The organism is Mesorhizobium sp. WSM4833 (assembly GCF_055811095.1).
This window is the reverse complement of the sequence record NZ_JBVVQG010000001.1, coordinates 404,196-461,149: the sequence shown is the minus strand read 5'-3', so window position 1 is coordinate 461,149 and position 56,954 is coordinate 404,196. Positions and strand designations below refer to the sequence as shown.

General features: G+C 64.1%; 50 protein-coding genes (2 of these 50 cut by a window edge). 31 read left to right on the top strand and 19 right to left on the bottom strand.

The window, feature by feature from the left end:
• The 9 genes from ftsA to AC0L2D_RS02250 form a co-directional block, all read left to right on the top strand.
• Window positions 1-841, top strand: the 3' portion of a protein-coding gene (gene ftsA, locus AC0L2D_RS02290) for a cell division protein FtsA (protein ID WP_013530962.1). It extends 467 nt beyond the left edge of the window; only the last 841 of its 1,308 coding nucleotides appear in the window; the start codon falls outside the window, past its left edge; it ends in the stop codon at window positions 839-841.
• Window positions 842-909: 68 nt separating this feature from the next.
• Complete coding sequence (gene ftsZ, locus AC0L2D_RS02285; protein WP_027160634.1) at window positions 910-2,589, top strand: cell division protein FtsZ; 1,680 nt, start codon at window positions 910-912, stop codon at window positions 2,587-2,589.
• Between the two features lie 281 nt (window positions 2,590-2,870).
• Window positions 2,871-3,821, top strand: a complete 951-nt coding sequence (gene lpxC, locus AC0L2D_RS02280; RefSeq protein ID WP_473540257.1) for a UDP-3-O-acyl-N-acetylglucosamine deacetylase — start codon at window positions 2,871-2,873, stop codon at window positions 3,819-3,821.
• Window positions 3,822-4,084: 263 nt separating this feature from the next.
• Window positions 4,085-4,954 carry an outer membrane protein assembly factor BamD gene (locus tag AC0L2D_RS02275; RefSeq protein WP_013530965.1) on the top strand — a complete coding sequence of 290 codons (870 nt, stop codon included), beginning with the start codon at window positions 4,085-4,087 and terminating at the stop codon, window positions 4,952-4,954.
• Window positions 4,955-5,073: 119 nt separating this feature from the next.
• Window positions 5,074-6,747, top strand: coding sequence for a DNA repair protein RecN (gene recN / locus AC0L2D_RS02270; protein ID WP_473540255.1), 1,674 nt, complete (start codon window positions 5,074-5,076; stop codon window positions 6,745-6,747).
• Between the two features lie 112 nt (window positions 6,748-6,859).
• Window positions 6,860-9,064: an NAD-dependent DNA ligase LigA gene (ligA, locus tag AC0L2D_RS02265; protein WP_013530967.1), complete on the top strand. Its 2,205-nt coding sequence runs from the start codon at window positions 6,860-6,862 to the stop codon at window positions 9,062-9,064.
• Window positions 9,064-9,756, top strand: coding sequence for a DUF2461 domain-containing protein (locus tag AC0L2D_RS02260; RefSeq protein WP_473540253.1), 693 nt, complete (start codon window positions 9,064-9,066; stop codon window positions 9,754-9,756). The genes ligA and AC0L2D_RS02260 overlap by 1 nt, the downstream gene beginning before the upstream one ends.
• A gap of 157 nt (window positions 9,757-9,913) precedes the next feature.
• Entirely contained in the window at window positions 9,914-10,642 is a 729-nt protein-coding gene (locus AC0L2D_RS02255; RefSeq protein ID WP_063168301.1) for an AzlC family ABC transporter permease, read from the top strand.
• Window positions 10,639-10,935, top strand: a complete 297-nt coding sequence (locus tag AC0L2D_RS02250) for an AzlD family protein (RefSeq protein ID WP_473540252.1) — start codon at window positions 10,639-10,641, stop codon at window positions 10,933-10,935. The genes AC0L2D_RS02255 and AC0L2D_RS02250 overlap by 4 nt, the downstream gene beginning before the upstream one ends.
• A gap of 183 nt (window positions 10,936-11,118) precedes the next feature.
• Here the strand turns inward: AC0L2D_RS02250 and AC0L2D_RS02245 are convergent, their stop codons facing one another.
• The 3 genes from AC0L2D_RS02245 to AC0L2D_RS02235 form a co-directional block, all read right to left on the bottom strand.
• Window positions 11,119-12,963: an aminopeptidase P family protein gene (locus AC0L2D_RS02245; protein ID WP_473540251.1), complete on the bottom strand. Its 1,845-nt coding sequence runs from the start codon at window positions 12,961-12,963 to the stop codon at window positions 11,119-11,121.
• Window positions 12,964-13,100: 137 nt separating this feature from the next.
• Complete coding sequence (locus tag AC0L2D_RS02240; protein ID WP_473540250.1) at window positions 13,101-13,973, bottom strand: 50S ribosomal protein L11 methyltransferase; 873 nt, start codon at window positions 13,971-13,973, stop codon at window positions 13,101-13,103.
• A 10-nt stretch (window positions 13,974-13,983) separates the two neighbouring features.
• Window positions 13,984-14,562, bottom strand: coding sequence for an SCO family protein (locus AC0L2D_RS02235; RefSeq protein ID WP_013530973.1), 579 nt, complete (start codon window positions 14,560-14,562; stop codon window positions 13,984-13,986).
• 188 nt (window positions 14,563-14,750) lie between these two features.
• Between AC0L2D_RS02235 and AC0L2D_RS02230 the strand changes: the two genes are divergently transcribed.
• The 3 genes from AC0L2D_RS02230 (at window position 14,751) to AC0L2D_RS02220 (ending at window position 16,533) form a co-directional block, all read left to right on the top strand.
• A complete protein-coding gene (locus AC0L2D_RS02230; protein ID WP_024501452.1) occupies window positions 14,751-15,269 on the top strand; it encodes a CreA family protein in 519 nt (172 codons plus the stop codon).
• Window positions 15,270-15,407: 138 nt separating this feature from the next.
• A complete protein-coding gene (locus AC0L2D_RS02225) occupies window positions 15,408-16,049 on the top strand; it encodes a DapH/DapD/GlmU-related protein (RefSeq protein WP_473540249.1) in 642 nt (213 codons plus the stop codon).
• A 190-nt stretch (window positions 16,050-16,239) separates the two neighbouring features.
• Window positions 16,240-16,533, top strand: coding sequence for a hypothetical protein (locus AC0L2D_RS02220; RefSeq protein WP_013530976.1), 294 nt, complete (start codon window positions 16,240-16,242; stop codon window positions 16,531-16,533).
• Between the two features lie 105 nt (window positions 16,534-16,638).
• Here the strand turns inward: AC0L2D_RS02220 and AC0L2D_RS02215 are convergent, their stop codons facing one another.
• On the bottom strand, window positions 16,639-17,886 hold the full coding sequence (locus AC0L2D_RS02215; protein WP_064993813.1) for a hypothetical protein: 1,248 nt from the start codon (window positions 17,884-17,886) through the stop codon (window positions 16,639-16,641).
• A 263-nt stretch (window positions 17,887-18,149) separates the two neighbouring features.
• Between AC0L2D_RS02215 and AC0L2D_RS02210 the strand changes: the two genes are divergently transcribed.
• Entirely contained in the window at window positions 18,150-18,575 is a 426-nt protein-coding gene (locus AC0L2D_RS02210) for a low affinity iron permease family protein (RefSeq protein WP_013530978.1), read from the top strand.
• Window positions 18,576-18,578: 3 nt separating this feature from the next.
• Here AC0L2D_RS02210 and AC0L2D_RS02205 read toward each other — a convergent pair whose 3' ends face one another.
• Window positions 18,579-19,445: an SDR family NAD(P)-dependent oxidoreductase gene (locus AC0L2D_RS02205; RefSeq protein WP_473540248.1), complete on the bottom strand. Its 867-nt coding sequence runs from the start codon at window positions 19,443-19,445 to the stop codon at window positions 18,579-18,581.
• A gap of 163 nt (window positions 19,446-19,608) precedes the next feature.
• Between AC0L2D_RS02205 and AC0L2D_RS02200 the strand changes: the two genes are divergently transcribed.
• Window positions 19,609-19,890, top strand: a complete 282-nt coding sequence (locus AC0L2D_RS02200) for a hypothetical protein (RefSeq protein ID WP_027160626.1) — start codon at window positions 19,609-19,611, stop codon at window positions 19,888-19,890.
• Between the two features lie 53 nt (window positions 19,891-19,943).
• On the opposite strand, the gene AC0L2D_RS02195 is transcribed toward AC0L2D_RS02200, so the two are convergent.
• Window positions 19,944-20,519, bottom strand: a complete 576-nt coding sequence (locus AC0L2D_RS02195) for a TMEM175 family protein (protein WP_013530981.1) — start codon at window positions 20,517-20,519, stop codon at window positions 19,944-19,946.
• Between the two features lie 69 nt (window positions 20,520-20,588).
• Between AC0L2D_RS02195 and AC0L2D_RS02190 the strand changes: the two genes are divergently transcribed.
• Entirely contained in the window at window positions 20,589-21,161 is a 573-nt protein-coding gene (locus AC0L2D_RS02190; protein ID WP_473540247.1) for an SH3 domain-containing protein, read from the top strand.
• Between the two features lie 177 nt (window positions 21,162-21,338).
• Window positions 21,339-22,550 (top strand): MFS transporter, encoded by a 1,212-nt coding sequence (locus AC0L2D_RS02185; RefSeq protein ID WP_473540246.1) that lies wholly within the window; start codon window positions 21,339-21,341, stop codon window positions 22,548-22,550.
• 34 nt (window positions 22,551-22,584) lie between these two features.
• Here AC0L2D_RS02185 and AC0L2D_RS02180 read toward each other — a convergent pair whose 3' ends face one another.
• Both AC0L2D_RS02180 and AC0L2D_RS02175 read right to left on the bottom strand, forming a co-directional pair.
• Window positions 22,585-24,057: an MATE family efflux transporter gene (locus tag AC0L2D_RS02180; protein ID WP_063168296.1), complete on the bottom strand. Its 1,473-nt coding sequence runs from the start codon at window positions 24,055-24,057 to the stop codon at window positions 22,585-22,587.
• A 166-nt stretch (window positions 24,058-24,223) separates the two neighbouring features.
• Window positions 24,224-25,702, bottom strand: coding sequence for an esterase-like activity of phytase family protein (locus tag AC0L2D_RS02175; RefSeq protein WP_473540245.1), 1,479 nt, complete (start codon window positions 25,700-25,702; stop codon window positions 24,224-24,226).
• 243 nt (window positions 25,703-25,945) lie between these two features.
• Between AC0L2D_RS02175 and AC0L2D_RS02170 the strand changes: the two genes are divergently transcribed.
• The 3 genes from AC0L2D_RS02170 (at window position 25,946) to AC0L2D_RS02160 (ending at window position 30,357) form a co-directional block, all read left to right on the top strand.
• Window positions 25,946-28,357 carry a GcvT family protein gene (locus tag AC0L2D_RS02170; protein WP_473540244.1) on the top strand — a complete coding sequence of 804 codons (2,412 nt, stop codon included), beginning with the start codon at window positions 25,946-25,948 and terminating at the stop codon, window positions 28,355-28,357.
• Between the two features lie 12 nt (window positions 28,358-28,369).
• Window positions 28,370-29,923, top strand: a complete 1,554-nt coding sequence (locus AC0L2D_RS02165) for a trimethylamine methyltransferase family protein (protein ID WP_027160622.1) — start codon at window positions 28,370-28,372, stop codon at window positions 29,921-29,923.
• Between the two features lie 119 nt (window positions 29,924-30,042).
• Window positions 30,043-30,357 carry a ferritin family protein gene (locus AC0L2D_RS02160; RefSeq protein ID WP_473540243.1) on the top strand — a complete coding sequence of 105 codons (315 nt, stop codon included), beginning with the start codon at window positions 30,043-30,045 and terminating at the stop codon, window positions 30,355-30,357.
• Between the two features lie 185 nt (window positions 30,358-30,542).
• Here AC0L2D_RS02160 and AC0L2D_RS02155 read toward each other — a convergent pair whose 3' ends face one another.
• Window positions 30,543-31,568 (bottom strand): LacI family DNA-binding transcriptional regulator, encoded by a 1,026-nt coding sequence (locus AC0L2D_RS02155; protein WP_024501441.1) that lies wholly within the window; start codon window positions 31,566-31,568, stop codon window positions 30,543-30,545.
• A gap of 196 nt (window positions 31,569-31,764) precedes the next feature.
• On the opposite strand from AC0L2D_RS02155, the gene AC0L2D_RS02150 reads away from it, so the two are divergent.
• From AC0L2D_RS02150 to AC0L2D_RS02130, 5 genes are all read left to right on the top strand, one after another.
• Window positions 31,765-32,796, top strand: coding sequence for a Gfo/Idh/MocA family protein (locus tag AC0L2D_RS02150; RefSeq protein WP_027160620.1), 1,032 nt, complete (start codon window positions 31,765-31,767; stop codon window positions 32,794-32,796).
• Window positions 32,793-33,701: a sugar phosphate isomerase/epimerase family protein gene (locus AC0L2D_RS02145; RefSeq protein ID WP_473540242.1), complete on the top strand. Its 909-nt coding sequence runs from the start codon at window positions 32,793-32,795 to the stop codon at window positions 33,699-33,701. The genes AC0L2D_RS02150 and AC0L2D_RS02145 overlap by 4 nt, the downstream gene beginning before the upstream one ends.
• Window positions 33,702-33,804: 103 nt before the next feature.
• The gene (locus AC0L2D_RS02140) at window positions 33,805-34,818 is read left to right on the top strand and encodes a substrate-binding domain-containing protein (RefSeq protein ID WP_473540241.1); all 1,014 of its coding nucleotides are present in this window, start codon (window positions 33,805-33,807) and stop codon (window positions 34,816-34,818) included.
• Window positions 34,819-34,907: 89 nt separating this feature from the next.
• Entirely contained in the window at window positions 34,908-35,705 is a 798-nt protein-coding gene (locus AC0L2D_RS02135; protein WP_023813110.1) for an ATP-binding cassette domain-containing protein, read from the top strand.
• Entirely contained in the window at window positions 35,702-36,751 is a 1,050-nt protein-coding gene (locus AC0L2D_RS02130; RefSeq protein WP_473540240.1) for an ABC transporter permease, read from the top strand. Before AC0L2D_RS02135 ends, AC0L2D_RS02130 begins: the two co-directional genes overlap by 4 nt.
• 139 nt (window positions 36,752-36,890) lie before the next feature.
• Here AC0L2D_RS02130 and AC0L2D_RS02125 read toward each other — a convergent pair whose 3' ends face one another.
• Entirely contained in the window at window positions 36,891-39,491 is a 2,601-nt protein-coding gene (locus AC0L2D_RS02125) for an ATP-dependent helicase (protein ID WP_473540239.1), read from the bottom strand.
• Between the two features lie 91 nt (window positions 39,492-39,582).
• Complete coding sequence (locus AC0L2D_RS02120) at window positions 39,583-40,413, bottom strand: DUF2059 domain-containing protein (protein ID WP_127366017.1); 831 nt, start codon at window positions 40,411-40,413, stop codon at window positions 39,583-39,585.
• Between the two features lie 194 nt (window positions 40,414-40,607).
• Between AC0L2D_RS02120 and AC0L2D_RS02115 the strand changes: the two genes are divergently transcribed.
• Window positions 40,608-42,923, top strand: a complete 2,316-nt coding sequence (locus tag AC0L2D_RS02115; RefSeq protein ID WP_473540238.1) for a glucose/quinate/shikimate family membrane-bound PQQ-dependent dehydrogenase — start codon at window positions 40,608-40,610, stop codon at window positions 42,921-42,923.
• Window positions 42,924-43,061: 138 nt separating this feature from the next.
• On the opposite strand, the gene AC0L2D_RS02110 is transcribed toward AC0L2D_RS02115, so the two are convergent.
• Window positions 43,062-43,496 (bottom strand): hypothetical protein, encoded by a 435-nt coding sequence (locus AC0L2D_RS02110; protein WP_013530999.1) that lies wholly within the window; start codon window positions 43,494-43,496, stop codon window positions 43,062-43,064.
• A 427-nt stretch (window positions 43,497-43,923) separates the two neighbouring features.
• Here AC0L2D_RS02110 and AC0L2D_RS02105 point away from each other — a divergent pair, with 427 nt between their 5' ends.
• Window positions 43,924-44,811, top strand: coding sequence for a dienelactone hydrolase family protein (locus tag AC0L2D_RS02105; RefSeq protein WP_473540237.1), 888 nt, complete (start codon window positions 43,924-43,926; stop codon window positions 44,809-44,811).
• 9 nt (window positions 44,812-44,820) lie between these two features.
• Here the strand turns inward: AC0L2D_RS02105 and AC0L2D_RS02100 are convergent, their stop codons facing one another.
• The 3 genes from AC0L2D_RS02100 to AC0L2D_RS02090 form a co-directional block, all read right to left on the bottom strand.
• The gene (locus AC0L2D_RS02100; protein WP_013531002.1) at window positions 44,821-45,267 is read right to left on the bottom strand and encodes a response regulator; all 447 of its coding nucleotides are present in this window, start codon (window positions 45,265-45,267) and stop codon (window positions 44,821-44,823) included.
• Window positions 45,264-46,412, bottom strand: coding sequence for a histidine kinase dimerization/phosphoacceptor domain -containing protein (locus AC0L2D_RS02095; RefSeq protein WP_027160613.1), 1,149 nt, complete (start codon window positions 46,410-46,412; stop codon window positions 45,264-45,266). The genes AC0L2D_RS02100 and AC0L2D_RS02095 overlap by 4 nt, the downstream gene beginning before the upstream one ends.
• Window positions 46,413-46,518: 106 nt before the next feature.
• A complete protein-coding gene (locus AC0L2D_RS02090; protein ID WP_013531004.1) occupies window positions 46,519-47,427 on the bottom strand; it encodes an EamA family transporter in 909 nt (302 codons plus the stop codon).
• 89 nt (window positions 47,428-47,516) lie between these two features.
• Here AC0L2D_RS02090 and AC0L2D_RS02085 point away from each other — a divergent pair, with 89 nt between their 5' ends.
• A complete protein-coding gene (locus AC0L2D_RS02085) occupies window positions 47,517-47,996 on the top strand; it encodes an Lrp/AsnC family transcriptional regulator (protein ID WP_473540236.1) in 480 nt (159 codons plus the stop codon).
• A 28-nt stretch (window positions 47,997-48,024) separates the two neighbouring features.
• Here AC0L2D_RS02085 and AC0L2D_RS02080 read toward each other — a convergent pair whose 3' ends face one another.
• Together AC0L2D_RS02080 and AC0L2D_RS02075 are read right to left on the bottom strand one after the other, a co-directional pair.
• Window positions 48,025-48,222: a hypothetical protein gene (locus AC0L2D_RS02080; protein WP_013531006.1), complete on the bottom strand. Its 198-nt coding sequence runs from the start codon at window positions 48,220-48,222 to the stop codon at window positions 48,025-48,027.
• A 235-nt stretch (window positions 48,223-48,457) separates the two neighbouring features.
• Window positions 48,458-48,937, bottom strand: coding sequence for a thioesterase family protein (locus AC0L2D_RS02075; protein ID WP_013531007.1), 480 nt, complete (start codon window positions 48,935-48,937; stop codon window positions 48,458-48,460).
• A 163-nt stretch (window positions 48,938-49,100) separates the two neighbouring features.
• Between AC0L2D_RS02075 and AC0L2D_RS02070 the strand changes: the two genes are divergently transcribed.
• Window positions 49,101-50,513 carry an FAD-binding oxidoreductase gene (locus tag AC0L2D_RS02070; RefSeq protein WP_013531008.1) on the top strand — a complete coding sequence of 471 codons (1,413 nt, stop codon included), beginning with the start codon at window positions 49,101-49,103 and terminating at the stop codon, window positions 50,511-50,513.
• 117 nt (window positions 50,514-50,630) lie between these two features.
• Window positions 50,631-51,152 carry a hypothetical protein gene (locus tag AC0L2D_RS02065; RefSeq protein WP_013531009.1) on the top strand — a complete coding sequence of 174 codons (522 nt, stop codon included), beginning with the start codon at window positions 50,631-50,633 and terminating at the stop codon, window positions 51,150-51,152.
• A 41-nt stretch (window positions 51,153-51,193) separates the two neighbouring features.
• On the opposite strand, the gene AC0L2D_RS02060 is transcribed toward AC0L2D_RS02065, so the two are convergent.
• Entirely contained in the window at window positions 51,194-52,177 is a 984-nt protein-coding gene (locus AC0L2D_RS02060) for a Dyp-type peroxidase (protein ID WP_224621281.1), read from the bottom strand.
• A gap of 129 nt (window positions 52,178-52,306) precedes the next feature.
• Here AC0L2D_RS02060 and AC0L2D_RS02055 point away from each other — a divergent pair, with 129 nt between their 5' ends.
• Window positions 52,307-56,266, top strand: a complete 3,960-nt coding sequence (locus AC0L2D_RS02055; protein WP_473540235.1) for an AsmA family protein — start codon at window positions 52,307-52,309, stop codon at window positions 56,264-56,266.
• Window positions 56,267-56,273: 7 nt separating this feature from the next.
• Here AC0L2D_RS02055 and AC0L2D_RS02050 read toward each other — a convergent pair whose 3' ends face one another.
• Window positions 56,274-56,711, bottom strand: coding sequence for a MarR family winged helix-turn-helix transcriptional regulator (locus AC0L2D_RS02050; protein WP_013531012.1), 438 nt, complete (start codon window positions 56,709-56,711; stop codon window positions 56,274-56,276).
• Between the two features lie 154 nt (window positions 56,712-56,865).
• Here AC0L2D_RS02050 and AC0L2D_RS02045 point away from each other — a divergent pair, with 154 nt between their 5' ends.
• A protein-coding gene (locus tag AC0L2D_RS02045) for a chloride channel protein (protein WP_013531013.1) crosses the window boundary here: on the top strand, window positions 56,866-56,954 show its 5' portion. The gene runs 1,714 nt beyond the window's last position; only the first 89 of its 1,803 coding nucleotides appear in the window; the start codon lies at window positions 56,866-56,868; the stop codon falls past the right edge of the window.

Below are 56,954 nucleotides of genomic sequence, written 5' to 3'. Positions count from 1 at the left end.
TGCCGAACGCGGCGTGCGCGATCCGCGCGGCATGGTCGGCGACGCACTCGGCGTCGACATGCATGTGCTGACCGGCGACGCCGCGCCGATGCGCAATCTGGAGCTGTCCATCAACCGTTCGCATCTGTCGGTCGAGCGCATGGTGGCGACGCCCTATGCCAGCGGGCTGGCGGCGCTGGTCGACGACGAGCTGGAAATGGGTGCGGCCTGCATCGACATGGGCGGCGGCACGACGACGATCTCGGTGTTTTCGGAAGGCAAGTTCGTCCATGGCGACGCCATCGCCATCGGCGGCAACCATGTCACGCTGGACATGGCCAAGGGGCTGTCGACCTCGCTTGATGCCGCCGAACGGCTGAAGGTGATGCATGGTTCGGCGCTGCCCGGCAGCGCCGACGATCGCGACCTGGTCTCGATCCAGCCGATCGGTGACGATGGCGACGTGCCCTTGCAGATCCCGCGCTCGGTGATGACGCGCATCGTGCGCGCCCGCATCGACGAGACGCTCGAACTGCTGCGCGACCGGCTGAACAAGTCCGGCTATGGCAATGCAGTGGGCAAGCGTGTGGTTCTTACCGGCGGCGCCAGCCAGCTTGCCGGCCTGCCGGAGGCGGCGCGCCGCATTCTGGGACGAAATGTGCGCATCGGCCGCCCGCTCGGCGTGGCCGGCCTGCCGGAAGCGGCGAAGGGGCCGGCCTTCTCGGCCGCGGTGGGGCTTCTGATCTACCCGCAGATGGCGAGCTTCGAGAGCCATCCGGCGAAAGGAATTTCCGGTCTCAAAATGACCGGAACGGGCGGAAAACTGCATCGCATGAGTCAGTGGTTGAGAGACAGTTTCTAAAATTGACGGGGACAGCCCCATAGGCGGCCGCGGCGGCGAAGCGGCGTGAAAGGCAAAGGACGGAGACAATGACCATCAATCTGCAAAAGCCGGACATCACCGAGCTTAAGCCGCGCATCACCGTGTTCGGTGTCGGCGGCGGCGGCGGCAATGCCGTCAACAACATGATCACCGCCGGTTTACGCGGCGTCGAGTTCGTGGTGGCCAACACCGACGCGCAGGCGCTGACCATGTCGAAGGCAGGCCGCCTGATCCAGCTCGGCGCTCACGTCACCGAGGGGCTCGGTGCGGGATCGCAGCCGGAAGTCGGCCGTGCGGCGGCGGAAGAGTGCATCGATGAAATCCTCGATCACCTGACCAACACCCATATGTGCTTCGTGACAGCCGGCATGGGCGGCGGCACCGGCACCGGTGCTGCTCCCGTCGTTGCCCGCGCAGCGCGCGAAAAGGGCATCCTCACCGTCGGCGTCGTCACCAAGCCGTTCCACTTCGAAGGCCAGCGCCGCATGAAGACCGCGGACTTCGGCATCGAGGAATTGCAGAAATGCGTCGATACGCTGATCGTCATCCCCAACCAGAACCTGTTCCGGCTGGCCAATGACAAGACCACCTTCGCCGATGCCTTCGCCATGGCCGACCAGGTGCTCTATTCCGGTGTCGCCTGCATCACCGACCTGATGGTCAAGGAAGGCCTGATCAATCTCGACTTCGCCGACGTCCGTTCCGTCATGCGCGAGATGGGCAAGGCGATGATGGGCACCGGCGAAGCTTCGGGCGAGGGCCGCGCGATGGCCGCCGCCGAAGCGGCGATCGCCAACCCGCTGCTCGACGAGACCTCGATGAAGGGCGCCAAGGGCCTGCTGATCTCGATCACCGGCGGCCGCGACCTGACGCTGTTCGAAGTCGACGAAGCGGCGACCCGTATCCGCGAGGAAGTCGACCAGGACGCCAACATCATCCTGGGCGCCACTTTCGACGAGGAACTCGAAGGCGTCATCCGCGTCTCGGTGGTTGCCACCGGCATCGACAAATCGGCGGCTGAAATCGCCGCTGCGCCGATCTCGATCCGCACGGCGCCTCCGAAGCCGGTCAGCCGCCCGGTGGCTCAGATCGCGGAGGCTCGCCCGGCGCCTGTTCAGCAGGCGGCCTACGAGCCACGCGCTGTCGACCCTGTCGCCGAAGCCATCCAACTGGCCGAAGCCAATGCCGCGGCGATGGCGCAGGCGCGCCCGGCTCCTGTCGCTCACGCAGAAGATTTCCGCCCGCAGAGCAAAATCTTCCAGGCGCCGCCAGCACAGCCGATGCCGCAGCCGGTGGTCCAGCAGATGCAGCCGGCCCCGCAGCCGCGCGAGATGCTGCGCGAAGCCCCGCAGCCTGTTGCCATGGCGCCTCAGCGTATGCCGCGCGTCGAGGACTTCCCGCCGGTCGTCAAGGCCGAGGTGGATGCCAAGAGCCGCCCGGTTGACCACGAGAACAACAGCGGACCGATGGGCCTGCTGAAGCGCCTGACCAACGGACTTACCCGCCGCGAGGAAGAACCCGCAAGGCTGCAGCCGGCGCAGCCGCGCGAGCCCAAGCTGCGCCAGGCCGCGCCCGAAGTGCGCCGCCTCGCCAGCCAGGATGCGCAGCTCTATGCGCCGCGCCGTGGCCAACTCGACGATCAGGGCCGCCTGACGCCGCAGGTGAGGACGACTCAGGAAGACGATCAGCTGGAGATTCCGGCGTTCCTGCGCCGCCAGGCCAACTGATTGGTAAACGGACTGTAACATTTGTTAACAGGCAAGCGAGGAATCGCTTGCCTGTTAACGTTTTAAATGATGTGATTTCAACAACTTACAAAGTCGCACCCATTCCAGTTCGCGGTTACACAGAGTAAGAAACCGTGATTTGGAGTCTCCCTGACGGGACATTATCTTCGCTGCCTACCATCATCGGTTTGCCGGGATTTCGGGGGAAGTCGCCCTGCCAGCCGATTCACACAAGAGCCGCGCCCTCGGGCTGGAGAAGCGGACCTAGGCATTACGGGCTTATGGGGATTGTCTTGCACGACTATCAGACGACATTGAAGACGCGCGCGTCGCTTACCGGCACCGGCGTCCACAGCGGCAAGGAAGTGTCCATCAGCTTCATGCCGGCGGATGCCGACACCGGCATCGTTTTCCAGCTTTTCAACGGTGCCGAGCAGGGCCGCGAGTTTCGTGCCCTGGTCTCGGAAGTCGGCGCCACCGACCTGTGCACCATGCTTGGTGATCCCGCCGGCGAGCATATCGCCACGGTCGAGCACATCATGGCGGCGCTGTTTGGGCTCGGCATCGACAATGTCGCGGTCGAGATCGACGGTTCCGAGGTTCCGATCTTCGACGGCAGCGCCATGGCGTTCGTCGAAGCCATCGACCATGCGGGCGTCGAGACGCTTTCGGTCAAGCGCCGCTATATCAGGGTCATCAAGCCGGTCCGCATCGAGAACGGCGCCTCGTGGGCGGAGTTTCGGCCCTATGACGGAACCCGTTTCGAGATCGAGATCGACTTCGAAAGCCCGGCGATCGGCCGTCAGCTGTTTGCCTCCGACCTCAATGCCGATATTTTCCGTCGCGACCTCGCGCGCGCCCGCACCTTCGGCTTCATGAAGGATGTCGAGCGGCTGTGGGCTGCAGGCTATGCGCTCGGCTCCTCGCTGGAGAATTCGCTGGTGATCGGCGACGACAACCGCGTCATCAATATGGGCGGCCTGCGCTATCCCAACGAATTCGTGCGCCATAAAACGCTGGACGCCATGGGCGACCTGGCGCTGGCCGGCGCCCGCTTCATCGGCTGCTTCCGCTCCTATCGCGGCGGCCACAGGATGAATGCCGCGGCCCTGCGCCGCCTGCTGTCGGATCGCACGGCGTTCGAGATCGTCGAGACGACGCGCCGGGAGCGTGGCCGCAGCGCCGAGATGAACGCCGTCAACGCGCCGCTCTACGCGCCCTGGATGATCTGATTTTCCCAGGTTTTTCGGGTTCCATGGGGGATTGCCCGTGTTGCAGGAATGCACCACCCGCCAGTGAAATTGCATTGATGTCCAAGCTGCGTCCGGCCGCCACAAAAATGTGCGATTGGCCGGAGATAGCGTTGCCGGGCAAGGCGGTTATGGTTTATGGCTGCTGCCGTCGATTAGTGCATGTCGTTCAAAAGTGGGGACCAGTTTTGAAACAATGGCATGCAACTGGCATTGAAATAGCGCCGAAAGGGCGAGATCCAATCATGTTCTTCAAGCGAGTTGGTCAATTGAAAGCACCGCAGAGGGCCGTTTTCCTGGCGCTTTCAGTAGTTGTTCCATCGCTCTTCCTGTCGGCCTGCATGTCGTCGGAGAAAGATATCGACCTGTCGACCTATGTCGACCAGACCGAGCCGGCCGATGTTCTCTACAACCAGGGCCTTGCCAATCTCAATGCCGGGCGCCTGCAGGAGGCGAGCCGCAAGTTCGACGCCGTCGACCGCCAGCATCCCTATTCGGAATGGGCCCGCAAATCGATGGTGATGGGCGCTTTCGCCGACTATCGCCAGGGCAATTACGATGAGGCTATCGGCTCGGCCAAGCGCTATCTCACGCTTTACCCGTCGACCGATGACGCCGCCTATGCGCAGTACATCATCGGCTTGAGCTACTACCGCCAGATCAAGGACGTGACGCAGGACCAGAAGGAAGCGCGTCAGACCGTTCAGACGATGCAGGATCTGGTGACGCGCTGGCCGACATCGGAATATGTCGACGACGCCAAGGAAAAGATCCGCTTCGCCAATGATCAGTTGGCAGGCAAGGAGATGCAGATCGGCCGCTACTATCTCGAGCGGCGTGAATACATCGCCGCCGTCAAGCGCTTCCGCACCGTGGTCGAGAACTATTCCAACACGCGCCATGTCGAGGAGGCGCTCGCGCGTCTGACCGAAAGCTATTACGCGATGGGTCTGACTTCGGAGGCGCAGACCGCCGCCGCCGTGCTCGGCACCAACTACCCTGACAGCTCGTGGTACAAGGATTCCTACAAGCTCTTGCAGAGCAATGGGCTTGCACCGCGCGAAAATGCAGGGTCGTGGATATCCAAGGCCGGAAAGATGATCACCGGCGCCTGACGTATGAGCATCGACTGAAGCGTTCACAGCGCTTTTCGGATTGATCCGGTGCTCAAACAAAAAGATAGTGCGGCGCTGCGACTGCAAATGGTCGCGTGCCGCTCTAGATTCGGGTTCTGATGCTTTCCAGACTGTCGATCCGCGATATCGTCCTGATCGAGAAGCTGGATATCGACTTCCAGCCGGGTCTTTCGGTGCTGACCGGCGAAACCGGTGCCGGCAAATCCATCCTGCTCGATGCCCTGTCGCTGGCGCTCGGTGCGCGTGGCGACGCGTCGCTGGTGCGCCATGGCGCGGCGCAAGGCCAGGTCATCGCCGTCTTCGACGTGCCGCGCAATCATCCGGCGCGTGCGCTGCTTGCCGACAATGCGATCGAGGATGACGGCGACATCATCCTGCGCCGCCTGCAAACGGCGGATGGCCGCACCCGTGTCTTCGTCAACGATCAGCCTTCGAGCGTCACGCTGATGCGCGATGTCGGGCGCGCGCTGGTCGAGATCCACGGCCAGCACGATGAACGCGCGCTGGTCGATCCCGGCGCGCATCGCGAGGTGCTCGATGCTTTCGGTGGCCATCTCGGCGCCGTCCGCTCGACCGGCGAGGCATGGCGGCACTGGCGCGCCTGCGAGCAGGAGCTGTCGCGCCACCGCGCCAAGGTGGCGGCGGCCGCGCGCGAGGCCGACTATTTGCGCGCCGCGGTGGCGGAGTTGACGAAGCTCGATCCGCAGCCGGGTGAGGAGACGGATCTCGCCGAGCTGCGCGCATCGATGATGCGGGCCGAGAAGATCGCTTCCGAAATCCATGATGCGCAGGATGTGCTGTCCGGCCCGTCCTCGCCCTTGCCGCAACTGGCCAGCCTGCTGCGGCGGCTGCAGCGCAAGGTGACCGAGGCGCCCGGCCTGCTCGACGACGTCGTCAAGTCGCTCGACGAGGCGATGCTGTCGCTCGACGCGGCGCAATCGGGCGTCGAGGCAGCACTGCGCGCCACCGAATATGATCCGCAGCGGTTGGAGAAGGCGGAGGAGCGGCTGTTTTCGCTGCGCGCGGCCTCGCGCAAGCACAGCGTCGCCGTCGACGATCTGGCGCAGCTTCGCGACACGATGTCGGCCGATCTTGCCGATCTCGATGCCGGCGAGGAGCGCCTGCACGGGCTGGAAAAACAGGCCGCCGCGGCACGCGAGACCTACGACATTGCCGCCGCGCAGCTGTCCTCGCTTCGTCATGCGGCGGCGGTCGGCTTGACCAAGGCGGTCATGGCGGAATTGCCGGCGCTCAAGCTCGAACGCGCCGCCTTTATCGTGGAAATGAAGAGCCAGGCCGAGAGCCGCATGGAAGAGGGCATCGACCAGATCGAATTCTGGGTGCGCACCAATCCAGGCACGCGGCCCGGGCCGATGATGAAAGTAGCGTCCGGCGGCGAACTTTCGCGCTTCCTTCTGGCGTTGAAGGTCGCGCTGGCCGACCGCGGCTCGGCGCCGACGCTGGTTTTCGATGAAATCGATACTGGGGTGGGCGGCGCTGTCGCCGACGCGATCGGCCAGCGGCTGGCGCGGCTGTCGAAGCGCGTCCAGGTGCTCTCGGTGACGCATGCGCCACAGGTCGCGGCACGCGCGGCGACGCATTTCCTGATCTCCAAATCCGGCACCACCGACCGTGTCGCCACCGGCATTGCCGAGATGGACCGGCCGGCGCGGCAGGAAGAGATCGCGCGCATGCTGGCCGGCGCCACCATCACCGACGAGGCGCGCGCCGCCGCCGAGCGATTGCTGCGTGAAAACACCACGGCGGCATAAGAACAACAGGTGTCAGGGATCGAGTCAGGATATGGCTCCATCCTGCTGTTCAGGAATGATTTTCCCAAAATCCTGATCTATTGTGGCGGGCCACCGTCCGGGGAAGGAAAGCATGGCTGAAAAACCTGTCGATTCGCTCAGTGAGAGCGAGGCCGAAGCCGAGCTGAAGCGGCTGGCGGAAGAGATCGCCGAGCACGACCGGCGCTACCATACCGAAGATGCGCCTGTTATCACCGATGCCGAGTATGATGCGCTGGCGCGGCGCAACCTTGCCATCGAGGAGCGCTTTCCGGCGCTGGTGCGCGAGGATTCGCCATCGCTCAGGGTCGGAGCAGCGCCCGCGGAAGGCTTTACCAAGGTGCGCCATGCCGTGCCGATGCTCAGCCTTGCCAAGGCCTATACAGATGATGACGTCACGGATTTCATCGAACGCGGGCGGCGGTTCTTCGATCGCGACAAGGAGCTCGACATTGCGTTCACGGCCGAACCGAAGATCGACGGGCTATCGGCTTCGCTGCGTTACGAAAACGGTGTGTTCGTGCAGGGCGCAACGCGTGGCAACGGCGCCGTCGGCGAAGACATCACCGCCAATTTGAAGACCATCGCCGATATTCCGGCGAAGCTGAAAGGCTCGGGCTGGCCCGAGACCATCGAGATCCGCGGCGAGGTCTACATGACCTATGCGGAATTCGAGGCGCTGAAGCAGCGCTCGGCCGCCGTCGGCGGCCAGGACTACGTCAATCCGCGCAACACGGCGGCCGGGTCGCTGCGCCAGAAGGATCCGTCCGTCACCGCCAGCCGAAACCTCAAATTCTTCGCCTATGCCTGGGGTTACACGACAGCGGATCCGGCTCCGACCCAGTATGATTCGGTGCAGAAATTCGCCGAGTGGGGGTTCAAGATCAGTCCGCTGATGGTGCGGGCGAAATCGGCCGAGGAGTTGATCGCGCATTATCATCGGATCGAGGAGCAGCGCTCCGCGCTCGGCTACGATATCGACGGCGTCGTCTACAAGGTCGACCAGCTGGAGTTGCAACGCCGCTGGGGCTTCGTCACCGGCGAACCGCGCTGGGCGATCGCGCATAAATTTCCGGCCGAACAGGCGATGACGACCGTTCAGAAGATCGACATCCAGGTCGGCCGTACCGGTACGCTGGCGCCGGTCGCGCGGCTGGCGCCGGTCACGGTCGGCGGCGTCGTGGTCGAGAACGTCACGCTGCACAATGAGGATTACATCAAGGGCCTGGACTCGACCGGCCAGCCGATCCGCGACGGCATCGACGTGCGCATCGGCGATACGGTCGTGATCCAGCGGGCAGGCGATGTCATTCCGCAGATCGTCAGCGTCGTCATCGACAAGCGGCCGGCCGATGCCGTGCCGTACGAATTCCCGCACACCTGTCCGATCTGCGGCTCGCCGGCGACGCGCGAGATCAACGAGAAGACCGGCAAGGAGGATTCCCGCCGCCGCTGCACCGGCGAGCTGATCTGCCCGGCGCAGGCGGTGGAAGGATTGCGCCACTTCGTGTCGCGCGGTGCCCTGGACATCGAAGGCCTTGGTGCCGAGAACATAGACACCTTCTTCAATGCGGGATTGATCAGGACCGCCGCCGATATTTTCACGCTCAGGGATCGCCGTCCGGCTGTCACCAGGGCGCTGGCGGAACGGCGCGAGGAACAGGCGAGGCAGCGCGAGGCCGCATCGGGCAAGACGCGCAAGAACGTGCGCAGCGTCGAGGACCGCAATTATGAGGGCCTCGACAAGCTGTTCGCGGCCATCGATTCGCGCCGCGAGCCGGAGCTCGATCGCTTCATCTTCGCGCTCGGCATCCGCCATATCGGCGAAACAACGGCGGCTGTGCTTGCCCGCACCTTCTCGACCATCGAGGAACTGATCCGCGTGGGCAAGGAAACAGCGGCAGCGGAAGATCCGCACAGTGTCTTCCCCTCGGTCAACGGTATCGGCGATACCGTGATCGACGCGTTGCGCGACTTCTTCGGCAATGAGCGCAATGACGACGTGCTTGATGCGTTGCTCCGCCAAGTCAAGCCGAAGCCGTATATCGTCAACGTCTCGGCCGACAGCGAGGTCGCCGGCAAGACGGTCGTCTTCACCGGCTCGCTGGAAAAGATGACACGCTCCGAGGCCAAGGCGATGGCGGAGCGCCTCGGCGCCAAGGTCGCGGGCTCGGTTTCGGCGAAGACGGATCTGGTGGTCGCCGGGCCGGGTGCCGGCTCCAAGCTCAAGCTCGCCAGCGAACTCGGCATCGAGGTCATCGACGAAGATGCCTGGCTGGCGCGGATCGGCAAGGCCTGATGGACGGCGCATTCAAAGGGTTCGGCCCAAAAGCCATTCCGTTCCTCAAGGCGCTGGATTTCCACCAGAGCCGAGAGTGGTTTTTGGAGAACCGTGACTTGTTCGAACAGGAATTGCGCGATCCGCTCAGTGATCTCGTCGACACGCTGACCGAGCGCTTCGCAAAGGCGGGTCTCGGCCTGCGCGGCGACCGCAAGAAGTCGCTGTTCCGAATCAACCGCGACGTGCGCTTCGCCAAGGACAAGCGGCCTTACAACAGGCATTTGTCTGCCATCCTGTCGCCCGACGGCACCAAGATGGAGCAGGGCGTGTTCTACGTCCATGTCGGGCTTGAGCGCTGCTTCGCCGACATTGCCTGGTGGCAGCCGGAGCCGGCGCTGCTGCTGGCGATGCGCAAAGCCATCGCGACGAAGCCGGACAGGTTTCGCGCCCTGGTGGCGGCGTTGAAGAAGAACCGGCTTGAACTCGAGACCGAAGGCCGTATGAAGCGTACGCCACGCGGCTTCGAGGAAATCAGCGATCCCGACCTTGTCGCCGCCATCCGCAACCGGCATTTTGTCGTCCAGCATGTTATCGATCCCGCGGGAATCCATACGGCTGATCTGGTCGACGAGCTCGTCGATTTCACCTTGCGCGCCAAGCCGCTGCTCGACTGGGGCAGGGCGATCGAGGGCAAGATCCTGACGGAATAAGCGTCTAACTCAGCCGATCCAGCGATCATTTCCGCTGATCGTTTGGCTCAAGCGAATTCGTGTGACACGGCAAGCCGCGCCACCTACATACCGCGCTTCCCTTGTTGTTGTGCATGTCGTTATCCCCCTTTTGGGCGACATGCATCAGGAGTGGTTGATGGCGACGGACGTAATTTCCGAGAGCGGCGACAGAAGCGATTTCTGGCAAGGCGTGCGGCTGTCGATGCCTGTGGTGGTGGCCTCGGCGCCCTTTGCGGTGCTGTTCGGCGCGCTCGCCGTGGACAATGGCTTCTCGGTCCTGGAAGCCTTTCTGATGAGTGCGCTGGTCTATGGCGGCGCCAGCCAGATGGTCGGCATCCAGCTGTTCGGCCAGCATGTGGCGCCGTGGCTGATCGTCCTGTCGATCTTCGCCGTCAATTTCCGCCACGTGCTCTATTCCGCCGGCATCGGCCGGCGCATCGCGCACTGGCCCCTCATCCAGCAGGCGCTTGGTTATTTCATCCTGACCGATCCGCAATTCGCGGTGGCCGAAGCGCGGGCGCAATCGGGCCGGACGGTCGGCTTTGCCTGGTATCTGGGACTTGGCTTGCCTGTCTATCTGTTCTGGATCCTCGAAAGCGCGCTTGGCGCGCTGTTCGGCAAGCTGATCCCCGACACGCACGCGCTGGGCATCGATTTCCTGCTGCCGATCTATTTCCTCGGTCTCGTGCTGGGCTTCCGCAAGCGGCCTCTGTGGCTGCCGGTGGTCATTGCCAGCGCTGCCGCCTCCATCATCGCCTACAAGACCGTGGGCTCGCCCTGGCATGTCTCGATTGGCGCTGTTGCCGGTGTGCTGCTGGCGGTCATCCTGCCTCCCCACCATAGCGGCGTAAAGGCACGGCCATGAGCACGACCTTCTGGATCATTATCGCCGGCGCAATCGCGACCTATCTGACGCGCATCGGCGGGCACCTGGTGATATCGCGCTTCGATACCATCCATCCCCGCGTCGAGGCCGGCCTCAATGCCGTGCCGGCGGCGGTGCTGACGACGCTGGTGGCGCCCGAGCTGTTGAACGCCGGCCCGTCGGAATGGGCCGCACTGGTGGTCACCGCCGTGGTTTCGCTGCGCGGTGGGTTGATGGCGATGTTTTTGGCGGGCGCGGCGGTATTGATCGTGGCGCGGCAGTTCGTCGGGTAGGGCGTATCGATATTCAGGTGATGACGGCCTGCAAACGGCGGCTTCCTGCGCTTCCCCGTTCTACCGCGTCGCGGTAGAACTGAGCTCACGTACCCAAAAGTACGCTTCGCTCCGGTTCACGGAACCCATCGTTTTCGCTCGTCCTGACCTGAATCTCGACACGCCCTCGGCGCCTCAGAAAAATCAAATCTTCGCGTCGTGCGGCAGCGGCGCGGTGGCCTTCTCCAGCCAGGCCAGCGTTTCGCCGTCGAGCATCGGGCCGATCTCGGCCAGCACGCGCGCGTGGTACGAGTCCAGCCAATGCAACTCGTCACGCGTCAGAAGGTCCGACTGCACCAGCCTGGTATCGATCGGCGCCAGCGTCAGCGTCTCGAAACCGTGCATGGCGATGTCGCCGCCCTCGATCTCTTGCGCCGGCGTCACCAGGATCAGGTTCTCGATGCGGATGCCGTAGGAGCCTTCCTTGTAGTAGCCGGGCTCGTTGGACAGCATCATGCCTTCGAGCAGCTTTTCGGTGCCGGTGCGGGCGATACGCTGCGGCCCTTCATGCACGGCCAGATACGAGCCGACGCCATGGCCGGTGCCGTGGGCGAAGTCGCAGCCGTGCTTCCACAGCGCCATGCGCGCGACGGCATCGATCTCGGAGCCGCGCGTGCCGGCGGGAAAGCGCAAGGTGGAAATGCCGATCATGCCTTTCAGCACCAGGGTGAAGCGTTCGCGCATCTCCTGCGTCGGCTGGCCGATCGGCACGGTGCGCGTGATGTCGGTGGTGCCGTCCTGATACTGCGCGCCGGAATCGAGCAGGAACAGCTCGCCGGCCTGCAGCTTGCGGCTGGTGGCGCGCGACACGCGGTAATGCATGATGGCGCCGTTCGGGCCGGCGCCCGAAATAGTGTCGAAGGAGACGTCGCGCAGCGGCATCTGGGTTTCCTCGCCGGTCTGCCGGCGCTGTTCCTCCAGCCTGGTGACGACAGCGATCTCGTCGAGCGAGCCGGGTTTTTGCCGCTCCAGCCAGCACAGAAGCTTCGCCACGGCCGCACCGTCACGCCGATGCGCGGCGCGCGAGCCGTTGATCTCGGCCTGGTTCTTGGTGGCGCGCGGGATTCGGGCGGGGTCGGCTGCCGCAATCACCGTGCCGCCATTGTCCTCGACCAGCATGCGCAGCCGGTCAGCCGCCAGCACCGGGTCGAGCGCGATTTTCGCGCCACTCTTGGCAAGCGCTGTGATCGCGGCTTCGAATTCGCCGGGCTCATGCGGCTCGGCGAGCTGGGTGAGGTAGGCGGCGACCTGGCGCGAGAATTTGCGCTTATCCATGAAAAGCTGGTGCGACCCATCGGCGGCGAGGATGGCGAAGCCGAGCGCCAGCGGCGTGTGCGGCACGTCGCCGCCACGGATGTTGAAGGCCCAGGCGATGGAGGAGGGGTCGGTCAGCACCGCATGGGTGGCGCCGTCCTTGGCGATCGCCGCCGCCAGCCGCGCCAGCTTGTCCTTGGCGAGCTCGCCGGCAAAGCCGATCGGGTGGAGCTCGACCGGGGCCACCGGCGCGTCGGGCTGATCCTTCCAGATGATGTCGATCGGGTTCTTGTCGAGCGGCACCAGTACGGCGCCGTTCTTGTCGACTGAGGCCTGCAGCGCCTTGACCTCGCTGATCGTGTGCAGCCATGGATCGAAGCCGAGCCGTGCGCCCTTGCCAAGATTGTCTTTCAGCCAGACAGCCGGCGGATTGTCGACCAGGCTTTCGATCGAAAAGACGTCGAGATCGACCTCGCTGCGCACCTGCAGCGTGTAGCGCCCGTCGACAAAGACGAAGGCGCGGTCGCGCAGGACGATGGCGACGCCGGCCGAGCCGCTGAAGCCGGTCAGCCATTTCAGCCGCGCCGAACGATCGGCGACATATTCGCCCTGATGCTCGTCGGCACGCGGGACGATGAAGCCGTCCAGCCCGTTAACTTCAAGCCATTGGCGCAGCAGCGCCACGCGCGGTTTGCCGACGGCCGGGTCGCCCGCGGAATCGAAGGTCTGGAACATGGTGGGCCTCCTGCAGTCCGCGCAACCGTAACGTACGGTCGCGGAAATCGGAATCGATTTCCGGCTGCGTGCAACCTGCTACAGCATCGCCGGACTGACAACTGGGGGAATTTGGTCCAGGCTCGGTCGGTGCCGGTCTAGTGCTTCAGGTGGATCGTCACCCAGCCCTCGCGGTGCAAGGTTCTGACATGGCGGAAATTCTGGCCGACATAGGCCGAGATGACCGCGTCCCGCTGGCGCTCGAGGATGCCCGACAGCACGATCGAGCCGCCAAGTGCGATATGATGGGCCATTTGCGGCGCCAGCCGCATCAGCGGCCGCGCCAATATGTTGGCGACGATCAGATCGAAGGGCGCGCGCTTGCCGAAGATCGGATGGTGAAAGCCGGGCGCGGTTGCTGTTTCCACCAGTGCCTTGACGTGGTTGAGCCGCGCATTGGCGGCAGCCACCCGCACCGCCACCGGATCGATGTCGGTGGCCAGCACCGGAATGTGCGCCAGCTTGGCGACGGCGATCGCCAGTACCGCGCTGCCGGTGCCGAGGTCGAGCGCATTGCGCGGGTGTTCGCGCCGGACCACTCTTTCCAGCATTTCCAGGCAGCCGGCGGTGGTGCCGTGATGGCCGGTGCCGAAGGCGAGGCCGGCTTCGATTTCGATGGCGAGTTCGCCGCTGTGGCGTTTCCTGCGGTCATGTGCGCCGTGGACGAAGAAACGTCCGGCACGCACCGGCTTCAGCTCTTCCAGCGAATGCGCCACCCAGTCGATGTCGGGCAGGGGCTCGCGCTCGATCGGCTTCGACAGGAAAAGGCCGGCAAGGATGTCCTTCAAGCGGGTCTCGACCGCATCGACGTCGCCATCGGCATAGAGCGACACTTCGTGGATGTCCTTGTCCTCGTCGACCTCCAGCACGGCGATCGGCAGCCCCTCTTCCTCGAAGGCCGCCTCAAGCGCCGCGAAAATGCTGATGGACTCGATCTTTCCGGTGGTGAAGTAAAGGCGCGTCTGGGTCATGAAATGGTAATCAGCCTTTCGCCGCCAGCCGCTTCAGCTTGGCGATGGCCGTATCGGCGCTTTCGCCGTAGGCGATTGTGCCGGCAAAATCGCCCTTGGCGTTGAGCAGCAGCACCGAGGCGGTATGATCCATCGTGTAGTCGCCGTCGCCGGTGTCGACCTTCTTCCAATAGATGCCGAACGACTTGGCCATGGCATGGACCTTGTCCGGAGCGCCCGTGATGCCGACGATACGGTCGGAGAAATTGCTGACATAGGCGTTCATCACCTCAGGCGTGTCGCGCTCCGGATCGACCGATACGAAATAGGCGTGCAGGTTCTTGCCGTCGTCGCCGAGCGTCTTCAGCCAGCCGGCCAGTTCGAACAGCGTGGTCGGGCAGACCTCGGGGCAATGGGTGAAGCCGAAGAAGACGACGCTGGGCTGGCCCCGGAAGGCGGCTTCGGTGATCGGCGCGCCTTTCTGGTCGACCAGAGTAAAGGCGGCCCCGAATGGCTCGCCGCCATAGTGGCCGCGATACCAGTCGAAGGTCAGCCAGCCGATGCCGGCCGCCATCAGGACGAGAATACCGACCAGGATAGAACGCATCATCAGAAAAGTCCGTCTGCAGAAATCGTCGCGCCGGCTCAATGCCGCGCCTGTGTGACAGTCTTAGCGGTTTGGCCCCGCACAGGCAAAGTGCCGCGTTGCCGCAACCGCTGCGGTGTCGACCTATCTGCTTGCAAAGCCGGGCCGCTCGCCCCACCTGTGACCGGCAACTCGAACCGTAGGAGGGTCCCTTGCAACGACTGATTGGGCACGGACTGATTGGGCGAAGACTGATCGGCGGTGCCTTGGCCGCGTGCGTTGTCCTAGGTGCCGGGGCCGCTGTGGCCGATGAAGTCGGCAAGGTCGGCGTCGACTGGCTGGGCAACGACATCATCGTCGAGGCGATCAAGGACCCCAAGGTGGAGGGCGTGACCTGCCATGTCTCCTATTTCGATCGCGGCATCATCGATCGCCTGCACAAGGGCAACTGGTTCGAGGATCCGTCCGATTCCTCGATCTCCTGCCGCCAGACCGGCCCGATCACCATCGGCGACATCGACATGAGCGAGGGCGGCGAGGAAGTGTTCAAGCAAGGCATCAGCCTGATCTGGAAGAAGCAGGTGGTGAACCGCATCTACGACAAGGCCAACGAGACGCTGATCTATCTCTCGCATTCGCGCCAGGTGCAGAACGGCTCGGCGAAAATGTCGGTCACCACCGTGCCGCTCTACGGCCAGAACGTGGTGTGGAGCAAAGGCAAGCCGCAATAGGCGATTCAGTTCCTTCCCGGGCGCACGATTGGCCCCGCTTGCGGGACCAATCGCCTGGGCGAATCCTTGCCGGGAAACGATCTGACGGACGATTGGCCCCGCTTGCGGGACCAATCGCCTAGGGGTAAAGCCGCCGGCATGGACCGTTCCGAAGATCTCGTCCCGAAAGACCCCGAGCCACGCATCCATCCGACCGCGGAGTTGAAGGCGTGCAAGCTTGGGCGTTATGCCTCGATCGGCGAGCGGGTGGTGCTTCGCGAGGTCACCGTCGGCGACTTCTCCTATTTCGAACGCCATTCGGAAGCGATCTACACGACGATCGGCAAATTCTGCTCGATCGCCGCCAACAGCCGCATCAATGCGCTGGAGCATCCCATAGAGCGGCTGACCCAGCACAAGCTCAGCTACCGGCCGAACGAGTATTTTCGCTGGCTGGGCGTCGATGCCGCCTTCCGCGAACGGCGGCAGGCGAAAGCCGTGACCATCGGCCATGATGTCTGGATCGGCCACGGCGCGGTGATCATGCCCGGGGTCACCATCGGCAATGGCGCGGTGGTCGGCGCCAACGCAGTGGTGACGCGTGATGTGCCGCCTTACGCGATCGTCGCGGGCGTGCCGGCGAAGGCTCTCCGGCCACGCTTCGCTCCGGATATCGCGGCGCGGATCGAAGCTCTCGCCTGGTGGAACTGGCCGGTCGAAAAGCTCGCCAGAGCGGTTTCCGACATGCAGGCAATGCCGATCGAAGCATTCCTCGATCGTTGGGAAAACGACGCCGTCTGACCAGCTCAAGACGTCGACGGTAACCAATTTTCTTAACGTAAAATATTAAAGTTAAGAAATGGAAAACGGATTGTATCCGTGAAATTAAACACTCCAAGGTTGCAAGACTTTCGGCAAAATGCACTACTCGTTTCGGGGGTAAGTCGTAAGAAGTCGAAGAAAACACTACTAGCAACAATGGAGAGAAGTCATGAAGAAGTTCGCTTTTGTACTCACCGCTGCTATGGTTTCGTTCTCGACTGTCGGCGCCTATGCCGGCGGCTGGGGAGGTAGCTCGGGTAGCCTGATCAATGTGTCGCCGTCCATCGGTGTCGGCCAGGTGACCGCGCTCAATGGCATCCTGAGTGGCAACAACATCCTGAGCGGCAATGTCGTCCAGGGCATTCTGAACGGCAACAAGACCAACGTCCTTACCGGCGTTCTCAGCGGTATCGGCGTCAATGTCCTTGGCGGCAACAGCTACAAGCTGGGCGGCCGTCACTGAGCAGGAAAGTCACGGGCATCCTTATGTCACGTGTCGTGGGCAGGAGGGTCTTCAACACCCTCCTGCCTCCGCTTGTGGGCCTACCCAGTCAAGCGCGGGAATGAGCTAGATCTTCGCCCGCAGGCCCACAAATGCATCGACCGTGTGTTCGCGCTCGTCGATCACGGTCTTGAAGGTCTCGGAAACGTCGACGCGAACGACAATGGCCATCGATTTGGTCGCGTTGTACGTCGCTTCGGCATAGACGCCCTTGCGGCGCTCCTGGTTCTCGTAGAGCAAATTGTCCTTGAGCTCATAGAAGATGCCGGAAGCGATGCCGAGGTTTTCGCGCACCTTCATGCCCAGTTCCAATTCCGCGCGCTGCAGCCACGAAGCCAGGGGGTCGTCGGTTTCGGACGTTTCGTAGCGACCGAAATAGGTGCCGCGCAGCTCGAAGCCGTGCGGCAGAGGCTTGCCGAACGTGACTTGCCAGGTCGGACGCCAGCGCTGGTAGATGTTATCGGCGCCACGCAGGAACTGCGCACCCAGCGCCACGCCGAGCGTCGAACCGCCGGTGGCCTTGTAGGCCGCCTCGGCGCGCAGCGTATAGGCGTTGAACGATAGGAACAGCGGCGGGTAACCGATTTCCTCGACGCTGGCGAAGAGCGCAGACGCGGACGCGCCGAAGGCAAGCTGGCCAACTGTCCGGGTGACCCGAGCCGCCAACTGGAAGAGATTGCGGTCGGCATGCAGCTTCGCCGGCAAGATGAGATCTTCCTGGAAATGCGTCGCGCCGAGCTTTTCGTAGCTGTCGGCGGCCTCGAGGATCAGCGATGTGGCGTTGCCGAGGTCGATGCCGAGTTGTGTCTGGGCGCCGAAGACCTGCTTGAACTCGCGCGTACCCAGCGTCAGCGGGCCGATATCCAGATTGTCGCCGGTGCTGGAGACGCGATAGCTCAGCGATCCCCTCAGTTCGAGACCCGGGCCGAGCCGGCGGAAGGCCTCGGCCGACAGCGACAATCCGCGGTCGTCCTCGATCGACGTCTTGTCGTAATGCGTTACCTGGAAGTCCGCGCTGAATTTCGCGTTGGCGTCGTTGTCGCCCCATTGCTGCTGCAGCGAACCGCGCAACAGTGTGTACCAGTCCTTGACCGCATGGTCGCTGTCCAGCGCGTTGTTGGTCCAATGCCTTTCGAGACTGCCGGTGATTGTCGGATCGGTCGCTATTTCGGCAGCCGGTGCTGTTGATGGTTCTGCCCTGGCGGTCACGGCCGCGCAGGCCATCAGCAGGCCTAGGCCGGCGCTGCCAAGCAATCTGCGGGAAAGTGGAGCGACCGTCTGTCCTTCTGCCGGTCGGCGCTTTCGGGAAACCATGCTCCGCGCTCTCCGGACTGAAACCCCTTCCGCCATGCGGGGGTGGCGCAGCGGAAGGGGCTGGAGGTAAACCGCTGTGAAGCGGAAGGAACAGGCACTCTTGCCTGCAGGAGTACTGTGGCATTGAACCCATAAGGTGTGTTTTCCAAGACCATTCTCCCTATGCGTGTAGGCAATTGTACCTGAGGTATTTGTTCGCATCGGGAACCTGAAGCGGTCGCTGATTGTTTCTCATCGCGCCGCAGCGTCGAGGATTTCGATAGATGGAAAAGCATTTCACCAAGGTTGCCAACTGGGTCGCCCGCATAGCCGGCCTGCCGCCGACATTCGCCGTCTGTTGCCTCATCATCATCGCCTGGGGGGTGAGCGGTCCGTTCTTCGGCTTTTCGGACACTTGGCAACTTGTCATCAACACGGGCACGACCATCATCACCTTCCTGATGGTCTTCCTGATCCAGAACACTCAGAACCGCGACGGCGCGGCGATCCAGGCCAAGCTCGACGAACTGATCCGGGTCGGCAAGGGCCACAACCACTTCATCGGCATCGAGCATCTGACCGAATCCGAAGTCGAGGAAATCCGCGCCAAATGCGAGCGTGCGGCAAAGCGGCATGACGAACAGATCGCCGACATCGCGGCGAAGAAGGCCGTGGCACAGAAGCGCGGGTCGAAAAAGCAAGCGGCCTGAAGATCAGCCTTTCATGAAGGCTGCGAAACTGCCTTTGTGGTCCGGATGCCAGCGCGACAAAGCGGGGCGGTTCTCGATGATGTCGCCGATCGCCCAGGCCATGCGCTTTTCATCCAGCGGCCGGGCCGCCTCATTGTCCGGGCACAGGATGTAGAAATCTCCCCTGGTCAGGGATTCCAGCATGAAATCCACAACCTGTTCGCCGGTCCAGGCGCCGGCCGGTTTTTCCGTCGCACCCTCGGTCAGACCGGTAAAGGTGAAGCCGGGGATCAGCAGATGGGCAGCGACATGGGCGCCGGGTTCGTTGCGCAACGCGTGCGCCAGGCCTTCCGTGAAGGTTTTCACTCCTGCCTTGGAGACATTGTAGGCAAGATTGCCGGGCGGCGTGGTGATGCCTTGCTTGGAGCCGGTGTTGACGATCAGACCCGGCCTGGCCGAGGCCAGCATGCGCGGCGCGAAGGCCTCCACGCCATGCACAACGCCCCAGAAATTGATGTCCAGCAGCCGTTTCCAGGCATCGCGGTTTTCCCACGGCTTTCCGGGGTTGTCGCCGACGCCGGCATTGTTCATCAGCAGCGACACGCCGCCGAAGGCGCCGAACGCCCTCTCGGCGAGGCGGTCCACCTCATCCGCCTTCGAAACGTCGGCGGCGACGGCAAGCACGGCACCGTCGCCGGCAATCGCGGAAACGGCGCGCGAGGCGTCGTCAAGCCGCGCGCCGCCAATGTCGGCCAGCACGATCTTCATGCCTAGCAATGCAAGCCGCTTGGCGGCCGCCAGACCGATGCCGCTGGCAGCGCCGGTGATCACGGCGGCATTGCCTGGAGCAAGCGCGGGCAGGGCGGTCTGGATCTCGGCGTCGGTGATCATGGGCGATGGATTCCTTGTTCGATGGCGCCGAACTTAGCGCCGGAACGGGCCGGTGCAAGCCTCTGCTCGTCTTGTCGGGTTGACCAGTCCGGCCGAGGCTGCGCATGTTCCCCCTTGTCCCCGCAAAAGAGATTTAGGCCTGGGGACAAACGGAGGTTCCTGATTGACGGACTGGGTTGCAATTCTGAAGGAGCAGACCGCCATTGGCGACCAGATGGGCCGCGAGGTGCCGCAGATGCTGGCCAATCCCGACATCAGCGAAGCGCAGGTGAAGACACTCTTTTCCGCGCTGGAGAAACAAGCCGAGTTCGTCGAGAAACTGCGCATGGCGCTGGAAAAATTCGGCCATGATTTCTCGATCATCAAGGCCGCGGAACGGCTGGAGGAGCTCTATGCCGACCTCGCCGCATCGGTGGCGGAAAAACTGAAAGCGATGCGCAAGTAGGGCAACTCTGGGAAAGCCGTGCAGCGCTCTGCCTTGAAAATGTGTGAAGACAGCTACTTTTCGATCACCCGCGCAAAGCGCCTATCCGGTACGAGCCATATCATCGCGACCAGCACATAGAGCGCGACGCCGATCCACTGGCTGACGAAGGTCAGCACGACGGCCACGATATAGACAGCCAGCGAGAGCTTCCCCTTGCGGTCATTACCCAGCGCCTTGGCAAAGGCGGTATCATTGCCGTGCAGGCGATGCAGCGCGGCGGCGAGTATGGTGTAGGCGATGGCGCATAGCGCGAGGTCGGTGCCATAGACTGCTACCGGCACCGGCGCAAAGTGGTTCTCGCCCATGAAGGCTGTGGTCACCGGCATCAGCGACAGCCAGAACAGCAGATTGAGGTTCGCCCACAGCACGCGCCCGTCGACCCGCTGAACGGTGTGGAACATGTTGTGCAGATTGTTCCAGTAGATGCCGACATTGATGAAGGACAGCACGTAGCAGAAGAAGATCGGCCACAACGGCACCAAGGCGGAGAAATCCTCGCCATGCGGCACTTTCAACTCAAGCACCATGATGGTGATGATGATAGCCACGACGCCATCGGTGAATGCCTCGACCCTGCCTTTGCCCATGGATCCCACCTTTGCCCGCGATGAATTGTCGAAAGAGAGTAACGCTAGCGGATGTTGAGGAGCCAATAAATGGCAACCGCGAAATTCCTCAACCATGTCCAAGGAAAATCCGGCATCAGTCCCGCTGGCCAGGACGGTTACGGCCGCCCACCTGTTGACTTTTCTTGGCTTGGCCGCTCCTCTTGCAGGGCAGTCTTGGCCGAAGCAGGTGAACGGCCGGGATTCGAATGGAGGGGACTGGTGAGATTTCGTTTTCTGCTTGTGGCCGCGACCATCCTGGCCGCGGTGTTCGGGACGTCCGCCGCGGCCTTCGCCTACAGCGCTCACACCTCGACCAACCTCAACGTCCGCAGCGGGCCGGGAGCGGGATACGCCAAAGTGGGAACGCTGCCCGCCGGCTTCAGAGTCAATGTCACCGGCTGCCAGCCGGGCTGGTGTAGAATCCATGGCGGCGGCGTGAGCGGCTGGGCCAGCGCCGGTTATCTTGAACGCACCCAGATCGTTCGCCCGCCAATCATCATCGTGCGTCCGCCGCATCGGCCGCCACACTGGCACAAGCCGCACCGTCCTCCGCACCATCGGCCGCCGCACAGGCCGCGTCCCGGCAAGTGCAAGATCGCGCCCGGCTTTCCTTGCAGGTAAGGCCGACCGGTTGAACGATAGATGGAGCCGCTGGCCCCGATCCGAGCCTGTTCAGCGGGCGGACATCCCGCTCAATCAATGCCCACCGTGCTGTCAGGAGCCTGCCTGCCGGCTGGAACGTCGTGGATGAAACCGCGTTAGACCCCTCGATCCCCGAAATTGGTGACGAGGTTGGCCATGGCCATTCGCGATTTTGCGCATACGCACGAAGGGGCAGGTGGCGATGCTCTCGCAATCCCCACCGTCGCCGCGATGATTGCGGTGCTGTTTGCCGGCAGCACGGTGCTGACGCCGCTCTACATCGTCTACAAGCAGCAATTCGGCTTTTCACAAATCACCCTGACGCTGATCTACGCCGTGTATGTCGTCGGCAATCTGGCGGCACTTCTGATGTTGGGCAGCGTCTCCGATATTGTCGGACGCCGGCCCGCGAGCCTGGCGGCCATGCTCGTCGCCATCGTCAGTGCGCTTGTCTTCCTGTTTGCCGTAAACGTCGTCTCGCTCGACGTCGCCCGCATCCTGAGCGGGCTTGGCATCGGCGTCGGCGCGGGGACCGGAACCGCGTGGATTGCCGAGCTTCTTCCCGGCGCGGACAAGTCGCGCGCCAGTGTGATTGCCACCAGCACCAATTTCCTCGGCCTCGGCCTCGGCGCACTGATTTCGGGATTTCTGGCTGAATACGAGCCATGGCCGTTGCGGCTGATCTTCATCGTCTATCTGGCAGCACTTGTGGTGGTGACGATCCTGGTCTGGCGCACTCGCGAAACGGTGGCGAAGCCGGGCGGCCTCGGGCGGATCTCCTTGCGGCCGCGACTTTCCGTCCCGGAGGAAATCCGTGCGCGCTTCGTCGCGCCGGCGGTGACCGGCTTCGGCGCGATGGCGCTGGTCGGGTTCTACGCCGCGTTGGCGCCGAGCATCCTGGCGCAGCAGCTGCATGAGACCAACCATGCCGTCGCCGGCGCGCTGTTCTTCGAGCTGGCGATCGTCACCGCGATCAGCATTGTCGTTCTGATGCACATGAAGAGCAACAAGGCGATGCTGGCTGCGCTGGCATTGATGATCCCAAGCGTCTCGTTGGTGGTGGCGGCGCAGATATTGGCCTCGATGGCACTGATGGTTGCTGCGACGGCCTGTTGCGGCGTTGCGGCGGCGCTTGGTTACCGTGGCGGCCTGCAAGTGGTGAACGAGATCGCGCCCAAGGATCGTCGCGCCGAAGTGGTGTCCAGCTTCTTCATCTGCTGCTTTGTCGGCAACGCCTTGCCCGTCATCGGCATCGGCATCGTTTCGACCTATGCCAGTCCCGTCGCTGCCAGCCTGGCGTTCGCCGGCATGATCGTGGTGTTTGCGTTGGTGGCGCTGGCTTTTGGGCTGAAACAACAACGGCGTTGAGGGCCTGGAGCGGTCCAGCGGAACCGGGTTGGCTTCAGCCGTTCGGTGTTTCAGGCGAAAGATGCGCGCGTCCGCGCGGCACGCCAAGACCGGTGTCCGGCGGCTCGCCGGCGGCCGGCCTGTCCTCGATCATGTGCGTGGTGCGCCAGCGGCCGAAACGATAGTAGGCCGCCGCCAGTACAAGCGAGCTGATCGAACCCGCCGGGAAGCTCCACCACAACGCTTCCTCGCCGATCACGCCACGCATGAAATAGGCAAAGCCGGTGCGCACGACCAGCACCGAAATGACCAGGATGATCAGCGGCGGCATCACGGCACCCGTGGCTCGTACGGTGGCAAACAGCACGATGGTTATGCCGAACAGGATGAACGACCACGAGGCGACATTGTTGATGTGGACGGCGATGTCGATCGCCGCGCTGTCGCGGCTCAGGAACAGGCTCAGCACCGAACGGTCGAAAACCGACAGCACGGCAACCAGTGCGCCGGTCAGGACGAGGTTGAAGCCGACGCCTGAGGCGGCGATGCGGCCGATCCGGTCCCAGCGCCCGGCGCCGACATTCTGTGCCGCCATCGAGGACACCGCGGCGCCGATGGCGAGCGCCGGCATCTGGATGTAGGTCCACAGCTGGGCGGCGATGCCGTAGGCGGCGGCGACCTGTGAGCCGTAGGAATTGACGATGCCCATCACCGTCAGTGCCGCCGCCGAAATGACGATCATCTGCAGGCCCATCGGCACGCCCTTGAAGACGACGATGCGCAGCAAGGTGGGATCGGGCCGCAGCAGAGCGAGGTTGGCGCCGGCCAGCCGCAGCGGATGCTTGCGCACATAGAGCACGATCAGGATGGCGATCACGCTAACCGTCTGGCCGATCAGCGTGGACGTGGCGGAGCCCGCGATGCCGAGTTCGGGAAACGGTCCGATGCCGGCGATGAGCAATGGGTTGAGCACGATGTCGAGGACGACGGCCAGCGCCATGAAGAAGAAGGGGGTGCGTGAATCGCCGGCACCGCGCAGCACGGTCATGACGAAGGACAGAAGGTTCATCATCGGCACGGCGACGAAGATGATGCGCAGATAGGAGCGCGCCAGCGGCAAGGCGTCGGCCGGTGTGCCGAGCGTGTTGAGAATGGCGTCGACCCAGATCCAGCCGCAGACCGCGAAGACAACCGAGACGAGGAAGAAGAACGTCGCGCTGGTGCCGACGATGCGGCGCGCCTCGGGCAGGTCGCGGGCACCGACCGACTGGGCCACCAGGATGGTGGCCGCCATGCCGATGCCGAACACAGTGCCGAGGATCAGGAACAGGACGAGGTTGGCGTTAGAGGTGGCGGTCAGCGCCGATTCGCCGAGGAAACGGCCGACCCAGACGGCGTTGATCGAGCCGTTGAGCGACTGCAGCACGTTGGAGCCGAGCACCGGCAGGGCGAACAGCAGAAGCGTGCGCGGGATAGGGCCGCTGGTCAGGTCGCCGGTGCGCCGGCGCGCGGGCATTTTTTCGTCCATGGCGGGCAACTCGGCGGATGGTGATTTGGATCCAGTCCACGATGATATCGCAGGCGGGACCGAGATGCACCCTTGCGAACGCGCCGCACTGAAAGCCGCTGCTTCGTTCATGCCCAGCCGCGAGCCCCAGCGGACGCGCCAAGCGCGCCCGCCTGGGCAGTGGTGGTTACTTCCTGGCGAGACCCGGCAGCGTGACCTGATAGACCAGGAACATGGTGTCGACATCGGCGCCGTCTTCCGCCTTGTAGGGTGCGCCGACCTGAAAACCGTCCTGGGCGAGGAAGTCGTTGTCGTTGGCGACGAACAGGAAGTAGTCGTCGGGCAGCTTCGGATCGAGAACGCTGACCACCGACATCGCCTCCCACTTCTCCGACAGGTTGTTCTTGTCGTTCGGCGCGCCATTGTGCAGGCCGAAGCGGCCGAGTTCGCCCTTGTCGTTGATGTCGATGAACGGCGTCAGCTTGGCCGGCATCACCGACGGGTCGAGCACGCCCTTGGGCGCCAGCGGCTTGTCGGCGGCATCGAAGGCGCCGCCGGCGATGTCGGTCGCGGCCGAGACGTCGACGACGAAGATCTGGCGCACCAGCGAGGTGTCGCCCTTCAGCCCCTGGCCGTTGCCGCTGTCGCGCGCCAGCATCAGGAAGGTCTTGTCGGAGAGCGCCACGATCTCGCTCTGCGCGGCGATCTTGGTCTTGCCCTTGGCATCCTTGAACACCGGCAACGGCACGACATACTCATGCGCCAGTTTGAGGTGGGCGAGGTCGGACGCGTCATAGACCAGCGCACGCGTGTTCTGGCGCGTCGCGGGCGAATCGCCGCCATCCTGCCGGGGCGCCGATTGCAGCACCGCGATCAGGAACTTGCCGTCCGGCGTCATCGCCATTCCCTCCAGGCCCTGGTTGTTCTGGCGGCCGGTCTCGGGGTCCTTCGGATCGGGCTCGGCGGCACCGGGTCCCGGATTGTCCGAGGCGAAGTTCGGCGTGCCGTGGCGCATCGGCACGAAGGCGGCCGGTGGCTGGGTTGCCGACAGCAGATGCCCGTCGGCGGAAAACCGATAGATGTTCGGGCCGTATTCGTCGGAGATGAACATCGAACCATCGGGCAGCCGCACGATCGCCTCGTTGTCGAGCGCCAGCTTGCCATTGTCGGCTTGCGGCAGGATCGGCATGTCGCCGCTTGCCGCGCGCACGCCGTTGAGTGGGTCGAGGCCTGTGGCATCAGCCCCCTTGTCGTCGGTGAGAAGCATGGTGTCGGCGAGCGTTGCCTTGACGCCCGTCTGCTCCTGGCCGGCAGCAGGTGCCGCGCCCCGTGCGACCGGAGCAAATTCGATGGCGATCGTGTTGAGGCGCGGCCGGTAGTCGGTGGTGCCGACGACATTGTAGCCACGGTCCGGCAACAGCCAGAGCGAACCCCTGTAGCCGGCGGTGTCATGCGTCCAGCCTGATGCGTCGATCGCCATGCCGGAACCCGAGCCGAAGGTCTCGCCGAACTTGTCGCGCTGAGCGGCCGGGATGCGGCCGACGCCGACCAGCCCCTTGTTGACGAGGCCGCCGACGGTCGCGGTGCTGTCGGCGAGCGCCGGCGCCAAGGCGGTGAACAAGGCCAGCGCGACGCCAAGCGACGCGGGTCGATACAGGTGCTTCATGGATAATCCTCTTTGTGACGGATGTGCCGGAGCGGCCGCGGGACGAAAAACTGAAAGAGGTGCGACATCGATGATGCTGCGCAAGCCTCCCCGAAATGCGGTCTACGGCGCGAACATGATGCTTGCGTGACAGCGCGCAGTGCATGCCGGCGGTCGACGAAAAACGATGCGCGCGCCGGCACTGGACACTTATGTCCAGTGGATATATGCTCCAGTCTTCGGACCAACCGTGGAGGGGAAGCCTTGAAGTCGCACTACCGCGCAGTCGTCATCGGAGGTGGCGTGGTCGGAGCCTCGGTGCTCTATCACCTGACGCGGTTCGGCTGGAGCGATGTGGCGCTGATCGAGCGCGCAGAACTGACGGCCGGTTCGACCTGGCACGCGGCGGCAGGCTTCCATGCGCTCAACGCCGATCCCAACGTGGCGGCGCTGCAGGACTACACCATCAATCTCTACCGGGAGATCGAGGCCGAATCCGGCTGGGATATCGGCCTGCACATGACGGGCGGCGTCAACATCGCCAGCGATCCCGCGCGCTGGGAGTGGTTGAAATCAGCCTGGGCCGTGTTCCAGTCGGTCGGCATCGAGACCGCGCGCCTGGTCACGCCCGACGAGATCAAGGCGATCTGCCCGATCGTTGACGTCAACGGTGTTCTTGGCGGCCTGCATGATTCCAACGAAGGCCATCTCGACCCGTACGGTACCACGCATGCCTATGCGGGTGCTGCGAAGAAGCGCGGCGCCGACATCATCTTGCGCAACCGGGTCGTCGAGCTGAAAGCACGTGCCGACGGGCGCTGGGACGTCATCACCGAGCAGGGCACCATCATCGCCGAGCATGTCGTCAATGCCGGCGGGCTGTGGGCGAAGCAGCTCGGCCGCATGGCCGGCGTCGACCTGCCGGTGACGCCGATGGAGCACCACTATTTCATCACCGATGACATTCCGGAGATCGCAGCACTTGACAGGGAAATCGGCATCGCCGTCGATCTCGACGGCTTTTCATACCTGCGGCAGGAGCGCAAGGGTGTGCTGCTTGGCGTCTATGAGCAGAACCCAAAGCACTGGAACATGGACGGAGCGCCGTGGGACTACGGCATAGAGCTGATCCCGGAAGACATCGACCGCATCAGCCCGGAACTCGCCAAGGCGCATGAGCGCTTCCCTTGCCTGGCGACGGCCGGTATCCGCAAATGGGTCAACGGCGCCTTCACCTTCACGCCGGACGGCAATCCGATTGTCGGGCCGGTGCGCGGCCTGAAGAACTACTGGGTCGCCTGCGGCGTCATGGCCGGTTTCAGCCAGGGCGGCGGCGTCGGCAAGTCGCTGGCCGAATGGATGATTTTCGGCGAACCGCAGGCCGACATCTTCGGCATGGATATCGCTCGCTACGGTGCCTTCGCCGCCAACCGCGAATATCTCAGGCAGACGACGCGCCAGTTCTATTCGCGCCGGTTCGTCATGACCTTTCCCAATGAACGGCTGCCCGCCGGCCGGCCGCTGAAACGCCCCGGCGCCTATGACGGCATGAGCGCGGCGGGATGCGAATGGACGGCTTCCTGGGGGCTGGAAATCCCGGCCTATTTCGCGCCGATGGGATTTGCCGAGAGCACGACGCTGCGGCGCTCCAACGCCTTCGACATCGTCGGCGAGGAGGCGCTGCAGGTGCGGCGCGCCGCCGGCCTCGTCGATATCTCGGCCTATGCGCGCTATGCGGTGTCGGGGCTGGGTGCGGAGGCGTGGCTCGACCGGCTGCTCGCCTGCCGATTGCCGAAGCCGGGGCGGGCCGGCCTGGCGCCGATGCTCGGCCATGACGGACGGCTGAAGGGCGACCTCACCGTCTTCAACTGGGGCGGCGGCTCTTATTGGCTGATGGGCTCCTACTATCTCCGGGAATTCCACATGCGCTGGTTCGAGAGCCATGCGGCGGAGGGCGTCACCATCGCCGACCTCTCCGACACGATGAGCGGCTTCCTGCTCACGGGGCCGAATGCGCGGGAGATTCTGGAGCGCACGACGCATCAGGATGTTTCCAGCGCAGCATTGCCGTTCATGGCCTGTGGCGCATTCGACATCGGTATGGTGCAGGCACGTGTGGCGCGGCTGTCGATCGCGGGCGAACTCGGCTTCGAAATCAGTTGCCCCGTGACCATGCACGCCACTCTGCGCGACACGCTGCTGGCTGCGGGCGAGGATCTGGGCCTTGCTGAAATCGGCTACTATGCGCTCAATGCGCTGCGGCTGGAGAAGAGCTTTGGCATCTGGTCGCGTGAATTCACGCAAGGCTATACGCCGGGCCAGACCGGTCTCGACCGCTTCATCGCTTTCGGCAAGAGCGACTTCATCGGCCGCGAAGCAGCGTTGAAACAGCGGGAGGCCGGCAGCGGCCAATGCCTGGTGACGCTGGAAATCGATGCGCTCGACGCCGATGCCAGCGGTTTTGAGCCTGTCTGGCATCAGGGCCGACGCGTCGGCTTCGTCACCTCGGGCGGCTATGGCTATACGGTCGGCAAGAGCCTGGCGCTGGCTCTGGTCGACCGCGATTTCGCGGGCGAGGGCACCGCGCTCTCCGTGCATGTCGTGGGTGAGGAACGGCCGGCGCGTGTCGTCGCGGCCTCGCCCTACGATCCCCTGGGCAAGGCAATGCGGCAATGAGGAGGATTTCCGATGGTCGATGACGCGGCACGGGACGGCAGGCGCGAGCGCCGGCGTGGACGCACGGGCGAGGCCGGCAGCGAAAGCAGCCGCCGTCCCAATTACCATTCGCTGAAGAACCCGTTCCTGCCGCAGCCGATCTTTTCGGACGACCAGGTGGCTTCGATCCACGACACGGCGCTGCGGGTGCTGGAAGAGCTCGGCATCAAGGTGCTGCTGCCGCAAGCGCGTGAGCATTTTGCCAATGCCGGCGCCCTGGTCGATCCAGACACCGACATGGTGCGCATCGGCCGTGACATGGTGACGGCGGCACTCGCCTCGGCGCCGAAGTCGATCCACGCTTACGCCGGTTCGCGCGCCCGCGATCTGACGCTGGAGCTCGGCTCGATGACCTTCCTGGCCGGGTGCGGGGCGCCGAACGTCACCGATCTCGAGCGCGGCCGGCGGCCGGGAACACTGGCGGATTTCGAGGATCTGATGCGGCTGGTGCAGCATTTCGATGTGCTGCATATGCTGGGGCCCTGCATCGAACCGCAGGATGTCGACAACCGCTTTCGGCACTATGCCGTCAACCGCGCGCAGTTGACGCTGTCGGACAAGCTCCCGTTCGTCTTCGCGCGCGGAACGCCGCAAGTCGAGGACGGGTTCGAGATGCTGCGGCTGGCGCGCGGCTTGTCGGAAGAGGAGTTTCTGGCAAGCGCGCATTGCTACACCGTCATCAACACCAACTCGCCGCGTCAGCTCGACATTCCGATGGCGCAAGGCATCATCGATTTCGCTCGCGCGGGGCAGGTCTCCGTCATCACGCCGTTCTGCCTGGCGGGCGCCATGGCGCCGATAACGGTCGCCGGCGCGCTGACGCTGCAGCATGCCGAAGCGCTGGCCGGGCTGACGCTGGCGCAGATCGTGAGGCCGGGTGCGCCGGTCGTCTACGGCTCGTTCTCCTCCAATGTCGACATGAAATCCGGCGCGCCCGCCTTCGGCACGCCCGAGCACGTCAAGGCGACGCTGGGCGCCGGCCAACTGGCGCGCTTCACCGGGCTGCCTTGGCGGTCCGGCGGCGGCAGTGCGGCCAACATCTCCGACGCGCAGGCCGCGCACGAGACGCAGTTCGCGCTGTGGGGCTCGGTGCTGGCCGGGGCGACGATGTGCATCCATGCTGCCGGCTGGCTGGAGGGCGGCCTCAGTGTCTCCTTCGAGAAACTGATCACCGACATCGAGGCGCTGCAGACGGTGGCTGAACTTTGTGCTGCGACGCCCGGCGACACCGACACGATTGGTTTCGAAGCTATCGCCGAGGTGCAGCCGGGCGGGCATTTCTTCTCGGCCAGCCACACCATGGCCCGCTACCGCACCGCTTTCTACGAGCCGCTGGTGGCGGACTGGTCGAATTTCGGCAACTGGACGCAAAGCGGCTCGAAGACGGCGAGCGAGCGCGCCACCGGTGTCTGGAGGCGGGTGCTTGCCGATTTCGCGCCGCCGACCTCGGCCGTCGCCACATCAGGCGTGCTGGACGAGTTCATCGCGCGGCGCACGGCAGAGGGCGGAGCGGCGCCGGTGTCTTGAGGCTGGCTCCCGCTGATCGCCCTGGTTGTGGCGTGATCCGGAACCTATAGCGCCTCCCGCGCATTCAAGGCTGCGGCCGGTGCACTGCGCACCGGTGTGCTGTTTGAGGGGAGGACGACATGGGTTTCGACCAGTATCACGAACCGCCTGAAGAACCGTCGCAGGAGGTGCGGACCTTTGCCCGCATGATCACCTCGCTGATCGAGGAGGCGGAAGCGATCAGCTGGTACGAACAGCGCATGTCGGTGGAGAAGGACCCGCAGGCGCGCGCCATCATGAAGAACGCGCAGGGCGAGGAGTTCAAGCATTTCGGCATGGATCTCGAATTCCTGCTGCGCCAGAAGAAGGACTGGCGCGCGGAACTGAAGGAAATCCTGTTCACCACGGGCGACATCGTCAAGGCCGGGGAGCGAGGCGAGAAGAAGGTGGACTAGGGTATGTCGATATTCAGGTGAGGCCGGCCTGCAAACGACGGCTTTCTGCGCTTCCGGTGCTCACGGACCCGAATGTCCGCTCCGCTCCGGTTCTCAAAAGCCATCATTTTCGGCTCGGCCTGAACCTGAATCTCAACACACCCTGGCTCAGCGTTTGACAAATTCGCCAGGTCCTGCTGCTGCGATTAATCGCTGTCGCGCGCGACCAGTTCCAGCGGCCAGACCTCGCGGATGATCCGCGGACCCTCCGGGCCGGCGAAGGCGGGAAGCGACGCCAGCAGCATTTCCGCGAGCCGTTGTCCCATCGGCTCGAGCGCCGGGCGGAAGGCGGTCAGGGCTGGCGAGAAATAGCGGCAGAGCGGCGTGTCGACGATGACGGTCACCGCCATGTCGTGGCCCGGCCTGATGCCCATCTCTGCCAGCGCCTTGCAGCCGCCCAGCGCCATCGCGTCATTGTTGAAGATGATGGCGGTCGGCGGAGCCTTGGAGCGCATCACCTGCGGCGTCACCCCGTAGCCGCCGGCCTCGTTGATGAAGCCGGACGCGATCAGCTCGGGGTCGACCTCGATGCCGTGCCGCCGCAAGGCCTTGCGATAGCCGGCCAAAAACAGATAGCCGAAATTGAGGTCGAGCGACGGGCGGACGGCGGCGATGCGGCGGTGGCCGCGCGCCACGAGGCGGTCGACCGCGTCGGCGCCGGCCTTCTCGAAATCGAGGTCGAGGGAAGGGTAGGACTTGGTTCCGGAGCGGCTGCGGCCGAGCGTGGCGAAGGGAAAGCCGGCCTGGGTGAGATAGTCGATGCGTTCATCCTCGCGCCGCGTCCAGGCCAGCAGCACCGCATCGGCGCGGCGCGTCTCGACGACGCGGCGCAGGCGCTCCTGCTGGTAGTCGCCCGGCGCACCCATGACCACGGTCAGGTCGAGCCCGCTTTCCGCAAGCCTGGCCTGCAGCCCGATCAGGAACGGAATGAAGAACGGCTCGCCATATTGCTGGTCGCCCGGATGCGGCTGCAGCATGAAGGCGATCGAATGGGTGGCGCCTTGCCGCAGACTGCGGCCGGACTGGTTCGGCGAATAGTTGAGCGTCCTGGCCGCCTCGAGCACGCGCTGGCGCGTGTCGGCATTGACGTCGGCGCGGCCGTTCAGCGCCCGCGACACCGTGCCGATCGAAATGTTCAGGTGACGGGCAAGGTCATGAATGCTGGATGCCAAGTGACTGTACTCCCCTTGCTTGGCTAGCACCGGTAGCCGCTCAGGCCAAGGCGACAGGACGATTTTCACGAGCGGCCAATTGACATTCTACGCCTTCGGGTGTGTTCTCGTAAACGTTTACGGAAAAACGTTTACGGTCATGCCGTGGATGCCGTGACGATCGGTCTGGAGGGACCGAGCGGAGGAGGAGCGCCGGATGATCAATGCCGTCCTGGTCGGTTGCGGAGCGATGAGCAAGGCCTGGCTCGATGCCGCGCAGCAAGTCGACGGGCTCGCCATTGTCGGCCTTGTGGATCTCGATGCCGACAGGGCACGGGCGCGGGCGCACGAATACGGCCTCACCAATGCCGTCATCGGCAGCAGCCTCGATACCGTCCTCGATCAGATCAAACCGCAAGCGGTGTTCGATGTCGTGGTTCCCGCCGCCCGGCGCGCGGTCGCGCTGTCCGCCTTTGCGCACAATTGCCATCTGCTGACGGAAAAGCCGCTCGCCGACAGTCCGGAAAATGCGCGCGCCATCGTCGAGGCCGCGCGTCGCGCCGGGCGCATCCATGCGGTCGTGCAGAACCGCCGCTATGTCGCCAATGTCAGGCGCATCCGGAGGTTCCTGGACTCCGGCGCCATCGGTGCGCCGACCAGCATCCACGCCGACTTCTTCGTCGCGCCGCATTTCGGCGGTTTTCGCGAGGAGATGGCCCATGTGCTGCTGCTCGACATGGCGATCCACACCTTCGACGCCGCTCGCTACATGGTGAATGGCGAGCCGGCCGGCGTCTATTGCCAGGAATGGGAGCCGGCCAGTTCCTGGTACAGGCAGGGATCTTCGGCCAGCGCCGTCTTCGATCTCGGCGACGGCAAGGTCTTCACCTACGCCGGCAGCTGGTGCGCGGCCGGCTTCCGCACCAGTTGGGAAAGTGCATGGCGCATCGTTGCCGAGCGCGGCAGCCTCATCTGGGACGGTCATGACGATTTGAGGGCAGAAGCAGTGATGCCGGGCCGCGAGGGAATGTTCGACAAAACCCAGCCGATCGAGGTGCCGCCGCTCGATGCGTCCGATCGCGTCGGCGGCCATCTCGGCATTCTCCAGGATTTCATGCACGCCATCGAGACCGGCACCGAGCCGGAAACGCGCGGCGGCGACAACATCAAGAGCCTGGCCATGGTTTTTGGCGCCATCGAAAGCGCCGAGACCGGCCGCCGCGTGACAATCGCAGAGGAAGCACAATGACGCCGAACCCGCTTCTCGACATCCGGATCGGCACCATGGTGCGGGCCAATCTCGACGACCCGGCGGCTTACATCAAGCAGATCCTGCCGCTCGGCTTCGAGAGCATCCAGCCCTTCTTCTGGCAGACGCTTGGCGGCAAGGATTTGCCGCGGCTGGCCGGCCAGATCCGCGAGGCGATCGGCGATGCCGACGTCACCGTGTCCTCGCTCGGCGTGTTCGGCAATCCGCTGGAAGACGGCGAGGTCGATCGCGGCGTGCTCAAGGCCTGGGAGACGGTCATCGACAATGCGCATCTGTTCGGCACCTCGATGGTCAGCGGCTTCACCGGCCGCCTGCGCGGCAAGAAGCTGACCGACAGCCTGCCGCGCTTCAAGGAGGTCTGGGGACCGCTGGCCAGGCGCGCCGCCGACAAGGGCGTGCGCATCGCCTTCGAGAACTGCGCGATGGACGGCAACTGGGCCGCCGGCGACTGGAACATCGCCCACAATCCGGACGCCTGGGAGCTGATGTTCAACGAAGTGCCGGACGACAATCTCGGACTGGAATGGGAGCCCTGCCACCAGCTCGTCTATCTGATCGATCCGATGCCGCAGATCCGCAAATGGGCGCCGCGCATCTTCCACGTCCACGGCAAGGACGCGACGGTGCGCTGGGATGTCATCCGCGAGCATGGCGTGTTCGGCCGGATGCCCTTCGTGCAGATGCGAACGCCGGGCTTCGGCGACAGCGACTGGACGCGGGTGATCAGCGAATTGCGGCTGGCCGGCTACAAGGGGGCCATCGATATCGAAGGTTGGCACGACCCGGTCTATCGCGGCGACCTCGAGATCACCGGCCAGGTGCGGGCGCTGGAATATCTCAAGCAATGCCGGGGAGGGGCCAGCTACCTGCCGAACCCGATGTGAGGATCGGCCGGCGGGAGGAGCCGGCCGGGATGTCTGCAACGCACATTGCCGAAGCGAATGTCGAAACCCCTCGCTTGCGAGGACAAAAAGGGAGGATAAGTGCATGAGCATGACGATGAGAAGGACAGTTCTGCGCTCGACCGTCGTGGCCGCCGCCACGGTGGTTGCCGCTGCGATCTCCACCTTGCCCGCGCAGGCGCTCGACGCCAAATGGTGCAAGGACGTCCACATCCGCTTCTTCGTCGGCGGCGCCGAGGGCGACGCTTTCGGCACCATCGTCTACAATGGCGCCAAGCAGGCAGAGGCCGATCTGGGGCCGAAGGTCGACTACATCTTCTCCCAGTGGGACATCGAAAAGATGGTTCAGCAACTGCGCGAGGCCGTCGCGGTCAAGCCCAACGGCATCGCCATGATGGGCCATCCGGGCGATGCATCGATCATGCCGCTCGCCGAACAGGCGCAAAAGGACGGCATCAAGATGATGTACCAGAACGTGCCTGTGCCGAAGGTGGTGGAAGCGTTCGGCGGCGGCTATGTCGGCGCCCAGCAGGAACAGCAGGGCCGCGCGCTCGGCGCCGAGGCGTTCAAACTGGGCAAGCTGAAGGCCGGCGACAAGGCGATCATGATCGGTCCGTTCGAAAACGAAAGTCGCGGCGCGCGCGAACGTGGCACGGTGGCAGCGCTCAAGGACGCCGGCGTCGAGGTCATCCAGTTGTCCTCACCGCCGAGCGGCGAATGGGCGTCCGATCCCAATCTGGCTATTCCGGTGATCACCGCGGCGCTGCTCAACAATCCCGACGTCAAGGCGGTCGGCTATCCCGGCGGGCAGATGCTCGGCAATGTCTCGACCTATATGCAGGCGGCCGGACGCAAGGCGGGCGAGATCTTCAATTTCGGCTTCGACACCAGCCCGCAGATCGTCGAGGGTTTCAAGGGTGGCTGGGTGCAATTGACCGCCGACCAGCAGCCGTTCCTGCAGGGCTATCTGCCGATCCTCAGCCTCTGCCAGCAGGTTGTGCTGGGGCTGGCGCCGATGAATGTCGACACCGGCGCCGGCTTCGTCACGCCCGAAAATTACGAGATCGTCGCCGAGCTCGCCAAGCAGGCGCTGCGCTGACCTCCCAAGCCGCCGGCCGGGATCTCAGGCCCCGGCCGGCGGGACCGCTGGCGACGACGCCGGCACGAGACAATGAAAGCGAGCATCCGATGGCCGAACGCCTCATCGAACTGCGCGACATCAGCAAGTCCTATGGCCAGGTCTATGCGCTGGGCGGGGTCAATCTCAGCGTCGACCGCGGCGAGGTGGTCGGCCTGCTCGGTGACAATGGCGCCGGCAAGTCGACGCTGATCAAGATTCTCTCGGGCGTGGTCAAGCCGACCAGCGGCGAAATCCTCGTGCGTGGTAAGCCGGTGACCGGGTGGAGCGCGGCGCGTTCCCGCGAAGCCGGCATCGAGACGGTGTTCCAGGACCGGGCGCTGGCCGTGCAGCAGACCATCGTTCGCAACATCTTCATGGGCCGCGAGCTGACCGGCTTCTTGGGCTTTCTCAGGGTCAACAAGGAGATCGAGGAGGCAAGCCGGCTGATGCGCGAGATCGGCTTCACCTCGAAAGTGTTCACGCCGCAGTCGATCGTCGGCCAGCTTTCGGGCGGCGAACGCCAGGGCGTGGCGATCGCCCGCGCCATCTACAAGCAGGCCGAGCTGATCGTCCTCGACGAACCGACGACGGCGCTGTCGCTGACCGAGACCGCCAAGGTATTCCATTTCGTGCGCCAGGTGCGGGCGAGCGGCCGCTCGATCCTGTTCATCGGCCACAACATCCATCATGTCTTCGACATCGCCGACCGCTTCGTGGTGCTGGACCGCGGCAAGGTTGCACTGACGACCGACCGCAGCGAGGTCAAGTCGGCCGAAGATCTCATCAACTTCATGGAAGAGGTCGCGCATCCCGGCGGATTGGCCGGGCTGCACGATGCCGGCGACGCGGAGCAGAGAGCACGATGAGCAAGACCATGGAGCCCGACCTGCACGAGCCGTCCGCCGGCATTCCCCGTCCCAGTTCTCAAAAGGAATGGAGGCACCCATCCGATCACTGGATGCGCGGCTTCATCCTCGACAACCGTGCCGCGCTCGGCACGCTCGCCGTGTTCATCGTCATGATGACGGTGTTCCTGATCGCCAACCCGACCGTTTTCACCACCTGGTATCTCTACCGTTCGGTGCTGACGACGCTCCCCGTTGCGCTGTTCGTGGTGGTGCCGCTGGTCTTCGTCGTCACCTGCGGCGAGATCGACCTGTCGTTTCCGGCAACGATGGGCTTCGCCTCATGGGTCTTCGCGCTGGTCGTGCAGGCCGGTTACGATCCGTTTCTCGGCATCGCCGCGGCACTCGTCACCGGCATGCTGCTCGGCTTCCTCGTAGGCTCGCTGGTCGTCTATGGCGGGCTATCGTCGTTGATCGCCACGCTGGGCATGAATTTCCTGTTGCGCGGCCTGATCCAGATCATCAACGAGGGCAAGTCGATGGCGCTGACCAGCCTCAGCGACAGCTGGGCCTACACGATCTTCTCCAGCCAGCTCCTGGGCATTCCGGTGCAGATCTTCTGGGCCATCGGCTTCGTCGTGCTGTCGGCGATGCTCTATAACCGCCATCGTTTCGGCGCGCAGGTGAGGGTGGTGGGCGACAATCCCGACAGCGCCCAGCAGATGGGCATCGACGTCAAGCGCGTGCGGGTGAAAGTGTTCGTCTTCGTCGGCATCGGTGCGGCGATCGCCGGCACCTTCTCGGTGATGATCAACTTCACCTGGTGGCCGACCGCCGGTGACGGCTATCTCCTGCCGGTGCTGGCCTCGGTATTCGTCGGCGGCACGCCGACCTGGGGCGGCATCGGCACTGTCGTCGGCGGCGCCATCGGCGCGGTTACCGTGTCCTTCATCCAGACCGGCGTCGTGGCGGCGGGATTGAGCGGTTTCTATGTGCAGTTCTTCAACGGGCTGATCATCATCCTGTCGCTGCTGGGGCACAAATGGAATCAGGCGCGGTATCGGTGAGGGGCTGTTTCGTTGGCGGACCGCATGCCTTGACGATCGGCGTAGACATCAATCCACTTCGTCATCCACGGGTCTGCGCCGCGTCGCTACGCTCCTTGCGGATGACGAAGGTGAGGCTTCCGCGGGGAAAACGCCATCTTCACACCGCGGCGACAAACCCGTCCAGCACGCGTTTCTGGCCGGCTTTGTCGAAGTCGATGGTCAGCTTGTTGCCTTCGATGGCCGAGATGTTGCCGTTGCCGAATTTCTGGTGGAAGACACGGTCGCCGACGTTGAAGGCGGACGGCTTGTCGGAGACGGATTTGGCGACCAGTTCGCCGTCGATGGTGCGGCCCTTGACCGAGGTGCGGCCGGCGCCGTAGCCGCTGTCCGTCTCGCCATAGCCGATGCGCTCGACCTGATGGCCCGAGCGCGAGCCCCAGTTGCGGTCGGTCGCCTCGGTGCGGTTGGCCTGCGCCCGCTGCCAGCCCGGCGTCGCATAGGTGTTGGAGAAGGCGGCGGACTTTTCGCTGTCGGCGCCGACATTGTCGAAGCGCGAGGCGCCATAGGGGTTCTGCCGTCCTGCGCCCTGGCCGCCGCGGCTGGAGGCAAAGGAACCGCCGCCATAGGAATTGCCGTAGCCGCCGTAGGAGTTGCCGCTTTCAGCGACCTCGACATGGGCGTTCGGCAATTCCTCGAGGAAACGCGACGGGATCGTCGACTGCCAGAGGCCATGGATCTGGCGGTTGGAGACAAACCAGATATGCAGGTTCTTCTTGGCCCGCGTCAGGCCGACATAGGCGAGGCGGCGCTCTTCCTCCAGCCCGGAGCGGCCGCCTTCATCGAGCGCGCGCTGATGCGGGAACAGGCCTTCCTCCCAGCCGGGCAGGAAGACGGTCTCGAATTCGAGGCCCTTGGCCGAATGCAGCGTCATGATCGAGACGGCGTCGAGCCCGGCATTCTGTTCGGCGTCCATGACCAGCGCGACGTGCTCGAGGAAGGAGCGCAGCGATTCGTACTCCTCCATCGAGCGGATCAGCTCTTTCAGGTTCTCCAGCCGGCCGGGGGCTTCGACCGAGCGGTCGTTCTTCCACATGTCCGTGTAGCCGCTCTCTTCGAGAATGGTCTCGGCGAGTTCGGTGTGCGGCGTGGTTTCCAGCGCCTTCTGCCAGCGCTCGAAATTGGCCGCCACTTCGCGCAAGGCGGCGCGCGGCTTCGGCTTCAACTCGTCGCTTTCGGCGAGCTTGGCGGCGGCCTCCAGCATAGGGATGCGCAGCGCACGGGCGGTGTCGTGGATCTGGCGGATGGTGGCTTCGCCCAAGCCGCGCTTGGGCACATTGACGATACGTTCGAAAGCGAGGTCGTCGGCGCCTTGCGCGACGACACGGAAGAAAGCCATGGCGTCGCGGATTTCCAGGCGCTCGTAGAAGCGCGGGCCACCGATGACGCGGTAGTTGAGGCCGAGTGTGATGAAGCGATCCTCGAAGGCCCGCATCTGGAAGGATGCACGGACAAGAATAGCCATGTCGTTGAGATTGTGCTTCTGGCGCTGATAGGCCTCGATGGTCTCGCCGATGGCGCGGGCTTCTTCTTCGGAATCCCAGGCGGCGTGGACATTGACCTTGCCATCCTCGGGATCGTTGCGATCCGTGAACAGCGTCTTGCCGAAGCGGCCCTCATTGTGGGCGATGAGGTGGGAGGCGGCACCAAGGATGTGCGCGGTCGAGCGGTAGTTGCGCTCCAGCCGGATGATGGTGGCGCCGGGAAAATCCTTGTCGAAACGCAGGATGTTGTCGACCTCGGCGCCGCGCCAGCCATAGATGGATTGGTCGTCATCGCCGACGCAGCAGATGTTTACGGTGGCGCGGGTTTCGGCCGAAGAGCGCCCAATCTCCCCCTCAAGGGGGGAGATCGGCTTGCCTTGAGGCCTTTGCGCCAACAGCCGCAGCCACATGTACTGGGCGGTGTTGGTGTCCTGGTACTCGTCGACGAGGATGTACTTGAAGCGCTTATGGTATTCCTTCAGCACGTCCGGATTGGCGCGGAAGATGCGGATCGGGTGGCAGAGCAGGTCGCCGAAATCGCAGGCGTTCAGCGTCTTCAGCCGCTCCTGATAGGCCTTGTAGAGTTCGCGGCCCTTGCCGTTGGCGAAGGCGCGCGCGTCGCCCTCGGCAATGTCGGCGGGGCCTTGCCCCTTGTTCTTCCAGCCGTCGATCATCTGGGCGAACTGCTTGGCCGGCCAGCGCTTGTCGTCCAGACCTTCGGCCTGGATCAGCTGCTTGATCAGCCGCACGACGTCGTCGGTGTCGAGGATGGTGAAGTCGGAGCGCAGGCCGGCGAGTTCGGCATGTCTGCGAAGCAGCTTCACTCCAATCGAGTGGAAGGTGCCGAGCCATGGCATGCCCTCGACATTGCCTTCGCCGATCAGGACGCCGATGCGGATCTTCATCTCGCGCGCGGCCTTGTTGGTGAAGGTCACCGCGAGGATCTGCGACGGGAACGCCTTGCCGGTGGCGAGGATGTGGGCGATGCGGGTGGTGAGCACGCGGGTCTTGCCGGTGCCGGCGCCGGCCAGCACCAGAACCGGACCCTCCGTTGTTTCAACAGCTAGCCGCTGCTCCGGGTTGAGGCCCTTCAGATAGTCGGGTGCGTTGTTGTGTCCGCTGCAGGCAGCCATGGCGCGCGCGGCGATACCCGACGGGGCCGAGGGCCGCGCATTGGGTTCGTCGAAAAAGGGCATGTCTTCGGAAAAGCCGGACATCGCCCCCGAATGTAGTGATTCGGTGGGGAAAGACCAGAACTGTCTACGTTTTGTTCCGCTAAAGTGCTGGCGGCAAGGATGTACGGGCTGTTCAGGCCTTGCGGTAGCCGAGAGCGACGAAAAATCGCTGCCCTAACGAACGCGCCTCATCGGTCATCACGGCGCCGAGTGCCGTCTGCATCCGGTCGTAGTAATGGCTGCCCGCAGGGGACGCGAGAAATGCCGCGTAAAGCCTGAGATCGTCGAGCGACAAGTCACGATAGGCGAAAGCATTTCCTTCCATGATCCCCTTTTCGGCTTTTTCACGAAGGTTGCCGGCCTGCTTGTGCACCAGCACCATTATCTGCTGATCCGATAAAGGCTGCCCGGCTGCCGCGAGCATTCCCGAAACCATCGCATAGCCCATGTTCAATGCGATCGCTTCAGCCATGTCCACGGCGCTGGTATCGTCGACGATTTTCCGGTACAACGCGAGCCGTGTCGGATCTCCCGCCTGAAGTCCTCCAAGGATTTTCGGACCTTCGATCTTCTTGCGCCCCACGGCTTGCGGATCGGACGCTTGGATCTCCAGGGCTGTGACCCGCCTGCCCAATGGTGAATCGAAGAAAGCAGCCAGATCGGTGAGATCGACGGGCTGCAACCGGCCCGTCATCCGCGCCTCTACGGCTTTCTCCATCCTGTCAGCGTCAAAAGCGCCTTCAGCGGCGGCGGACAAGGCTTCCTTGACTTTTTCCGGCCCCGGCACGGATTTGATGCCGGCGACTATGCTTGGGCCGAGGCCGGCCAGCATCTCGTGGAAGCCGCTTGCCTTGTTGATCTCCTCGAGCGTTTGTGCCGACGCCGGTTGACTGCCAGCCATAAGCACGACGAAGCCGAACAGCGCGCCGGCAATGCGCATCCATGGCGGAAAGACGAAGGGCATGACTCGGTCTACTCCACGGTGATGCTGCGACGGAGACTGCTCGATAACCCGACCGCAGGCAAGATGAATTGCCACCTTGGCGTGTGGGCCAGCTTGACAGGCGGGGCGGGCAGGAGAAAGCTGTGCGCAGGGCAGGAACGGGACATCGGGCTGTCCTTGGCGTGGCAAAGCGCAACAGTCGAAGGAGTATCATCTTGGCTGTCACCATCACCTCCCTCATTCTTTTCCTCATCGGCCTGGCACTCGGCGGCGGCGGCATCCGCCTGGCGATGCTGGGCGGCAGCTGGTACTATGTCGTTGCTGGCCTTGCCTTCCTGATCGCCGCCTGGCTGCTCTACCGGCGCCGGTCCACCGCGCTGTGGCTCTACGCGGCGATCGTGCTCGGCACACTGGCCTGGGCGGTCTGGGAAACCGGCTTCGACTGGTGGGAACTCGGGCCTCGCGGCGGCGTCATCGTGCTTCTCGCTTTGTGGCTGCTGACGCCGTGGGCGAGACGGGGTCTTGTCGGCCCTGACGCACGCGCGCCGCTGATCCTTGCCGTGCTGGCATCACTGGCCGTCGCCGGTTATTCGATGACTTCGGATCCGAAGGACATTGCCGGCGAACTCGGCACCGACAAGGTGGTCGCCAACGCCAATCTCGGCAATGACGTGCCGGCCGGCGAGTGGCATTATTACGGCCGCACGCAGTTCGGCCAGCGCTATTCGCCGCTCGACCAGATCACACCGGACAATGTCGCCAAGCTGCAGCCTGCCTGGACCTACCAGACCGGCGACGTGAAGGGACCGGACGATGTCGGCGAGACCACCTATCAGGTGACGCCGCTGAAGATCGGCGACACGCTCTACATCTGCACGCCGCATAATTTCGCCATCGCCATCGATGCCGCGAGCGGCAAGGAGAAATGGCGCTTCGATCCCAAGGTCAAGCTTGACAAGGACCGCCAGCACCAGACCTGCCGCGGTGTGGCCTATTACGCCGATGCCGCCGGCGCCGCCGGCCAGCCCTGTGCGACCCGCGTCTACCTGCCGACCTCGGATGCGCGGCTGATCGCGCTCGACGCCGCCAACGGGCAGATCTGCCCGGCTTTCGCCGAGGGCGGCACGCTGAACCTTCTGACCAACATGCCCTATCCGAAGTCGGGCTATTATTACTCGACCTCGGCACCGCTGATCTCAGGCGGCAAGATCATTGTCGGCGGCGCGGTCAACGACAATTATTCGACACAGGAGCCGTCCGGCGTCATCCGCGCCTACGACGCTGCCACCGGCGCGCTGGTGTGGAACTGGGATTCCGGCAATCCGGACCAGACGACCCCGCTGCCGGCCGGCCAGACCTATACCGCCAACTCGCCCAACATGTGGTCGACGCCGAGCGCCGACGAGAAGCTCGGCCTGCTCTACGTGCCGCTCGGCAACCAGACGCCGGATCAGCTCGGCGCCGGGCGCAGTGCCAATGTCGAGAATTTCTCGTCGTCGATCACCGCGCTCGACCTCAACACCGGACAGGTGCGATGGGTGCGGCAGACCGTGCACCACGATCTCTGGGACATGGACGTACCGGCGCAGCCGAGCCTGATCGACATCACCAAACCCGACGGCACGGTGGTGCCGGCGCTGGTCGGACCGACCAAGCAGGGCGATCTGTATGTGCTCGACCGCCGCACCGGTGAGCCGGTCATCGCGGTCAACGAAGTGCCGGCGCCCGGCGGCGCGATCGAAGGCGACCACACATCGCCGACGCAGCCGGTCTCCGACCTCACCTTCATGCCGAAGCCGCTGACCGGCGCCGACATGTGGGGCCTCACCATGTTCGACCAGTTGGCCTGCCGGATCGAATTCCAGGGCCTGCGCTATGAGGGTCGCTATACGCCGCCTTCCGTCCAGGGCTCGCTGATCTACCCCGGCAATTTCGGCACCTTCAACTGGGGTGGCGTCGCCGTCGACCCGGTCCGGCAGGTGCTGTTCGGCATGCCGACCTATCTGGCGTTCAAGTCGCAGTTGATCCCGCGCGATCAGGTGCCGCCGCCGGACGAAGGGCGGGGCAGCGAACAGGGGCTGAACCGCAACGAGGGCGCGCCCTATGCGGTGGTGATGGGACCGTTCCTGTCGCCGCTCGGCATTCCTTGCCAGGCGCCGCCCTGGGGCTATGTCGCCGGTGCCGATCTCAGGACCGGCAAGATCGCCTACAAGCACCGCAACGGCACCGTCTACGACATGACGCCGCTGCCGCTGCCGCTGAAGGTCGGCGTGCCCGGCATCGGCGGGCCGATGATCACCGCCGGTGGCGTCGCCTTCCTGGGGGCCGCAGTCGACGACTACCTGCGCGCCTACGACCTGACATCGGGCAAGCAGCTGTGGCAGGCGCGGCTGCCGGCCGGCGGGCAATCGACGCCGATGACCTATACGGTCGCCGACGGCCGCCAGTTCGTGGTCATCGTCGCCGGCGGCCACGGTTCGGTCGGCACCAAGCCTGGTGACTATGTGATGGCCTACGCGCTGCCGAAGTAGGGGCGACAGGGTAACGCGATCTTTCAGAGGTCGCGCCGCCCCTCATCTGTGCCGGTATCCTTTCCCCGCATAGTGACGGGGAAAAGTGCCCGACTGGGCGATGAGGGGCGGGAAATCTTCCGATCGGCCCGTTGTCGATCAGCCAATCCCCAAATGACCCTTCAGGCTGGGCACCGAGCCGAGCACCTTGTTGGTCAGGTCGGGGCCGGCGGCGGCTTCGGCCTGCTGGATCAGCGTCGCGCCGGCCTTCTGGATCTGCGCCATGTCGAGCCCGGATGCCTTGAGCGCGGCGATGCCGTTGATCAGCGCGCCGGCCTTCTCGCCGAGAACGCCGCCAAGCGCGCCCTGCAACGACGACAGAAAACCGCCACCGCCGGCCGGAGCGGCGGCCATGACGTCATATTGATGGGCGAGGTCGTCGGCGCCGGGGATTTTGGCGAAGAACGCCGAGGCGCTGGTGCCTTCCGCCTCGTGTTCGAGCACCGAGAAAATGGTGCCGACGACTTTCTCCGTCGTCGCCTGGTCGAGGCCCGCCTTCTGCGAAACGGTGTTGACGATGTCCTGGACGTTCATGGCGTCACCTCAACCCTGGGTTTTCGTGTTGCGGTTCCGCTCAGTGCGGACCCTGATCAACGATAGTCTGCCTGCATTCACAACCATCGAGCGTAGGGCCAAAGCGGCGGCCCCCGCAAGGACGACCGCGCTGGCGAGGATCGGGGAAGGCATGGTCATGGTCTCGCTTCCTTCTGGGTCTGAGGCACGCGGTCAAGATACCGTCGATAGCCACCTTCCTTCACGATTGTGGCAGCGCCAGCAGGATTTATCGCCAATGACTAAAAAGTGATGACACGGCCGCGCATGGGCACCGGCTTTGCTGCCCGGACGCGGCCGGCGGCATACGCCTGAGGCGATCGACGGCAGCGATGAGTGCTCGACTGGATGATGCCGGCTTGGTCCCTATGTAGCTGGGAATTGAAGCCCGAAGCAGAGGAGCCCATCCATGACGAGACCCGACGCCAAGCCCACCATCACCCAGGCGATGATCGACGCCTATGACGAGTACACGCATCTGACGCTCGATCGCCGCCGGTTCATGGAGCAGTTGACCCGGCTTGCCGGATCAGGTGCGGCGGCGGCGGCGATCGCGCCGCTTCTGGCGGCCAATTCGGCGCAAGCAGCAATCGTCGCCGACAACGATCCGCGCGTGAAGGGCGAGGACATCAGCTACCCCGGCGGCAGCGGCGAGATGAAGGGCTATCTGGTCAAGCCGGCGAACCAGGCGGGCAAGCTCGGTACCGTCATCGTCGTGCATGAGAACAGGGGGCTCAACCCGCATATCCGCGATGTGGCGCGGCGCGTGGCGCTGGAAGGCTTCGTGGCGCTGGCGCCGGATTTTCTGTCGCCGCTCGGCGGCACGCCGACCGACGAAGACAAGGCGCGCGACATGTTCGGCAAGCTCGATCCGGCGCAGACCATCGCTGACGGTGTTGCGACCGTCGCTTTCCTCAAGAGCGACAAGGACGGCAACGGCAAGGTCGGCGCTATCGGCTTCTGCTGGGGCGGTGGCACGGTTAACATGCTGGCCGTCAACGCGCCTGATCTCAGTGCCGGCGTTGCCTATTACGGCATGCAGCCGAAGGCCGCCGATGTATCCAAGATCAAAGCGGCCTTGCTGCTGCACTATGGCGGACTCGACGAGCGCATTAATGCCGGCATCGACGCCTTCAAGAAGGAACTCGACGCGGCGCATGTCGACTACACGGTCTATGTTTATGAAGGCGCCAACCACGCCTTCAACAACGATACGTCGGCGGCGCGCTACGACAAGAAGGCGGCTGACCTCGCCTGGGGCAGAACGATCGCCTTCCTTCGGGAACAACTGAAATGACTTCAGCTGTCATGCCGCCGGCGCCCAGGCGGTTTCGAAGGCCGGCGACAGGGTGAAGCCGGCCGGCCGCGCCGAAACGGGGGGCGGGCGGCGCACGCCTTCCTGCAGGTACCGCAACGCCGACGTCAGCCCGTTCATCGTGTAAGGCTTGGCTATGACGCCGATCGCGCCGGCGAAATGATCGGGGATGCGCTTCGGATTGGCGGTCATGAACACCACCGTCGAACTCTTCCTTTCGCCTATGTACTTGGCCACGTCGATGCCGGACGGCCCGTCACTCAGATGGATGTCGACGAAGGCGATATCGGCTTCGGTCGCATCCGCCATGGCCATGGCTTCCGCCGAAGAGGTCGCCCAGCCGACGACGCTGTGGCCGGCGTCCTCGACAAGGCTCTCCAGCTCCATTGCCAGCAGCGCTTCGTCCTCGATGATCAGGACCTTGAGCGGCTCAATCATGACACATTCCCTTTTTCCTGAGGTTCGTTCGGGATCGAGATAACGACCTTCGTGCCGGGGCCGGTGTCGCGCCATTCGATCTCGGCATGCAACTGGCGGGCGAGCGATTTGATCAGCCGCATGCCGAACGAGGCATCGCCGTTGGCGTCGGCCATGCCGACGCCGTCGTCCGACACCTCGATATTCAAGTGGCCGTCGGGCTGGCTCATTTTGATGCCCAGGCGGCCGGCCGACATTCCGTCGGGCTTGGACTTGAAGGCATGCTTGAGAGCATTGGTGACGAGTTCGTTGACCATCAGAGCGACGGGCGTTGCCTTTTCCGCGGAAATGACGATCGGTTCCAGGTCGAGAGCCGGACTGATCTCAGAGCGCCCCGACGCCGTCAGCAGGTCTGTCACCAGATCCTTGGCGAAATCCGCCACATCGAACTTGCTGACGTCCTTCGACTGATAAAGCCGCCGATGCACGGTGCTCAGGGCTTCGATGCGCTCCAGCATGGTGGTCAACGAACGCCTGATCGCTTCGTCCCGTATGGTCCGCCGCTGCATAATGATGAGGGAAGAGATCATCTGCAGGTTGTTTTTCACCCGGTGATCCACCTCATGCAGCAAGGTGGTCTGCGCCTCGAGGGCGGCTTCCAGTTCCGCGGTGCGCTCCTTCACCGCCTTTTCGAAGCGGTCCTTGTCCGCGTTGATGCGACTCTCCGATTGTTTGCGATCCGAGACGTCGAGCTGCGATGCGAAAAAGAACTGCAAATCGCCTTTGTCGTTCGAAACCGGGCTGATGTAGAGCGCGTTCCAGAAGGTCGAGCCGTCCCTGCGGTAGTTCAGGATATCGACGCTGACATCGGTTTCATCCTCGATCGCCGCGCGTATCTGTTCGACAGCGGCCTTGTCGGTCTTCGGTCCCTGCAGGAAGCGGCAGTTCCTGCCCAGAACCTCATGACGCTCATATCCGGTCAGTCGCAGGAAAGCGTCATTGGCGAACACGATAGGATTGTCCTGCTGTCGGGGATCGGTAATGATCATCGACATGCGGGTGGCGCGGATAGCCGCCGCGAACGGATCGCCCTTGCCGTGCTCGACATGCAGATCGTCCGTCATGTGCCAGGCGTCGGCAGGCTCCCTGGTCCGTTTCCATTCCATTCTGTCACTCCAAGCCATTTTCGCGGGTGACAACGGATCAGACGCCGATTTGGTTCAATCTTGAGCCTTCCTGTCGCAGTTCGTACTGAGAATCAGGCCTCCGGAGTTAGCCGGCCGATGCCGGCTTGTGGAAGGCGACGCCGGCGACCACCAGCGCAATGCCGAGGCAATCGATAAAACCCGGAATCTGGCGCAGCACGACGACGCCGATCAGCGTCGCGGTGACCGGCAGCAGCGACAGCATCAGCGCGAAGCTCGCGCGTGGCAGCCGCGACATGGCGAGCTGGTCGCAGATGTAAGGAATGACCGACGAGCAGATGCCGACGCCGATGGCGGCGAGCAGCAGCGGCAGTGAGAAAAAGGCCGGCAGCGCATCGGTGAAGCCGATCGGCAGCACGACGATGAAGGCGATCGCCATGGCAGCACCCAGACCGGCGATGCCGCTGCCGGCGCCTGAAGCGGCGACGCGATGGCCGAGTACGATGTAACCGACAAACAGCGCCCCGTTGAGGATGGCCCAGAACAGCCCGATGGGATCGTCGGACCATCTGACATCGATGAGCAGCAAGGTGCCGGCGACGGCGATGGCAAGGGCGGCGAGATTGCGCGTGCTCCTGAGGCCGATCGCCGCGACGCCGATGATGCCGACGAATTCGATCGCCGCCACCAGCGAGATCGGCAGTCGGTCGAGCGCCAGGTAGAACGAACAGTTCATCACCGCCAGACAGGCGCCGAAGGCCAGCAACAGCAGCCGCGTCGTGCCATCGGCGCGTGCGAAGCTTCGCCATGGACGGGTCAGGGGTGCGAAGATGAGTGCTGCCGTGGCGATGCGCAGCCACGCCATGCCGAGCACGCCGACATGCGGGAAAAGCAGCACGGCGAAGGCCGGCCCGAGATAGTGGAAGACGGCGCTGACGCCGAACCAGACATGCGGCGGCAGTTTTTCCGTCAGCTTGCCCAGGGTGAAGTTGCCCGGGGCAGGGGTCGCCGCGAGAGCTTGCGTTTGATCATCCATCGGATCAGTATCGCAGGCAGATTTGCCTATTTATATAGATGATGATTAGCTCTTTCGGCTATCTTTCTCCCGGAATAAAGGAGTTTTCCATGAAGCGCCTTCGAACTGAAAGCGCCGATCTCGATGCCGCCGACATGAAGATCCTGCGCCTGCTGGAAAAGGACGCGCGCACCAGCACGGCGGAGCTGGCACGCTCGGTGGGCCTGTCGGCACCGAGTGTGGCTGAGCGCATCAAGCGGCTGCAGGAAAGCGGCGTCATCGAGGCCTATTCGGTCAGGATCAACCCGACGGCACTCGGCCTGCCGCTGTCGGCATGGCTGCGCATCCGGCCAGTGCCGGGGCAGTTGGCCGTCGTGGCCGAGATCATCCGCGAACTGCCGGAGATCGTGCAATGCGACCGCGTAACCGGAGAGGATTGTTTCATCGCGCTGGCGCATGTCGGGTCGGTGGTCGACCTCGAGCGGGTGATCGACCGCATCATTCCCTACGCGATGACCAACACGGCGATCATCCAGTCCTCGCCGGTGGTGGCGCGTTCGGCCCTGGCGGCGTTGAGGCGCCATGCTTGACCTGCGGGGATTGTTCCGTTCGAGGACCTTATGCGTGGCCGCGCTTCATGCGCGCCTGTTTCAGGATGGCGCGCCAGCGGATCATGTCGAACGGGATCGGCTCGTTGTTGTTGGCGATGTGGAAGATCTCATTGTTGACGTTCTTGAGCGAGCGCCAGAAATCGTAGTCGGTGATGCGCGGATCGGCAGCCAACCTGTCCACCTCGACCTTGATGTCGGTTTTCATGCACTTTCCTCGAACCGGCGCCGCGCCGCCCGTGTCGCTACCTCGATGCAGATCGTTTTCGACCGGCCCGCTGAGTCGCGCAACGGCTCAAATGGCTTGTTCCCGTTAAAACCTTGGTAAGGTTAACGAGGGCGCCGCGCCGCTTCAAGCGCCGCCGCCGGTCGATGGCAAGGTTCTGCGATTTTAGATCGCCGGTGTGGCTTTGAAGCCGGAAACGAGACGTGTCGGCATCGCCCTATTTGCGTTTGATGCCGATCGAGCGGCCGGCCCGTTCCGGCATCGGCAGGGCCGAATGGGCGGCGCGCATGTCTTCGACCCTGGCCAGCACATCGGCGGGGAAGGGCGCCACCTTCGGCCCGGACATGTCGACATGCAGCGACAGCGATTCGGAAGTCGCGGCCAGCCAGCCGTCGACATGGCGGATTTCCTGATAGGCCCGCAGCCGCTTGTCGTCATGGTCGATGAGCTGGAAGGAGACCGTGACCTTGTGCTCGAGATGCAGCTCCTGCACGTAGCAGACATGGACTTCGGCGGTGTAGATGGTGAGGCGGCGATCCCTGGCATAGTTCGGTCCCATGCCCATTGCCTCGAAGGCGTCGTCCGAGCAGCGGTCGAACAGCACGTTGTAATAGGCCATGTTGAGATGGCCGTTGTAGTCGATCCAGTCCTTCTCGATGTCCATGGGTTTCGAGACGAAGGGAGTGGGGATGGGCATCGAAACTTCCTTGTTCTGGTGCTGGACAGAGCGTGGCTCCGGAGACTCTATTTGTTCTGACGCAATTTCGGACGGAAAACCGCTTCACACTTTTCCTGGAATTGCTTTACGCATCCATAGACGCATAACAAGCATGGACGCTGGTCCATTCGCGGAGGAATTCATGGCTCTGAGCGACCTCAACCCGGTCGAACGCAACGAGGAAGGCATCGCTGCGGTGCTCGGGATCCTCAAGCAGCAGCTCGGCGAGCGATTCCAGACCGGCCAGGCGATCCGCTCGCAGCATGCACATACCACCACCTACATTCCGACGCAGGCACCGGATGGCGTTGCGTTCCCCGAGACGACGGCCGAGGTGCAGGAGATCGTGCGCGCCTGTGCGGCGCACCGCGTGCCGGTGATCGCCTTCGGCGTCGGCTCCTCGCTGGAGGGTCACACCAACGCACCGGGCGGCGGCATATCGGTCGACACATCGCGCATGAACCGTATCCTGGCGGTCAATCCGCAGGATCTCGACTGCACGGTCGAACCCGGCGTCACCCGTGAGGATTTGAACCGGCATCTGCGCGACACCGGCCTGTTCTTTCCGATCGATCCCGGCGCCAATGCCTCGCTGGGCGGCATGGCCGCAACGCGGGCCTCCGGCACCAACGCGGTGCGCTACGGAACGATGCGCGAGAACGTGCTGTCGCTGACCGCCGTCATGGCCGACGGCGAAACGGTGACAACCGGCAAGCGGGCGAAAAAGAGCTCGGCCGGCTATGATCTGACGCGGCTGCTGGTCGGCTCGGAAGGCACGCTCGGCATCATCACGTCGCTGACCTTGAAGCTGCAAGGCATCCCGCAGGCGATCTCCGGCGGCGTCTGCCCGTTTCCGAGCGTCGAGGCGGCCTGCAACGCGGTCATCGCGACGATCCAGATGGGCATCCCGGTGGCGCGCATCGAACTGGTCAACGCCTTGCAGATGCGGGCGATGAAGAATTATTCCAAGCTCGACTATCCCGAGAGCCCGTGCCTGTTCGTCGAGTTTCATGGTAGCGATGCCGGCGTTGCCGAACAGGCCGAAACCTTCGGCATGATCGCGGAGGAAAATGGCGGCGGGCCGTTCCTGTGGACCAGCGTCGCCGAGGAGCGCACCAAATTGTGGAAGGCGAGGCACGACGCCTACTGGTCGTCGCTGACCCTGCGGCCGGGAGCCAAGGGGCTGTCGACCGATGTCTGCGTGCCGATCTCGCGCTTTGCCGAATGCGTCATGGAAACCGAGGCCGATATCGCCGAGATGGGCCTGATCGCGCCGATCGTCGGCCATGCCGGCGACGGCAATTTCCACGTGCTTGTGCTGATGGATGTGAACGATCCCAAGGAGATCGCGCTGTCGGAAAAATTCGTCGCGCGGCTCAACATGCGGGCCATCGCCATGGACGGCACCTGCACCGGCGAGCACGGCATCGGCCAGGGCAAGATCGGCTTCCTGCGCCACGAGCTCGGCCACGGCGTCGACATCATGCGCACCATCAAGCAGGCGCTCGATCCGCTTGATATCATGAACCCGGGCAAGATCTTGCCGGGAAACTAACCGATTTTCCGACGCAAGGTTCGTAGGCGGCCAGTCTTGACCGCGCCACCATTCGGGCCGAGGCTTGGCCGGTAGCAGGGCCTGAAGCCAACAGGCGTGCCAGCGGAGGAGGATGCCATGGCGATTTCACGCAAGGAAGAAGCGCGCGCGCTGAGTGCCGACGAACACGATCTGGTGGAGAAGTCTCACCATCCGGCGGTGCAGGAGCTCTCCGACGCCGATCTTGCCGGCCTGGTCAAGCTGTTGCGGGAGCGGCGCGACAAGGCGCAGACCGAAGCACACCGCCGCCGGCGTGAGATCCGGGGCAAGGGCGCGGCGAAGGGCGCTACGCCTTCGAAGGCTGATGGCGGGTCGCAGCTCAAGCTTGCGGTGCTGGCCATGGCCATGCGGCGCCTGAATGGCGAGGCCGAGCGGCGCCGGCAACTGGCCGCCAGCGTTTCGCTGATCGAGAATGCGCGCAAAGCATTGGTGATGAAGCAAGGGGCGGCATCGGACGGCCCCGCCTTCAACTCGCGCACCGCGCGCAGGGGTATGCGGCCGGTGGCGAACCAGAGGGCGCCGGATCTGGTCCGGCCAATGGAACTCGGCCGGCAGCGCAGGGCGGCCAAGGTGGCACAGGCAAAGCGCGACGCACGCTGAATTCGCGGTGATCGCGGGCTGAAATCGTTGAGGACGCCTGCCTACCGTGCAGCAGGCTTCGCCTGTCCGCCCTCGACAAGCGTCTGCAGCATGGGGCGGGTTGGCGCGAAAAATGTCGTGCCGGTGTGCGGCGTGGAGAAATCGAGCAGGCGGTCGTAGGCGCCCGGCGGCTCGCCGATATACATGCGCTGCAGCATTTTTTCGGTGACCCAAAGATATCTGGAATAGCCGATGAAGTAGGTGCCGAACTCGTTCTGCCCCGGCCTGCCGAACGGCATGTTGTCGCGCAAAATATCGTACTCGTTGCCGGCGGCATCCTCGATGGTGGCCAGCGACTTGTGCGATTTGCGCGGCGCATCGTCATCGTCGATTTCGATGTTGTCGATCTTGGTGCGGCCGATGATCGCTTCCTGCTCGGGCGTCGGAATGCGCGCCCAGGCCTGCATGTCGTGGAGATATTTCTGGACGACGACATAGCTGCCGCCGGCGAAGTCGGCGTCTTCATCGCCGATGAGCGCAGAGGCGGGCAAGTCGAGGCCGGTCGGGTTGGCGGTCCCGTCGACGAAGCCGAGCAGGTCGCGCGCATCGAAATAGCGAAAGCCGGAAACCTCATCGATGACGCTTACGCCGTCACCGAGATTGTCGAGCAGGATGCGCTCGAACTCGAAGCACATGTCGGGTCGCTCGGAGCGGATGTGGAAGAGAAGATCGCCGGCGGTCGAAGGCGCCGAATGAACGGCACCCTTGATCGGCGCGAACGGTTTCAGTTCCAGCGGCCGCCGGTCTGGAGAGAGACGATCCCAGAGATCGCGGCCGATGCCGGCGATGCACGACAGCCGCCCGGAAAGGTCGCGGAATCCGACATTTTTGACCAGGTCGTCGAGTTTGCCGAGCACCGACGCAACCTTGGCGAGCGCGCTCTGCCCACTGGCGACGGCGACGACAAGAAAGACCGCCGAAAGCGACAGCGGAGCGTCGACACTTTGCGCATCGATCGGCACGCGATCCCAGTTCTTGCCCGACATCCGATTTCTCCGCTTCGCCGGGATTTGTTTCAGATCACCGGAGATCGCGCAACTGGATGAATTGCCTCTTTATCGACACGCGGATGCGGGTAGAGTGCGGCGGAAATTCAACCAACCTGTTCGGAGCTGATGCTCGCACGCCTGTTCGTGATCTTCGGTGGCCTGTTCGTGCTGGTGCTGTGTGCGGCGCTGGTGGTGCCGTATTTTATCGACTGGACCGGCTACCGCGCCGACTTCGAGCGCGAGGCGAGCGCCATTCTCGGCCGCAAGGTGACCGTGCAGGGCGACGCCACGGCAAGGCTGTTGCCGTTCCCTTCGGTGACCTTCTCGGATGTCGCCGTCGCCGGCGGCCCCAACGGCCAGCCGGCCATGACGGTCGAGACGTTTTCGATGGATGCGGAACTGGCGCCCTTCCTGCGCGGTGAAGTGCTGATCTTCGACATGCGGCTGGTGCGGCCGAAAGCGACCATCGATATCGCCAATGACGGCACTGTCGACTGGGCGATACGGCCGTCCTCGCCCTTCGACCCCAGCCAGATCTCGATCGAGAAGCTGACGGTGACGGAGGGTCAGATCGAAGTTCGCCATGCCGCTGGCGGGCGCAGCCATCTGTTTTCCGAGATCAATTCGACCGTCTCGGCCAAGTCGCTGGCCGGCCCATGGCGCATGGACGGCACGCTGCGGCTGGACGGGTTGCGCACCGCGGTCACCGCGTCCACCGGCAAGGCCGAAGGCTCAGGACAGATGCGGTTTCGGCTGAAGGCCGATCCGGACGCGTATCCGCTGGTCATCGAGACCGACGGCAATGCCGGCATCGTCAATGGAGCCGCCGTCTACTCCGGCCAGTTCAAGATTTCCGGTGCCGACAAGAACAGCGCCGAGCTGCGCGGCACCGATGGCGAGACGGTGAAAGTCTCGGGCGGTAAGCCCGATCCGGGCTTTCGGCTGAACGGCAAATTTTCGCTCGACCACCAGAAACTCGGGGTCGACGAATTCCGCTTCGAGACCGGGCCGCTCGACAACCCCTACACCGCCGATGGCAAGGCTTCTGTCGATCTCGGGCTGAAACCGAGTTTCGCCATCGAGGCCAATGGCGCGCAGGTGCAGTTCGACGAGGCGGTGGGCGCCGAAGCCGGCGCCGGCCTGACGCTGGACCAGCGCATCGCGGCGTTCGAGCAAGCGCTGCTCGATATGCCGAAGCCGACCATCCCCGGCACGGTCGAGGTCAAGCTGCCGGCGGTGGTGGTCGGCGACACCACGGTGCGCGACGTGCATCTTTCCGCCGAGCCGGTCGATGGCGGCTGGTCGGTGAAATCGCTTGCCGCGACCTTGCCCGGCCGCACCACGCTGGAAGCCGATGGCATGCTGGTGCTCAACTTGGAAGGTCATTTCGGCTTCAACGGCTCGCTGCTGCTGGCCGTGGCGCAACCTTCCGGCTTTGCCGCCTGGCTGTCGAAGGATGTCGACGAGGCGATCCGCCGCCTGCCGGCCGCCGGCTTCAAGGCCAAGGTCGACCTCTCGCAGAAGCGCCAGGCCTTCAGCGATCTCGAACTGATCCTGGGCAAGGCGAAGTTTTCCGGCCGCATCGATTCCAGCCAGCCCGAGGATGCCAAGCCCTCGGTGCTGATGCGGCTTGAAGGCGGTGATCTCGATGTCGACGGGCTGGCGGCCTTCGCCTCGATCTTCGTCAGCGACAAGGGCGCCAATCGCTTTGCCGACCGCGACCTCGATTTCCAGATCAAGGCCGGGCCGGTCAACGCCGGTGGGTTGACCGCCGACACGGTCGACACGGCGCTCAGGCTGCGCGACGGGCTGCTCGAAATCGACCGGCTTTCGGTGGGCGGGCTGGCCGGCGCCTCGATCAGCGCCACCGGCCGGATCAAGGATTTCCCCGCGAGCCCGACCGGCAAGCTCGATGCGTCGGTGGTTGCCGTCGATCTGAAGCCGCTGATCGATGTCGCCGCCCAGCACTATCCCGACAGTGCCGTGCTCAAGGGACTGTCGAGCCGTGCTGCTGCCTATCCCGAGCTGTTCCAGGATGCGCGCATCGACCTGGTGGCGAGTGCAGCCGACAATGGCGACGGCACCACGGGCCTGGCGGTAAGCGGGCAAGGCAGGGCCGGCGGCTCGGCCTTTTCGGCGTCGCTGTCGGGGAAGGGGGCGGTGGACAAGCTTCTCGAAGCGCCGGTGGCGCTGACCTTCAACGCCAAGAATCCTGATGCCACCGCGCTGCTGGCGCTCTATGGCCTGCCGGCGCTGCCGCTCGGCATGCTGGGCGAGGCAAACACCGATATTCAGGCCAAGGGCACGTTTGGCGGCGGCCTGGCGACGAATTTCAGCCTTGCCGGCAATGACTTCAAGGCCGGTTTCGAGGGAACGATCGCCGACACGCCGCAAGGCCTCGCCGCCAAGGGCAAGCTCAGCCTCGATGCCGCCGACATCGAGCCATGGCTGATGACGTCGGGCATCGGCCTGCCAGGCATGGGGGCGGGCATGTCGACGTCGCTCGCCGCGCAGGGCGACTACGGCAACGGCCTGCTGGTGCTGGACGAACTCAGTGGCGCCATCAACGAAGCGGCGGTGTCCGGCGACGTCAATATCGATGTAAAGGACGGCGTGCCACATCTGGCCGGGGCGCTGGCGCTCGACGAACTCGACCTCGATCCCCTGGCGGTGGCGCTGTTCGGCGACTCCGCCTTTCTGGCCGACAAGGAGGGCGCAGCCAAAGACGGGGCAGGCAAGGGTGGCGTGTGGCCGGCGACGCCGTTCAGCCAGAAATCCAGCCTGCCATTCACCGCCGACCTCGACCTGACGACGGCAGCACTGGCCGCCGGCCGGTTCGCCACCGCCTATGACGCCGCCTTTTCGCTCAAGCTCGACCAGGAAGGCATCCGCGTTTCGGATCTCAAGGCGAAGTTGCTGGGCGGGGCGCTGACCGGCCTATTCGAGTTGAAGAACAACAACGGCACCGGGCTGTTCTCTGGCCAGATGAAACTGGCGGGCGCCGATCTGGCGACCGTGCTGCCGGATGCCGGCATCAGCGGCATCGGCGATTTGTCGACGGCGCTGTCAAGCAGCGGCAAATCGGTCGAAGGGATGGTGGCTGCCTTGTCAGGCTCCGGAACTGCGGCGTTGAAGGGCGTGAAAGTTGCTGGCCTCAATCCAGATGCGTTCAGTGCGTTCCTCGCCAAGGCGGATGCGATCGGGCGCGACATCGATGCGGCCAAGACCGCCGGCTTCGCGCCCGAGATCGCCGCTGATGGCAGTTTTGCCGCCGGCGATACCGACATAGCCTTCACGGTTGCCGGCGGCACGCTGCGGGCGCCGCCGGTCAGCCTGGAAAATCCAGCGGCGACCTTGTCCGCCGACATCACGGCGGATCTCAACGCGGCCACGGTGTCGGCCAAGGGTGCGATCACTTATCAGCCTGGCGACGAGGCGCTGGTCGGCTCCGAGCCGGTTGTGAATTTCACCGCCGAGGGGCCGTTCGGCGCGGTCAAACGAGCATTCGACAGTGAGCCGCTGGCGCAGTTCCTGACCCAGCGCGCGCTGGAGAAGGAGCAGCAGCGCGTCGAGGCGATGCAGGCCGCGCTGCTCGAGAAGCAGCGGCTGCGGCGCGAAGTGCGCTATTACGCTGCGCTGCAGGATGCTCGCGACAAGGCGGCCGAGGAAATGCGCCGGCAGGAGGACGCAGCGCGGCTCAAAGCCGAAGCTGACGCCAAGGCCAAGGCCGAAGCGGATGCACAGGCTCAGGCTGAGGCGGACGCAAAGGCTCAGGCCGACGCGAAGGCGAAAGCCAAGGCGGACGCAGATGCCAAAGCCAAGGCCGATGCCGAAGCGAAGGCGGCTGCCGAAAAGCAGGCCGCCGACGAGGCCGCCAAGGCGCAGGACGAGCAGGAGCGGCAGAAGGCGGAAGAGGCGATGCGTATTGCCTCGCAGGAAAAGGCAAGGCTCGAAGCCGAACGCAAGGCCGCGCAGCCTCCGAAGGTGGAGCGTGCCCCGCTGCCGCAGGCCAACGACAATCCGCCGCCGGCCAAGCCGAAGTCCAATCCGTTCACGATCGACAATCTGCTGAAGTCGCTGCAGTAGTAGTCGACTACCCACGGTCTCGATCGAGCAGCCGCCGCAGCATCGGTTCGATGCGTGACAGCTCGTCGAGATGCGCCGCCGACAGCTCGGCCAGGCAATCGTCGGCGCGCTCGGTCAGTTGCAGCAGCACGCGGCGATGGTCGTCCTTGTCCTGATCCCTTGTGACCAGCCCTGCCTCGCCGAGACGGTTGACCAGTTCGACGGCGCTGTGGTGGCGAATGCGCAGGCGTTCCGCGAGATCGCCAACCGTCACCGGGCCGCCGCCGGGGAATCCCTTGATCGCCAGCAGCGCCTGATGCTGGCGCGGGGTCAGGCCGGCGTCTTCCGCCTGGACCTGGCTGAATTCGAGGAACCGGCGGATCAGGTAGCGAAACTCCGACAGCCGCTGGTAATCGGCCTGGCTGATGGCGGGACGTTGTTCTCGTGGCTGCGACATATCAGACATGTGTTCGTTTTCCGGCGAAAGCTCAAACGGATTTCGGGCGAAACCGGCTTGAATATTTATATCGTGTTACGATACATAGCCACCGACAAAGTCGGCTGGCCGCTTCGACCGTGCCGCACCCCAGACATACGGCCGCCGCCAGGAAGCAACTGCCATGAAGACCCATCATTCGAACCCGGAGCACCTGCGCGATTTCACCACGGATCCCAGGGTTCTGCTCGTCGCCGCCATTGCCGTGGTGGT

Coding starts and splice junctions, on each gene's coding strand:
- ftsZ (WP_027160634.1), top strand. CDS start 910: ATGACCATCAATCTGCAAAAGCCGGACATCACCGAGCTTAAGCCGCGC.
- lpxC (WP_473540257.1), top strand. CDS start 2,871: ATGGGGATTGTCTTGCACGACTATCAGACGACATTGAAGACGCGCGCG.
- AC0L2D_RS02275 (WP_013530965.1), top strand. CDS start 4,085: ATGTTCTTCAAGCGAGTTGGTCAATTGAAAGCACCGCAGAGGGCCGTT.
- recN (WP_473540255.1), top strand. CDS start 5,074: ATGCTTTCCAGACTGTCGATCCGCGATATCGTCCTGATCGAGAAGCTG.
- ligA (WP_013530967.1), top strand. CDS start 6,860: ATGGCTGAAAAACCTGTCGATTCGCTCAGTGAGAGCGAGGCCGAAGCC.
- AC0L2D_RS02260 (WP_473540253.1), top strand. CDS start 9,064: ATGGACGGCGCATTCAAAGGGTTCGGCCCAAAAGCCATTCCGTTCCTC.
- AC0L2D_RS02255 (WP_063168301.1), top strand. CDS start 9,914: ATGGCGACGGACGTAATTTCCGAGAGCGGCGACAGAAGCGATTTCTGG.
- AC0L2D_RS02250 (WP_473540252.1), top strand. CDS start 10,639: ATGAGCACGACCTTCTGGATCATTATCGCCGGCGCAATCGCGACCTAT.
- AC0L2D_RS02245 (WP_473540251.1), bottom strand. CDS start 12,963: ATGTTCCAGACCTTCGATTCCGCGGGCGACCCGGCCGTCGGCAAACCG.
- AC0L2D_RS02240 (WP_473540250.1), bottom strand. CDS start 13,973: ATGACCCAGACGCGCCTTTACTTCACCACCGGAAAGATCGAGTCCATC.
- AC0L2D_RS02235 (WP_013530973.1), bottom strand. CDS start 14,562: ATGATGCGTTCTATCCTGGTCGGTATTCTCGTCCTGATGGCGGCCGGC.
- AC0L2D_RS02225 (WP_473540249.1), top strand. CDS start 15,408: ATGGACCGTTCCGAAGATCTCGTCCCGAAAGACCCCGAGCCACGCATC.
- AC0L2D_RS02220 (WP_013530976.1), top strand. CDS start 16,240: ATGAAGAAGTTCGCTTTTGTACTCACCGCTGCTATGGTTTCGTTCTCG.
- AC0L2D_RS02215 (WP_064993813.1), bottom strand. CDS start 17,886: ATGGTTTCCCGAAAGCGCCGACCGGCAGAAGGACAGACGGTCGCTCCA.
- AC0L2D_RS02210 (WP_013530978.1), top strand. CDS start 18,150: ATGGAAAAGCATTTCACCAAGGTTGCCAACTGGGTCGCCCGCATAGCC.
- AC0L2D_RS02205 (WP_473540248.1), bottom strand. CDS start 19,445: ATGATCACCGACGCCGAGATCCAGACCGCCCTGCCCGCGCTTGCTCCA.
- AC0L2D_RS02195 (WP_013530981.1), bottom strand. CDS start 20,519: ATGGGCAAAGGCAGGGTCGAGGCATTCACCGATGGCGTCGTGGCTATC.
- AC0L2D_RS02190 (WP_473540247.1), top strand. CDS start 20,589: ATGGCAACCGCGAAATTCCTCAACCATGTCCAAGGAAAATCCGGCATC.
- AC0L2D_RS02185 (WP_473540246.1), top strand. CDS start 21,339: ATGGCCATTCGCGATTTTGCGCATACGCACGAAGGGGCAGGTGGCGAT.
- AC0L2D_RS02180 (WP_063168296.1), bottom strand. CDS start 24,057: ATGGACGAAAAAATGCCCGCGCGCCGGCGCACCGGCGACCTGACCAGC.
- AC0L2D_RS02175 (WP_473540245.1), bottom strand. CDS start 25,702: ATGAAGCACCTGTATCGACCCGCGTCGCTTGGCGTCGCGCTGGCCTTG.
- AC0L2D_RS02165 (WP_027160622.1), top strand. CDS start 28,370: ATGGTCGATGACGCGGCACGGGACGGCAGGCGCGAGCGCCGGCGTGGA.
- AC0L2D_RS02160 (WP_473540243.1), top strand. CDS start 30,043: ATGGGTTTCGACCAGTATCACGAACCGCCTGAAGAACCGTCGCAGGAG.
- AC0L2D_RS02150 (WP_027160620.1), top strand. CDS start 31,765: ATGATCAATGCCGTCCTGGTCGGTTGCGGAGCGATGAGCAAGGCCTGG.
- AC0L2D_RS02145 (WP_473540242.1), top strand. CDS start 32,793: ATGACGCCGAACCCGCTTCTCGACATCCGGATCGGCACCATGGTGCGG.
- AC0L2D_RS02140 (WP_473540241.1), top strand. CDS start 33,805: ATGAGCATGACGATGAGAAGGACAGTTCTGCGCTCGACCGTCGTGGCC.
- AC0L2D_RS02135 (WP_023813110.1), top strand. CDS start 34,908: ATGGCCGAACGCCTCATCGAACTGCGCGACATCAGCAAGTCCTATGGC.
- AC0L2D_RS02130 (WP_473540240.1), top strand. CDS start 35,702: ATGAGCAAGACCATGGAGCCCGACCTGCACGAGCCGTCCGCCGGCATT.
- AC0L2D_RS02125 (WP_473540239.1), bottom strand. CDS start 39,491: ATGTCCGGCTTTTCCGAAGACATGCCCTTTTTCGACGAACCCAATGCG.
- AC0L2D_RS02120 (WP_127366017.1), bottom strand. CDS start 40,413: ATGCCCTTCGTCTTTCCGCCATGGATGCGCATTGCCGGCGCGCTGTTC.
- AC0L2D_RS02110 (WP_013530999.1), bottom strand. CDS start 43,496: ATGAACGTCCAGGACATCGTCAACACCGTTTCGCAGAAGGCGGGCCTC.
- AC0L2D_RS02105 (WP_473540237.1), top strand. CDS start 43,924: ATGACGAGACCCGACGCCAAGCCCACCATCACCCAGGCGATGATCGAC.
- AC0L2D_RS02100 (WP_013531002.1), bottom strand. CDS start 45,267: ATGATTGAGCCGCTCAAGGTCCTGATCATCGAGGACGAAGCGCTGCTG.
- AC0L2D_RS02095 (WP_027160613.1), bottom strand. CDS start 46,412: ATGGAATGGAAACGGACCAGGGAGCCTGCCGACGCCTGGCACATGACG.
- AC0L2D_RS02090 (WP_013531004.1), bottom strand. CDS start 47,427: ATGGATGATCAAACGCAAGCTCTCGCGGCGACCCCTGCCCCGGGCAAC.
- AC0L2D_RS02085 (WP_473540236.1), top strand. CDS start 47,517: ATGAAGCGCCTTCGAACTGAAAGCGCCGATCTCGATGCCGCCGACATG.
- AC0L2D_RS02080 (WP_013531006.1), bottom strand. CDS start 48,222: ATGAAAACCGACATCAAGGTCGAGGTGGACAGGTTGGCTGCCGATCCG.
- AC0L2D_RS02075 (WP_013531007.1), bottom strand. CDS start 48,937: ATGCCCATCCCCACTCCCTTCGTCTCGAAACCCATGGACATCGAGAAG.
- AC0L2D_RS02070 (WP_013531008.1), top strand. CDS start 49,101: ATGGCTCTGAGCGACCTCAACCCGGTCGAACGCAACGAGGAAGGCATC.
- AC0L2D_RS02065 (WP_013531009.1), top strand. CDS start 50,631: ATGGCGATTTCACGCAAGGAAGAAGCGCGCGCGCTGAGTGCCGACGAA.
- AC0L2D_RS02060 (WP_224621281.1), bottom strand. CDS start 52,177: ATGTCGGGCAAGAACTGGGATCGCGTGCCGATCGATGCGCAAAGTGTC.
- AC0L2D_RS02055 (WP_473540235.1), top strand. CDS start 52,307: ATGCTCGCACGCCTGTTCGTGATCTTCGGTGGCCTGTTCGTGCTGGTG.
- AC0L2D_RS02050 (WP_013531012.1), bottom strand. CDS start 56,711: ATGTCTGATATGTCGCAGCCACGAGAACAACGTCCCGCCATCAGCCAG.